Annotated in this window: 48 protein-coding genes (2 of these 48 only partly in view); 35 read left to right on the top strand and 13 right to left on the bottom strand. The window is 61.3% G+C overall.

Going from position 1 to position 57,671, the window contains the following annotated elements; translation table 11 throughout:
- From A6D6_RS05830 to A6D6_RS05765, 14 genes are all read left to right on the top strand, one after another.
- Window positions 1-337, top strand: partial view of an energy transducer TonB family protein gene (locus A6D6_RS05830; protein WP_159660191.1) — the end only. It extends 422 nt beyond the left edge of the window; 337 of the gene's 759 nt are visible here — the last part of the coding sequence; the start codon falls outside the window, past its left edge; it ends in the stop codon at window positions 335-337.
- Window positions 338-462: 125 nt separating this feature from the next.
- Window positions 463-1,311: a heme/hemin ABC transporter substrate-binding protein gene (locus tag A6D6_RS05825; RefSeq protein WP_159660190.1), complete on the top strand. Its 849-nt coding sequence runs from the start codon at window positions 463-465 to the stop codon at window positions 1,309-1,311.
- Window positions 1,311-2,339, top strand: a complete 1,029-nt coding sequence (locus A6D6_RS05820) for a FecCD family ABC transporter permease (protein ID WP_133490481.1) — start codon at window positions 1,311-1,313, stop codon at window positions 2,337-2,339. Before A6D6_RS05825 ends, A6D6_RS05820 begins: the two co-directional genes overlap by 1 nt.
- A gap of 10 nt (window positions 2,340-2,349) precedes the next feature.
- A complete protein-coding gene (locus A6D6_RS05815) occupies window positions 2,350-3,174 on the top strand; it encodes a heme ABC transporter ATP-binding protein (RefSeq protein ID WP_133490482.1) in 825 nt (274 codons plus the stop codon).
- A 111-nt stretch (window positions 3,175-3,285) separates the two neighbouring features.
- Window positions 3,286-4,194: a metal ABC transporter substrate-binding protein gene (locus tag A6D6_RS05810; protein ID WP_159660189.1), complete on the top strand. Its 909-nt coding sequence runs from the start codon at window positions 3,286-3,288 to the stop codon at window positions 4,192-4,194.
- Complete coding sequence (locus A6D6_RS05805) at window positions 4,191-5,090, top strand: manganese/iron ABC transporter ATP-binding protein (protein WP_133490484.1); 900 nt, start codon at window positions 4,191-4,193, stop codon at window positions 5,088-5,090. The genes A6D6_RS05810 and A6D6_RS05805 overlap by 4 nt, the downstream gene beginning before the upstream one ends.
- Complete coding sequence (locus A6D6_RS05800) at window positions 5,087-5,947, top strand: metal ABC transporter permease (RefSeq protein WP_159660188.1); 861 nt, start codon at window positions 5,087-5,089, stop codon at window positions 5,945-5,947. Before A6D6_RS05805 ends, A6D6_RS05800 begins: the two co-directional genes overlap by 4 nt.
- Window positions 5,944-6,864 carry a metal ABC transporter permease gene (locus A6D6_RS05795; protein WP_133490486.1) on the top strand — a complete coding sequence of 307 codons (921 nt, stop codon included), beginning with the start codon at window positions 5,944-5,946 and terminating at the stop codon, window positions 6,862-6,864. Before A6D6_RS05800 ends, A6D6_RS05795 begins: the two co-directional genes overlap by 4 nt.
- Before the next feature lie 127 nt (window positions 6,865-6,991).
- On the top strand, window positions 6,992-7,510 hold the full coding sequence (locus tag A6D6_RS05790; protein WP_159660187.1) for a sigma-70 family RNA polymerase sigma factor: 519 nt from the start codon (window positions 6,992-6,994) through the stop codon (window positions 7,508-7,510).
- A 43-nt stretch (window positions 7,511-7,553) separates the two neighbouring features.
- Entirely contained in the window at window positions 7,554-8,558 is a 1,005-nt protein-coding gene (locus A6D6_RS05785; RefSeq protein WP_159660186.1) for a FecR family protein, read from the top strand.
- A gap of 122 nt (window positions 8,559-8,680) precedes the next feature.
- Complete coding sequence (locus A6D6_RS05780; protein ID WP_159660185.1) at window positions 8,681-11,428, top strand: TonB-dependent receptor; 2,748 nt, start codon at window positions 8,681-8,683, stop codon at window positions 11,426-11,428.
- Between the two features lie 282 nt (window positions 11,429-11,710).
- On the top strand, window positions 11,711-14,284 hold the full coding sequence (locus tag A6D6_RS05775; protein WP_159660184.1) for a PKD domain-containing protein: 2,574 nt from the start codon (window positions 11,711-11,713) through the stop codon (window positions 14,282-14,284).
- 275 nt (window positions 14,285-14,559) lie between these two features.
- Window positions 14,560-15,354, top strand: coding sequence for a Slam-dependent surface lipoprotein (locus tag A6D6_RS05770; protein ID WP_159660183.1), 795 nt, complete (start codon window positions 14,560-14,562; stop codon window positions 15,352-15,354).
- Between the two features lie 101 nt (window positions 15,355-15,455).
- A complete protein-coding gene (locus A6D6_RS05765; RefSeq protein WP_159660182.1) occupies window positions 15,456-16,964 on the top strand; it encodes a surface lipoprotein assembly modifier in 1,509 nt (502 codons plus the stop codon).
- Between the two features lie 221 nt (window positions 16,965-17,185).
- On the opposite strand, the gene A6D6_RS05760 is transcribed toward A6D6_RS05765, so the two are convergent.
- Window positions 17,186-18,166, bottom strand: a complete 981-nt coding sequence (locus A6D6_RS05760) for a FecR family protein (RefSeq protein WP_133490493.1) — start codon at window positions 18,164-18,166, stop codon at window positions 17,186-17,188.
- On the bottom strand, window positions 18,163-18,657 hold the full coding sequence (locus tag A6D6_RS05755; RefSeq protein ID WP_159660181.1) for an RNA polymerase sigma factor: 495 nt from the start codon (window positions 18,655-18,657) through the stop codon (window positions 18,163-18,165). The genes A6D6_RS05760 and A6D6_RS05755 overlap by 4 nt, the downstream gene beginning before the upstream one ends.
- A 187-nt stretch (window positions 18,658-18,844) precedes the next feature.
- On the opposite strand from A6D6_RS05755, the gene A6D6_RS05750 reads away from it, so the two are divergent.
- The 10 genes from A6D6_RS05750 (at window position 18,845) to A6D6_RS05705 (ending at window position 34,254) form a co-directional block, all read left to right on the top strand.
- Entirely contained in the window at window positions 18,845-21,604 is a 2,760-nt protein-coding gene (locus tag A6D6_RS05750) for a TonB-dependent receptor domain-containing protein (RefSeq protein WP_133490495.1), read from the top strand.
- 44 nt (window positions 21,605-21,648) lie between these two features.
- Window positions 21,649-24,192 (top strand): PKD domain-containing protein, encoded by a 2,544-nt coding sequence (locus A6D6_RS05745; protein ID WP_159660180.1) that lies wholly within the window; start codon window positions 21,649-21,651, stop codon window positions 24,190-24,192.
- A gap of 121 nt (window positions 24,193-24,313) precedes the next feature.
- Window positions 24,314-25,114: a HupA family protein gene (locus tag A6D6_RS05740; RefSeq protein WP_133490497.1), complete on the top strand. Its 801-nt coding sequence runs from the start codon at window positions 24,314-24,316 to the stop codon at window positions 25,112-25,114.
- 124 nt (window positions 25,115-25,238) lie between these two features.
- The gene (locus A6D6_RS05735; protein ID WP_159660179.1) at window positions 25,239-26,702 is read left to right on the top strand and encodes a porin family protein; all 1,464 of its coding nucleotides are present in this window, start codon (window positions 25,239-25,241) and stop codon (window positions 26,700-26,702) included.
- A gap of 76 nt (window positions 26,703-26,778) precedes the next feature.
- The gene (locus A6D6_RS05730) at window positions 26,779-27,702 is read left to right on the top strand and encodes a DUF6607 family protein (RefSeq protein ID WP_133490499.1); all 924 of its coding nucleotides are present in this window, start codon (window positions 26,779-26,781) and stop codon (window positions 27,700-27,702) included.
- A 110-nt stretch (window positions 27,703-27,812) separates the two neighbouring features.
- A complete protein-coding gene (locus A6D6_RS05725; RefSeq protein WP_236564000.1) occupies window positions 27,813-29,489 on the top strand; it encodes a VRR-NUC domain-containing protein in 1,677 nt (558 codons plus the stop codon).
- Entirely contained in the window at window positions 29,486-31,759 is a 2,274-nt protein-coding gene (locus A6D6_RS05720; protein ID WP_159660178.1) for a helicase C-terminal domain-containing protein, read from the top strand. The genes A6D6_RS05725 and A6D6_RS05720 overlap by 4 nt, the downstream gene beginning before the upstream one ends.
- A 124-nt stretch (window positions 31,760-31,883) precedes the next feature.
- Window positions 31,884-32,501 (top strand): QsdR family transcriptional regulator, encoded by a 618-nt coding sequence (locus A6D6_RS05715; protein WP_159660177.1) that lies wholly within the window; start codon window positions 31,884-31,886, stop codon window positions 32,499-32,501.
- A 36-nt stretch (window positions 32,502-32,537) separates the two neighbouring features.
- Window positions 32,538-33,530: a 5'/3'-nucleotidase SurE gene (gene surE, locus A6D6_RS05710; RefSeq protein WP_159660176.1), complete on the top strand. Its 993-nt coding sequence runs from the start codon at window positions 32,538-32,540 to the stop codon at window positions 33,528-33,530.
- 16 nt (window positions 33,531-33,546) lie between these two features.
- Window positions 33,547-34,254 (top strand): hypothetical protein, encoded by a 708-nt coding sequence (locus A6D6_RS05705; protein ID WP_159660175.1) that lies wholly within the window; start codon window positions 33,547-33,549, stop codon window positions 34,252-34,254.
- 75 nt (window positions 34,255-34,329) lie between these two features.
- Here the strand turns inward: A6D6_RS05705 and A6D6_RS05700 are convergent, their stop codons facing one another.
- Window positions 34,330-35,151, bottom strand: a complete 822-nt coding sequence (locus A6D6_RS05700; RefSeq protein ID WP_201303706.1) for a hypothetical protein — start codon at window positions 35,149-35,151, stop codon at window positions 34,330-34,332.
- A gap of 88 nt (window positions 35,152-35,239) precedes the next feature.
- Between A6D6_RS05700 and A6D6_RS05695 the strand changes: the two genes are divergently transcribed.
- Window positions 35,240-36,028: a crotonase/enoyl-CoA hydratase family protein gene (locus A6D6_RS05695; protein ID WP_055099097.1), complete on the top strand. Its 789-nt coding sequence runs from the start codon at window positions 35,240-35,242 to the stop codon at window positions 36,026-36,028.
- A 23-nt stretch (window positions 36,029-36,051) separates the two neighbouring features.
- Window positions 36,052-37,572: an AMP-binding protein gene (locus A6D6_RS05690; RefSeq protein WP_159660174.1), complete on the top strand. Its 1,521-nt coding sequence runs from the start codon at window positions 36,052-36,054 to the stop codon at window positions 37,570-37,572.
- 106 nt (window positions 37,573-37,678) lie between these two features.
- Here the strand turns inward: A6D6_RS05690 and A6D6_RS05685 are convergent, their stop codons facing one another.
- The 5 genes from A6D6_RS05685 to A6D6_RS05665 all read right to left on the bottom strand — a co-directional run bounded on the left by A6D6_RS05685 (window position 37,679) and on the right by A6D6_RS05665 (window position 43,513).
- Window positions 37,679-39,247 (bottom strand): c-type cytochrome, encoded by a 1,569-nt coding sequence (locus A6D6_RS05685; RefSeq protein WP_159660173.1) that lies wholly within the window; start codon window positions 39,245-39,247, stop codon window positions 37,679-37,681.
- Between the two features lie 676 nt (window positions 39,248-39,923).
- The gene (locus A6D6_RS05680; protein WP_159660172.1) at window positions 39,924-41,060 is read right to left on the bottom strand and encodes a thiolase family protein; all 1,137 of its coding nucleotides are present in this window, start codon (window positions 41,058-41,060) and stop codon (window positions 39,924-39,926) included.
- A 2-nt stretch (window positions 41,061-41,062) separates the two neighbouring features.
- Window positions 41,063-42,445 carry an MATE family efflux transporter gene (locus A6D6_RS05675; protein WP_159660171.1) on the bottom strand — a complete coding sequence of 461 codons (1,383 nt, stop codon included), beginning with the start codon at window positions 42,443-42,445 and terminating at the stop codon, window positions 41,063-41,065.
- 6 nt (window positions 42,446-42,451) lie between these two features.
- Entirely contained in the window at window positions 42,452-42,901 is a 450-nt protein-coding gene (locus A6D6_RS05670) for a PaaI family thioesterase (protein ID WP_201303705.1), read from the bottom strand.
- Between the two features lie 3 nt (window positions 42,902-42,904).
- On the bottom strand, window positions 42,905-43,513 hold the full coding sequence (locus tag A6D6_RS05665) for a TetR/AcrR family transcriptional regulator (RefSeq protein ID WP_159660170.1): 609 nt from the start codon (window positions 43,511-43,513) through the stop codon (window positions 42,905-42,907).
- A gap of 457 nt (window positions 43,514-43,970) precedes the next feature.
- Here A6D6_RS05665 and A6D6_RS05660 point away from each other — a divergent pair, with 457 nt between their 5' ends.
- Complete coding sequence (locus A6D6_RS05660) at window positions 43,971-44,354, top strand: DoxX family protein (protein ID WP_133490517.1); 384 nt, start codon at window positions 43,971-43,973, stop codon at window positions 44,352-44,354.
- A 219-nt stretch (window positions 44,355-44,573) separates the two neighbouring features.
- On the opposite strand, the gene A6D6_RS05655 is transcribed toward A6D6_RS05660, so the two are convergent.
- Window positions 44,574-44,984, bottom strand: a complete 411-nt coding sequence (locus A6D6_RS05655) for an NINE protein (protein ID WP_133490518.1) — start codon at window positions 44,982-44,984, stop codon at window positions 44,574-44,576.
- Window positions 44,981-46,162, bottom strand: a complete 1,182-nt coding sequence (gene purT / locus A6D6_RS05650) for a formate-dependent phosphoribosylglycinamide formyltransferase (RefSeq protein WP_133490519.1) — start codon at window positions 46,160-46,162, stop codon at window positions 44,981-44,983. The genes A6D6_RS05655 and purT overlap by 4 nt, the downstream gene beginning before the upstream one ends.
- Window positions 46,163-46,336: 174 nt before the next feature.
- On the opposite strand from purT, the gene tadA reads away from it, so the two are divergent.
- Entirely contained in the window at window positions 46,337-46,783 is a 447-nt protein-coding gene (tadA, locus tag A6D6_RS05645) for a tRNA adenosine(34) deaminase TadA (RefSeq protein ID WP_133490520.1), read from the top strand.
- Between the two features lie 160 nt (window positions 46,784-46,943).
- Here tadA and mltF read toward each other — a convergent pair whose 3' ends face one another.
- Entirely contained in the window at window positions 46,944-48,350 is a 1,407-nt protein-coding gene (mltF, locus tag A6D6_RS05640) for a membrane-bound lytic murein transglycosylase MltF (protein ID WP_133490521.1), read from the bottom strand.
- A 558-nt stretch (window positions 48,351-48,908) separates the two neighbouring features.
- Here mltF and purL point away from each other — a divergent pair.
- From purL to A6D6_RS05625, 3 genes are all read left to right on the top strand, one after another.
- Entirely contained in the window at window positions 48,909-52,802 is a 3,894-nt protein-coding gene (purL, locus tag A6D6_RS05635) for a phosphoribosylformylglycinamidine synthase (protein ID WP_133490522.1), read from the top strand.
- A 139-nt stretch (window positions 52,803-52,941) separates the two neighbouring features.
- Window positions 52,942-53,649, top strand: coding sequence for a PaaI family thioesterase (locus tag A6D6_RS05630; RefSeq protein ID WP_159660169.1), 708 nt, complete (start codon window positions 52,942-52,944; stop codon window positions 53,647-53,649).
- A 20-nt stretch (window positions 53,650-53,669) separates the two neighbouring features.
- The gene (locus tag A6D6_RS05625) at window positions 53,670-53,996 is read left to right on the top strand and encodes a YqfO family protein (protein ID WP_133490524.1); all 327 of its coding nucleotides are present in this window, start codon (window positions 53,670-53,672) and stop codon (window positions 53,994-53,996) included.
- Between the two features lie 49 nt (window positions 53,997-54,045).
- Here the strand turns inward: A6D6_RS05625 and A6D6_RS05620 are convergent, their stop codons facing one another.
- A complete protein-coding gene (locus tag A6D6_RS05620; protein WP_133490525.1) occupies window positions 54,046-54,609 on the bottom strand; it encodes an NUDIX hydrolase in 564 nt (187 codons plus the stop codon).
- Between the two features lie 187 nt (window positions 54,610-54,796).
- Here A6D6_RS05620 and A6D6_RS05615 point away from each other — a divergent pair, with 187 nt between their 5' ends.
- The 4 genes from A6D6_RS05615 to rssA are packed head-to-tail and all read left to right on the top strand — an operon-like array spanning window position 54,797 to window position 57,058.
- Window positions 54,797-55,381, top strand: a complete 585-nt coding sequence (locus tag A6D6_RS05615) for a CoA pyrophosphatase (protein WP_133490526.1) — start codon at window positions 54,797-54,799, stop codon at window positions 55,379-55,381.
- A 24-nt stretch (window positions 55,382-55,405) separates the two neighbouring features.
- Entirely contained in the window at window positions 55,406-55,939 is a 534-nt protein-coding gene (locus tag A6D6_RS05610) for a gamma carbonic anhydrase family protein (RefSeq protein ID WP_133490527.1), read from the top strand.
- The gene (locus A6D6_RS05605) at window positions 55,923-56,141 is read left to right on the top strand and encodes a DUF1289 domain-containing protein (protein ID WP_166642998.1); all 219 of its coding nucleotides are present in this window, start codon (window positions 55,923-55,925) and stop codon (window positions 56,139-56,141) included. The genes A6D6_RS05610 and A6D6_RS05605 overlap by 17 nt, the downstream gene beginning before the upstream one ends.
- Window positions 56,138-57,058 (top strand): patatin-like phospholipase RssA, encoded by a 921-nt coding sequence (rssA, locus tag A6D6_RS05600; protein ID WP_133490528.1) that lies wholly within the window; start codon window positions 56,138-56,140, stop codon window positions 57,056-57,058. The genes A6D6_RS05605 and rssA overlap by 4 nt, the downstream gene beginning before the upstream one ends.
- A gap of 154 nt (window positions 57,059-57,212) precedes the next feature.
- Here the strand turns inward: rssA and A6D6_RS05595 are convergent, their stop codons facing one another.
- Window positions 57,213-57,671, bottom strand: partial view of an HlyC/CorC family transporter gene (locus tag A6D6_RS05595; RefSeq protein ID WP_370450512.1) — the 3' end only. 783 nt of this gene lie beyond the right edge of the window; only the last 459 of its 1,242 coding nucleotides appear in the window; its start codon lies off the right edge, out of view; it ends in the stop codon at window positions 57,213-57,215.

The raw sequence follows: 57,671 nt of genomic DNA, 5'->3' as shown, positions 1-57,671 counted from the left end.
GGCGGGGGCGCCGTCCATTGGCGCGCCGAGCCAGAGCGAAATCAACGCTCGCCAGCGCTGGCAGAGCCTGCTGCAGGCTCATCTGGATCGGCGCAAACGGTATCCAAGGCAAGCGCGAATGCGCCAGCAGCAGGGCGTGCCCTGGGTGTCGTTCATCATGAACCGGGAGGGCAAGGTGCTGAGCGTGTCGCTGGCCCGCTCCAGTGGCGTGGATTCTCTGGATAAGGAGACTCTTGCTCTGGTGCATCGTGCCGAGCCTTTGCCGACACCACCAGCGGAGGTGCAAGGGGACAAGCTCACACTGACGGTGCCGGTGGAGTTCTTCATGGATCGCTGATGCCGGGTATTGGTCTCTCGGTTTTTAATATTGAGAATTGTTATCATTCATTGGGGCGGGCTGTTGGGGCCGCGCCCCCTGGTTCGTCTTACTTCAGGGATGCCGATCAACGGATAGGTGAAGACATGATGAGAAACGTTTTCTTGGGGCTGGCGCTGTGTGCGACGTGCTGGGCCCATGCCGGAGAACCGCGGCAGGATACGGCGGCGGCGCAGAGAGTGGTGGCGGCGGGTGGGGAAATCACCGAAATCGTCTATGCGCTGGAGGCCGGGGACCGGCTGGTGGGGGTGGACACCACCAGCAACTACCCCGCCGAGGCCGCCGCCCTGCCAAAAGTCGGTTACGTTCGCGCCTTGCCGGTGGAAGGCATCATGAGCTTGCGGCCGGATGTGATTCTGCTGGCCGGCGAGGCAGGTCCGCCGCAGGCGGTCTCTCAGTTGCAAGGGCTGGCCCGGGTGGAACCGATCGATTCGCGATGGAGCCGGGCGGGGCTGTTCGCCCGCATTGAACGGATCGGTGACGTGTTGGGGCACACCGACCGGGCCAGGTCTCTGAAGCAGTCGCTGCAACAGCGTTTTGATCAGGTGGATCAGAGGCTGCCGCTGGCGGCGCCGCCGCGTACCCTGTTTCTCCTGTCCGCCGGCCGGCGTGGCACCCAGATCGCCGGGGCGGAAACCCAGGCGCAAGCGCTGCTGGATGACCTCGGCCTGCCCAATGCCGCCGACGGCACGGGTTTTAAACCGGTCAGCGCGGAGGCACTGGTCGCTCTGGATCCGGAGCTGATCATCGTCGCCGAAACCGTGCCGGGCAGTTTCCACCGGCAGGACTGGCCGCTGCTGGAGCAAACCCGGGCGGCGCGATCCGGCCGTATTCTGGTGGCCGACGCCATGTTGCTGCTGGGTTTCGGTCCGCGCATGCCGGAAGCGTTGAACCAGGTGTTGGATGTGGCGCAGGGCCAGGGCGACGGGCAGTGATGAGCCCGGACCCCCGGCGCTGGCCAGTGGCGCCGACGTTGACCGGCCTGGCACTGCTGCTGTTGATCGGCATGGTGCTGGCGATGTTGAGCGGGCCGATGACGGTGTCCGTGGCGCAACTGTGGCAAGGGCTGTGGTCCTCCTCCTCGGAGCCGGGCTATCTGGTGATCCGCGATTTGCGTCTACCGCGTATTGTCATGGGCGCGTTGGTCGGGGGCGCGTTGGCGTCCACCGGCGCGGTGCTTCAGGGCCTGTTTCGTAATCCGCTGGCGGATCCCGGTTTGATCGGCATCTCCGCCGGAGCCGCCCTTGGCGCGGTAGCGGTGATCGTGCTCGGCGCCAACTTGGCGGCCGCCTGGGAGATCCGCCTGCCGACTCAGTCGATTCCGGTCGCCGCCTTTCTGGGGGCGCTGGTCACTACCATGCTGATCTGGAGAGTGGCCAGCCGTGGCGGCGTCACCCAGGTGTCGATGCTGTTGCTGGCGGGCATCGCCATAGGTGCCATTGCCATGGCGCTGACCGGTCTGCTCACGTTCATGGCGGACGATCACCAACTGCGTACCCTGACGTTCTGGAGCATGGGTTCCCTGGCGCACAGCCGCTGGCAGGACGTGGCACTGGCGGCGCCCTGGCTACTGTCGGGTATCGTGCTGCTGCCGCTGCTGGCACGGCCGTTGAACGCACTGATTCTGGGGGAGGAGGCCGCCGTTCATCTGGGTTTTTCGGTGCCCTGGGTGAAGCGGGGGGCGATCCTGTTGAGCGCGGTGTCGGTGGGCGCGGCGGTGGCCGCCGCCGGACAGATCAGTTTTGTCGGCCTGATGGCGCCGCATCTGGTGCGCTTGCTGTTGGGCGTGGACCACCGCTGGCTGATTCCCGGCTCCGCCGCCATGGGCGCATTGCTGATGGTGTTCGCCGATGTGCTGGCGCGCCTCCTGGTGGTGCCGGCGGAACTTCCCATCGGCCTGGTGATGGCGTTGCTCGGCGGCCCGTTCTTCCTGTTTTTGTTGTTGCGGCAGAGGCCGTTGTGAGGGGAGGGCAATGAACGAACCCTTGTTGCGGATCCATAATTTATCCGTGCATGCGGCGGGGCGGGCGCTGTTGCGTGAAGTCAATTTCAGCGCGCGGGCCGGTGAGTGCGTGGCCTTGCTCGGGCCCAATGGCGCTGGCAAATCAACATTGCTGCGCGCGTTGTCCGGTGTCGCGCCAGTGGCCCGCGATACGGTGTGGTTGCGAGGCCGGTCGTTGGAAAACTGGTCCGCCGGGGAACTGGCGCGATTCCGCGCGGTGATGTCGCAGCAATCTTCGGTGGCGTTTCCAATTCGCGCTGATGAAGTGGTGGCTTTGGGATTGCCCGGTCGCCGGGCCGGTAACCTCCACGATCCGCTGGTGGGCGAGTTGTTGGAGTGGCTGGAAGTGGCCCCCTTGCGAGCGCGTGCCTACCCGTCACTGTCCGGTGGCGAACAGCAGCGGGTGCAACTGGCGCGAGTTCTGGCCCAGATCTGGGATGCCGAGGGGCCGCGATTGTTGTTGTTGGATGAGAGCACCTCGGCGCTGGACCCGGCCCAACAATATCTGACCGTGGAGAAGCTCTCCGCGCTGGCCGCCGGCGGCGACTGCCTGGTGGTTCTGGTTTGTCATGACCTGGCCCTGGCGGGCGCTTTCGCGTCCCGGGTACTGATGCTGCAGGATGGCGTCCTGGTGGCGGACGGCACGCCGGACAAGGTGCTTTCGCCGCGGCGGTTGGCCGAGGTGTATGGACTGGACAGTTGCCGCGTTGACCTGGATACCGGTACCTCCCTGCACATTCATGGTGCGCTCCGGCGCGCTCCACGGCCGCCGGGACGGTCGCCGGGAACGCGGTGAGCGGCTTTTCCTTAATTGCTATGCATTCCTGTTTGCAAATGAATCTCGATTGCGTTCATTATAGGGGGACGATCCGGGCGGCCCCGGTTTGGGGCATTGGAGGAGTGAGTGATGCTTGGGAAGGCGATTCCACCGGTCTTGGTTCACGTGGCCGGCGCGGCGCTGATCATGCTGTCGTTGGTGACGCCAGCGCTGGCCGGGGACAGGTTCAAGGTGGTCACCACCTTCACCGTGATCGCCGACATCGCCCGCAATGTGGCAGGAGAGGCCGCCACGGTGGAGTCCATCGTCAAACCGGGAGCGGAGATTCACAACTATCAGCCCACGCCTGGTGATATCAAACGTGCCCAGGGGGCACATCTGATTCTCTGGAACGGTTTGAATCTGGAGTCGTGGTTCGAACGTTTCTTCCGCCATTTGCGGGATGTGCCCGGCGTGGTGGTGTCGGACGGGATCACGCCGCTGGGTATCGGTGAGGGCCCCTACAGCGGTAAACCCAATCCCCATGCCTGGATGTCCCCTGACTCGGCACTGATTTACGTGGATAACATCCGTGATGCGCTGGTGCGTTACGACCCGGATCATGCGGACGTCTACCGGCGCAACGCCGAGCAATACAAAGCCCGTATCCGGGCGCTGGTCGAACCGATTCGGGAGCAACTGGCGGCGGTGCCGGAGGCCCGGCGCTGGCTGGTTACCAGCGAGGGCGCGTTCTCTTATCTGGCCCGTGACTTTGGCCTGAAGGAGCTGTATCTGTGGCCGATCAACGCGGACCAGCAGGGCACGCCCCAGCAGGTCCGCAAGGTGATTGATACGGTCAGGACGGAAAATATCCCGGTGGTGTTTTCCGAAAGCACCGTATCCGCCTCGCCGGCTCGTCAGGTGGCGCGGGAAACCGGCGCGGCCTATGGCGGCGTGCTCTATGTGGACTCCCTCAGCGGCCCGGACGGTCCGGTGCCCTCTTATCTGGATCTGCTGCGGGTCACCGCTGCCACCATCGCCAAAGGGCTGACTCAATGAACGCCGTTGCCGCCAGCCTTGCCGAATGCATCGCCCACCAGCATGGCGAGGGGATTGCCGTACAGCATGCCACCGTCACTTACCGCAATGGCCATACCGCGCTGCGTGATGCCAGTTTCCGTATCCCGCGTGGCACCATCGCGGCGCTGGTCGGCGTCAATGGTTCGGGAAAGTCCACGCTGTTCAAATCGATCATGGGTTTCGTGCGTTTGGCCCGGGGCGACATCCGTGTGCTCGGCATGCCGATCCGGCAGGCTCTGCGGCGCAATCTGGTGGCCTATGTGCCGCAGGCGGAAGAGGTGGACTGGAATTTTCCGGTGCTGGTGGAAGATGTGGTGATGATGGGGCGGTACGGACATATGGGGCTGCTGCGCCGGGCCCGCGCCGCCGACCACCAGGCGGTGGAGACAGCGCTGGCGCGGGTGAATATGGCCGACTTCCGCCAACGGCAGATCGGCGAGCTGTCCGGGGGGCAGAAAAAACGGGTGTTCCTCGCCCGCGCGCTGGCCCAGGACGGCCAGGTGATTCTGCTCGACGAGCCCTTCACCGGTGTCGACGTGAAAACCGAGGAGCAAATCATGGCGTTGCTGCGGGAACTGCGCGAGGAAGGCCGGGTGATGTTGGTCTCCACGCATAATCTCGGCAGCGTGCCGGAGTTCTGTGATCGCACCGTTTTGATCAAGCGTACTGTTCTCGCCCACGGCCCTACCAGCGAAGTGTTTACCCAGCACAATCTGGAGCAGGCGTTTGGAGGTGTGCTGCGGCACTTCGTTGTCAATGAGGCGGGCAGCGGCGTGCCGGTTCCCATTGGTGTCTTCAGCGACGATGAACGGCCGCTGATTCTCAGGGACGGCCGGGCCTCGGCCCGTGCGACAGGGAATGGCGATAACGTATGAGTGCCTTGCTGCTGGAACCGTTCGGCTATCACTACATGGTCAACGCCATGTGGGTATCCGCTCTGGTCGGCGGCGTCTGCGCATTTCTGTCCTGTTTCCTGATGCTCAAAGGCTGGTCACTGATCGGTGACGCGCTGTCGCATTCCATCGTACCTGGCGTGGCCGGGGCCCATCTGTTTGGGTTGCCGATCTTTATAGGCGCTTTCTTTTCCGGTGGTTTGGCGGCGGCGGCCATGCTGTTTCTCAACCAACGCACCAAACTGCGGGAGGATGCGGTGATCGGCCTGATCTTTTCCGCGTTCTTCGGGTTGGGCCTGTTCATGGTTTCCCTGTCGCCCACTTCGGTGAATATTCAGACCATCGTGCTGGGCAACATTCTCGCCATCACGCCAGTGGATACCCTGCAACTGGCGCTGATCGGGCTGGTCTCCCTGGCCGTGCTGTTGATCAAATGGAAGGACCTGATGGTGACTTTCTTCGACGAGAGTCACGCGCGCTCCATCGGCCTGAACCCGGCCCGGCTCAAGATCCTGTTCTTCACCCTGCTGTCGGCATCGACGGTGGCGGCGCTGCAGACCGTGGGCGCGTTCCTGGTGATCTGCATGGTGGTAACGCCCGGCGCCACGGCTTATTTGCTCACCGATCGCTTTCCCCGATTGTTGATGATCGCGGTGGCAATTGGGTCGCTCACCAGCCTGACCGGCGCCTACATCAGCTATTTTCTCGACGGCGCCACCGGCGGTGTGATCGTGGTGCTGCAAACGCTGATCTTTCTGCTGGTGTTTATGTTGGCTCCGAAACACGGTTTGCTGGCCGCGCGCAAAAGGGCGGCACGGGCCTGCGCGGAGCCGATATGACGTTGATCGATACGCTGTTGGCGCCGTTTCAGTTCGATTTCATGATCAACGCCTTGATCATCGCCATGCTGGTGGCGATACCCATGGCGCTGCTGTCCTGTTTTCTGGTGCTCAAGGGTTGGTCACTGATGGGCGACGCCATGTCCCATGCGGTGTTTCCCGGGGTGGTGGTGTCCTATCTGATCGGTATTCCTTACGCGGTGGGCGCCTTCATCGCCGGCATGTTGTGTGCCGTGGCCACCGGCTTTCTCGACCATCACAGCCGGGTCAAACAGGACACGGTGATGGGCGTGGTGTTCGCCGGCATGTTCGGGCTGGGTCTGGTGCTGTATGTGAAGATCCAGTCGGAAGTCCATCTCGATCATATTCTGTTCGGCGACCTGCTGGGGGCCGCCGGCCCGGACCTGCTTGCCGCGGCACTGATCGCGCTGATCACCACCGGTGTGATCGGGTTGAAATGGAAGGATCTTTTACTGCACGCCTTTGATCCGGCCCAGGCCCGGGCGGTGGGATTGAAAACCGGCTGGCTGCATTACGGGCTGCTGGCGCTGATCTCCATGACCATCGTCGGGGCGCTGCAGGCGGTGGGGGTGATTCTCGCCATCGCGCTGCTGATCGCGCCCGGCGCCATCGTTTTCCTGCTGACACGCACTTTCAGCGCGATGTTGCTGCTGTCGGTGCTGGTGGCGGTATTCGGTGCTTTCAGTGGTGTTTACCTGTCTTTTTTTATCGACAGCGCGCCGGCGCCGACCATTGTGCTGATCCTGTCGGCACTGTTCGTGATCGCTTTCGTGCACGCCGGCCGCAGGACCCGGCGTCGGCAATCGTCGGAGTGGACCGGGGCACGGACCAGGGAGGCGCGCCGCCGGGAAGCGGCGGAGTGTTGTCCGTTGATTCAGAATCGACAGGGTTCCTGAGCGCTTCTATTGAAGATTCTGGCGACGGGGCAGGATTGATCGGCTGCTTGTTTGTTAATGAGAATTGATATCATCTATACTGTTTGGTACCGGTTTGATTCACGCCAAGAGTGGTATGGGGGAGAGCTTGAAGTCGGCTGACAGAGCGGTGGGTTACACCGACGGGAAGTTGAAGACCTATCTGAGCCATCGCACCGCTCTGGTGGACTATGTCGCCCGCATCACCGGTTGCCGCGCGCGGGCTGAAGATCTGGTCCAGGATGTTTTTTTCCGTTTCGTGCCAGGAAACGAAGGGTCTCCCGCTTCGTCGGGGGTCGGCTACCTGTACCGTATTGCCCGTAATCTGGCGATTGATTTCGCGAGGCGGTCGGCGATGGAAACCCGCCATCAGAATGAACGGATGGTTGAGTGGCTCAGACCCCAGGAGATACCGGGGCCGGAGCAAATTGTACAGCAGCGGGCAAACCTGGAGAGAGTCGCGGATATTCTGGATGACCTTCCGGAAAAGGAACGTATTGCCGTCGAAATGCACAGGGTGGGTGGGTATACTTTCGCTGAAATCGCAGACAGGCTGGGTATTTCCGTTCCCACCGCGCACCGGATGGTGCGTAACGCCGTGATCAGGATCGCGGCGGAAATGGAGTAGACGGGAGGCTGTTCTGCTTAAGTTCATCGAGTCCGGACCCAACATGCCGACTTTCCACCATCAGGACCCGGATCGGGACCGCGAGCCGTCGTCCGTGCCGGATTCCCTTCTGTTGCAACAGGCGACGGACTGGATGCTGGCGCTTGAGGCGGCGCCGGATGATCGGCGTTTGCGCCGCGAAGTAAGCCGCTGGGTAGCGCGGAACCGTGAACACAAGGCAGCGTGGGATCGGGTCAGCCGGGCCTGGCAACTGATGGGCACGATGCCGGTCGACCGGGCCTCCTGGCCCGATGCTTCCGAACCCAAGCAAACCGGATGGCGGCGGCCTCCGGTCCGCTGGCTGGTGGGCACGGCGCTGGCGGCCTGTTTGATGATCGCCGTTCTCCCGGGCCTGGGCCTGCGTTGGCCGTTGTGGGTGGATCATGTTTCCGCGGTGGCGCAGTCCCATATCCTCACCCTGCCGGATGGCACCCGTGTTCAGCTCGGTGCCGACAGCGCTTTGAATGAGCACTTCGATGGCCGGGAACGCCGCGTGGAGTTGATGCGTGGTCAGGCTTTTTTTGACATCGCGCCGGATGCCTCGCGCCCTTTTATCGTTACCGTCCGGGGTATGGAGATCCGCGATATCGGTACGGCTTTCGATGTGTTGGCGGGAGAACGTCAAGCCGTTGTCACCGTGCAGGAAGGCGAAGTGGTGATCTCGTCGCGGGCGGTTGAGCGTCATGTGCTTCCCGGCGAGCAACTGGTTTTAAACCCGGACGGTGGTGAAGCCCGCCTGCATCATCTTCCCATCGACCGTGTCGCCGGCTGGCGTGAGGGGAGGCTATTTGTGCAGGACCGCTCGGTGGCCGATTTGCTGGACACTCTGAGGCGGTATTACAAGGGGTACATCCTTATCGCCGATGATGACCTCGGCGCTCGCCGGGTCACCGGAAGTTACGATCTGACCGATGTGGACGCCGCGCTGGCGGCGCTGGTTCGTCCCCATGATGGCCGGGTTATTCATGTCACCCCTTTTTTGCGGGTAGTCCTCGGCCCGTCCTCCTGAATTTTCTACGTTCCCAACGTCAACTCACGCGTCTCCGAAAAAAAATTGCCGCCTGATCGTTATATCCCCTGATACCCACGGAATGCACGGCATTTCGATTTAAATGGTGGAGAAGCGACATAATGACAGGATGGTGTTGGCGTGCCCGGCGTGGGGCGGTACCGCCCTTGCTCCGGTTTCTGATGATGATGTTGGCGGTGGCCTGGCCCTTGGCCGTGACGGCACAGCAGGAGAGTCGTGCTTTGATTGACTTCGACATTCCCGCCCAGCCTTTGCCCACGGCACTGGATTCTTTTTCTCGCCAGTCCGGACTACAGGTTTCCGCCGACGCCGGCCAGTTTGGCGGGCATTACTCCCGGGAGGTTCATGGCAGTCTGGCGATTCAGGAAGCGTTGAATCAGCTGCTTGGTGGCACCGGCTTGCTCTGGTACATCGCCGACGGCAAAACCGTGGTGGTGGAGGCGGGGCCAGCCGCCGGGGACGCCATGGTGCTGGACCCGATCAAGGTGCAGGGTCGCGCTTCGGCGGAAGACAAACCCTACACCACGGCGGGTTCGGCCGCGTATATCAGCCGCAAGGAGATCGAGCGTTTCAGGGGGACGTCGGTGGGCGATATGTTCAAGGGCACCACTGGTGTGCTGGTGGCGGAGAACCGCAACAGTGGCGGTCTGAATATCAACATTCGGGGTATGCAGGGGCAGGGCCGGGTGCCGGTGCTGGTGGATGGCGCCCGTCAGGAAACCACGGTTTACCGGGGCTACGCGGGGGTCACCAGCCGAAGCTACGTGGACCCGGACCTGATCGGCGGGGTGGAAATCGACAAAGGGCCGACCATGACTGCCGGTGGTACCGGTGCCATCGGTGGATTGGTGAACATGCGCACCATAGACGCTGATGACATCGCCAAGCCCGGCAATAGCTATGGTCTGCGGTTGCGCGGCAGTTTGATCGGCAACAACAGCGGTTCGCCGGCGGATCTCGGCACCCAGGCGGGTTATAACGTGGGCGGGTTGGGCACGCCTGGCCATTATCGTACCGACTGCCAGCCCGGCAGCACCCTGTGTGATGGCAACAACAGTCTGGACAATGCCTATCCCACAGCGAAGACCATGGGCAGGCCGGGCTCCGGTGACTTCGAAGGCCACGCCGGCAGTCTGGCGATGACCTGGCGTCTGGCTGGTGCCGATCTGGTGGCCGCCTACGCCCAGCGCAGACAGGGAAACTACTATGCTGGTGAGCACGGTCCCACGCCCACGCTGGATCTCTCGGAACGCTATGACCGTGGTTTCTACACCGAGATCCGTCCCCGGGTGGACGGCGCCTCCCGCATTCGTGGCGGCGAGGAAGTGGTCAATACCCATTTTGAAAGTGAATCCACGCTGCTGAAGACCCGTCTTTATCCCAGTGACGACCATATCCTGGAATTCAGCTGGTTACGCTACGACAGCGAGTATGGTGAGTTAATGCCCTCGGAATTACTCTGGCTGGGCCGCATCAAACAGACCGAAGCCTCCGAGGTCACCGCCAACACCTATACCGGGCGCTACCAATGGCAGCCGTTGAGCAGTGACTGGCTGGACCTGGATCTTCACCTCTGGCACACCGATACCGAGAGCCGCAACAACAGTTATTCCGAGGAAATGCTGGAACTGCTCGGCGGCGGCCGGCCCGGCACCGAGATTTATCGCCGCTGGGGCGGAGATCTGACCAACACCACTTCGCTGCCGCGCTTCGGTGATCTGCAAGTGCGTTATGGTGTCGCATGGCAGCGGGAAGAGGTTAAACCGAAAGATGAGAATGCCGGTGAAGCCTTCGCCATGCGTGACGGCGAGCGACAGGAAACCAGCGCTTTCCTGGCCATGAAATGGACCTTCGTGCCGACCCTGACCCTGGATGCCGGTATCCGCCATACCCGTTACAGCAGTGACGATAACAGGCCGGTGGAAGTGAACGATCCGGACAGTCCTCATTGCGTGGATGGTAATGGTGACGGTGCTTGTGACTCGCTCTTCAATGACTTCAGCGGTTCCGGCTCCGCGCCCATGGTCAGTTTGCTGTGGGAGCCGCTGTCCGGTTTGCAGTTTTACGGCAAGTACGCCGAGGCCTTGCGCATGCCGAGTCTGTTCGAAACCACCGCCGGCTTTTCCGTGGCGGCGGTGCCTGGTCAGCGCATCAAACCGGAGCGCGCCAAGAACCGGGAAGTCGGCATGAACATTCTGAAGGATGATCTGTTCACCGCTGGAGATGCCCTGCGCTTCAAACTGGCGTACTTCGAAAACCGCACCGAGGATTATCTCACTCGCACCATTCCCAACACGTGGGACGACACCAGCATCGGCTCCAACGGTCTGCTGTTCCGCATTCAGAATCTGGAAAGCGTGGAATTTCACGGCCTGGAGTTATCACTGGAATACGATCTGGGCTGGGCCTACGCGGAACTGGGTGGCACCCGCTACAACAATATCGAGTTGTGCCATGAAGGTAGTTACCGTCGCCAACGCTGTACCGACTACGGCGTGGCCAATAGCTACATCAACAACATGATTCCGCCCAACTGGCAGGCCAACGCCACGCTGGGGTTCCGTTTGCTTAACCGCACTCTGGAAGTCGGCGCGCGCAATACCTGGATGGGAGCCCGTAACCGGGTGCCGGAATACAACGACCAGACCCAGGGACGTTTCGCCACACCTATCCCCTGGCACCAGTACTCCATTCTTGATGCTTTCCTGACCTGGAGCCCCAACGACACTTTCTCGCTGGACTTCAATGTGGATAACGTCACCGACCAGTACTACCTGGATGCCCTCAGCCTGGGCATGGTGCCGGCACCGGGGCGCACCGCCCGCCTTGGGTTCACCTTGCAGTACTGAACAAGACGGCGCGCAGATGCAGGTTCCCACATCGCCTGGAGACGGTGCTGTGCCACAGTTCGCTGACACGCAACACGCTAACACGCCAATCGCGGCTAAAGCGAAGGGCCGCCCGGCCCGCTTCCCATGGAAGGGGTTAGCGTGCCGGCGTGTTGCGTGTCAGCGTGCAAGCGAATGCTGGGACACGGCCGTGAAATTTTTCCGGCGCTGAATCGTTGTACCAATGAAAATGAGAATCGCCCTGTTCACGGGCGGGCTGCCTTATTGCTGGAGACTTTGCCAATGGCTGTGCTGATCAGACCGATATCCCTGTTTTGTTTGTTATTACTGCTTGCCGCTTGTGGGGGCGGGGGAGGAGGCGGTGGTGGTGGCGGCGTCGCGCGCCCGGAGGCGAATGTCAGCGCCGATGTCACCGAAGTGAACGCGGGTGAAGACACGGTTCAGTTGGACGGCAGCGCCAGCAGCTCGCCCAGCGGCGATATCACCACCTGGCAATGGCGTTTTCTGAGTGTCCCGGAGGGCAGCGAAGCGGCTCTGGACGGCGCCGACACCGATCGGGCCAGCTTCACTCCGGATCTACCCGGCACCTACGTGGTGCAACTGGTGGTCAACGATGGCGCCGCTGACAGTGCCGACACCGCGCCCAGCCGGGTCACCATCACTGCCCTCAACCCCAATCCGCTGGCGGTGGTGACGGAAGAAATCAATTGGATCCTGGGCACGGTGCAGCTGGACGGCTCCCGCAGCCTGCCGCCGGACGGTGGCGATGCCAACCTGCTGGTCTATGACTGGACGCTGACGCAAAAACCCGAGGGCAGCAGCGCCGAACTGGATAGCGGCAATCTGGCTTACCCGCGCTTCACCGCCGATGAGGTGGGCCGCTACCAGGCGCAACTGGTGGTGCGCTACGGCGACAAGGCCAGCCAGCCGGCCACCGTCAACATCAATATCGTCGAGGAAAAAGCCCCGCCAGTGGCGGCCATCGCGCCGCTGGACGAGACCGTTCCGCGCGGCGAGATCGCCACCGTGGATGGCTCCCCCAGCGAGGATCCCAATGGCGGCGAGCTTCAGTACCGCTGGCGGTTTACCAGTCTTCCCGCTGGTGCCAGCGGAGAGTTTCTCAATGGCAGTGACAAGCAGGCCCAGGCCCGCTTCGTGGTGGATTCGGCCGCCAGGGCCTTCTATCGCCTGGAACTGTGCGTCTATAACGGTGTTTCCAGAACCTGTACCCGCCCGTTTCAGGTGAATGTGGCGGCCCCGGAGGGGGAGAACACTCCTCCAATTGCTGTCATCGCTCCAGCCTACAACGCGACCTGGGAGGCGGAACGGGGAGCCGCGATCAATACCAGTGGCGGCAGTTCCTATGACCTCGATGGCGATGCCTTGACCTACCAATGGGAGCTGGTGTCGGCGCCTGACGGCTTTGATGCGGAAGCGAACAGCAGTCTGGACAGCTGTACCAACAGTACCTGCTGGCCCGGCTTTACGCCCACCGTGGATGGTGACTACGTCGTTCGTCTCACTGTCTCCGATGGTGAAGCCAGCCATTCCGTGACCGAAACCTTCACCGCCATACTGGGGGCCAATCGTCCCCCCTCGGCTTCCGCCGCTATTGCGGGCGCTGCCACGGTGCTGGTGGGTGTGACGGCCACGTTCGATGGCGAAGGCAGCACTGACCCTGACGATAACCGGCTCGATTACCAGTGGACGCTGTTGGATCGCCCCAATAACAGCGAGGTTGTTCTGCAAGGTGAGAACACGGCCTTCCCCACGCTGACACCGGATCAGGCTGGTCCCTATATCGTGAAACTGGTGGTCACCGACGAGCACGGCTGGGCGTCCTCAGAGCGGGAGGTGGTGCTGATGGCGAAAAGCGCCAACAACACCCCGGTAACGCGTATCTCCAAGCTGAGCCATCTGTATACGAGCCCACCGTGGATGACCAGCCAGATTCACTGGGATGCGGAGCAGCCTTTTGTTATCGCTAGTGAATGGGAAAATTATTTGTATAACGACACACCGATTGAGTATCGGCGTGATTACTTCCAGCTGCTGGCGGATAGTTATGATCCCGACCAGGACCCGCTGAGCCATCTATGGTCCTTGGTCGAGGCGCCGCAAGGTAATCGCATGGAAACGAACAGTGCCAATCTTTGCGACGGTGATAACTGGCACCCCTTCAATAGCCAGGAAAGCTGGGCTGAGTACCAGGATCGGGTCGAGCGAATGAGGGAGTGGGCCTGCGCCGATCCTCAGTTGTCTCCTACTGAACCGGGCCGCTACGTGTTCGAGTATTCGGTTTACGATGGCAGTGAGTTCGCCGGCCCTTTTACCGCCACCGTTCAGGTGGTGGACCGGGAGAATTATCCGGGTCTGCTTCTGGAGGTGCCGGTAATGGGGCAATCGGGTCAGTTGGATCCACCTCCAGCATTGATTGATGGTGACCAGAATCTTCGCCAAGCTGTATTTCCTCTGGAAGTAAGAACAGGAAATTCAAGGAGTGGTGGCGCCTTTTATTGGGGTGGCCCCATTCAATTTTATACGTTCCGTTTGAGCGCCGTGGGTGAGGATTTTACCCTGGTGGACCTGGCCACACCCTCCAATAACCCTCTCTATGAGCCCCGGTTCATGGATCTGACCCATGACCGGGTCATCACGGAAGGCTATGTGATTCCGCAGGGTACCTCCATTGATGTCGCCTGGCAGGTGGTGGTGCCCAATTCAGAAATACCCGCTAATTACACAGAAAAAGACACCTTGCAGGATCGTATCGCCGAGGCGGAGATCACGGGCTTTTTCCGGGTTCAGGAACGGGAGGGTTGGACCTTCTCCCTTGGCGGTATCCCTCGTAGCTAGCCTTTTGTTCTGAAAATCCTGCGCCATCAAACGCCGGGCCCCTGGGTCCGGCGTTCTTTGTGACGGGCGAGAAATGTGAAAGCGTCCACTTTTTACGTTTAACGGAAGAAAACCATGAAAAATCTTGTCGCCGCTCTCGTTACTTATATGAGAACGCAAATCATTTGTGTTCTTGCCGGGCCAGTCCCGGCGGCCGGAGCAGGGCTAGGGATGGAACAAGGATGTTTCCCGGTTTCCGGCCACTTCTAAATTTCATTGATCAAGGAGTCAGAGTAATGAAAGCAATGATGATTAAGGCGGTACTTGGTGTCGCTGTCCTGTCTATGTCTCAGCTTGGCGTTGCACAGACGAAGACCTTCGCTGGTGATGTTAGCGACGGCACCTATATCGCGGTCGGCAAGTCAGGCGGCCCCTGGGGCCCGCACCAGCCGAATCTCGCTGGTATTGGCGTGGAAGCTGGTGGCATGAGCAAGAGCCAGATTGTGGATATTGGTTTTCTTGCTAGTGTAGGGTCAACGGTTGGCATCGCAAAAGTTCTTAACATGGCGGGCACTAGTCCTGTGCCGGATCATACAGGGCTGGGTGTATTCAGCTTTGTTCAGGTGGGTGGCTCGGACGTATGGTTTGGAGAATTTTCCTCTCAAGGTGCTCCTAATTTTGATGCCCGTTCCGTGTTTTACATCGGCGAGAACACCGATGTTTCCATGCCCACGTCTGGTGAAGCGATCTATGCCGTCAACGGCTTGAACCATTTCGCGGTAGCAAGCGATGCACTTTCGGTCCCTGCAGGAGGACAATTCAAAGCTGATTTTGGTGCAGGAACTGTTATAGGTAGCATTGAAAACAGTTCGCTGGGTATTAGTGTCGACGCCAGTATTGCCGGTTCCTCATTCACCGGCACGGCCGAAGCCTATAACCCAGCCACTTCCGCCACCCTCGATGCCAACGGCGTAAGCAAAGGCGAGTTCTACGGCGCCGACGCGGCCTTCCTGGCCGGCATGGCCACCTTCGTCAATAACAGCCAGTACGACACCTCCTTCGGTGGGGAACGCGGCGCGATCACACCCTGATCCGTTGGTGTTCCGACGCCTGAAGTCGAGTCGGGGGCGGTAGCAACCGCCACCCGGCTCTTTTTATCTTTCCGCTATTGTCTGCCCGCGAGCTTTCCGACATGCGCTTTTTCGCGTTATTCCGTGTTGTTCCTCGCCACGCCCCGTTGCTTTATTTGACCCTGCTGGTTTTCGGGTTGTCGCCGCATTTCGCCATCGCTGATCAGGACACCGAGCTGCGTTTGCAGCAGGGCATTGAGCGCACCGCCCGGCAGCGTGAGCAGGAGCTGTTGCGGGAGGAACGTGCCAGGGATGAGGCGCTGCCGAACCTGATCATCAATGGACAGGAACATGAAGTGCGCCGCAACCGCGACGACCTCGGCCGAGCCTTGTATGTGGCGCTGCGTAGCCGTAACTGGACGGCGGCGGCGCGCTTTCTCGATGTCTATCGGGAGCTGGAGAATCCGGACCCGATACTGCTGCACTATGCGGAAGGCAAACTGGCCCGGCTGCGTGGTGATCTGAGCCGGGCGGAGCAAGAATTCCGCTCTCTGCTGGCGTTGAACGATGCGTTTCTGCCGGGGCAGTTGGAACTGGCCAGGGTACTGTTCGAGAATCAGAAAAATCGCGAAGCCGAAACCCGTTTTCGCGATATTCTGGCCCGGGTGGAGACGGTTCCCGATCAGGACAAGACCGCCGGAGTCAGAAGCACGCTGGAAAATTTTCTTGAGGCACTGAAAGAACGCCGTGGTTGGCAGGGTCGTATCGCCGCCGGGCCCGGTTACAGTGACAATATCAATCAGAGTTCCGAGAATGAAACCTGTTTGATCTGGTTTGCCGAGGGGCTGTGCTACGTCCGCCGCACGGCGCCGGAGGCGATAGGCACCGAAACCCTCAGCTATGAAATGAGTCTGGACAAGGATGTTTTCTTGCCGGGCCATCACGGCCTGTTCTTCCGCGCACTGGCTTATGGTGATCGCTATCGTGATCACAGTATCTATAACCAGGACACGCTCAATGCCAGTGCCGGTTATCGCTTCCGTGACGTCAACGATGTGTACGGTCTGGCGCCGCTGTTCGAACACGCCCGTTACGGTAACGAGGGGCTCTACGATGCCTGGGGCGGGCGTGCCGAATGGATGCACTATCTGTCGCCGCGCACCGCCTTCAAGTTCGAGGGCAGTCATAAACGCATGCGTTATCGCGAAGTTTATTCCCGTTTCGATGGCGACATGAGCAGTCTGTACGCCACTGCCTGGCACCGGCTGGGCGCGGACTGGACCCTGTTCGGCGGCCTTGACGGCGTGGACCGTAATACCGAGGAATCAGTCAGTTCCTACCGCCAGTATGGTGTGCGACTTGGGCTTGCGAAGCCGCTGATGAGGGGGGTGGAGATGACCCTGCTTGCTTCCCTGCGTGACAAACGCTATGACGCTTACAGCGCTTTGCTGGGTGAACGCCGCGAGGATAGAGAGCAGCGTTATATCGGTATTTTCAGCTTTCCACGCTGGTCCTTCGCCGGAATCGTTCCTGGTATCAATCTGGAATACACCAGAGTCAAAAGCAACGTGGACTGGCTTTACAGCTTTGATGAGAAAGTCATCGGGTTCAAATTAGAGCGCCGTTTTTGAGCTAAGCACACCATCGTTTCACATCGTAGCGATCGCGGATTCCCAAGATCAGCCGGAGGCGCGCTGCCAAGAATCCAGAGGCCGGCTCGTTTCCGACGGAGAGAGCCAGGAAACTGTGTGGGAACTGCCTTGGCAGCGAATCAATGTGCAGGCGTACCAGCGTATCGTTTGTCTGTGAAATCCGAATTCCGGCCTTGGGGTGCTTCTCCAAGACGGTGCGGTTAATAAATCAGCGTAACGCCCGCCAGGTGCAGAGTACGCAAATCCAGTTCCTGTTCCAGGGTGGCCCAGGCGCGGTCCAGGTTGTCCAGACGGAATACGGCGCTGATTGGTCTGCTTGCCTTTTCTGTGTCGAGGAAGACCGCCCGTCCCGCTCCGAAGCGGCGCAGGCGTTCAGCCACGGATGCCAGACTTTGTTGGCGGAAGATCAGCAGACCACGGCTCCAGCCGGCTTCCTGGGAGGGGAGCAAGTCGCTGGCGAAAAATTGGCCGGCATTGAACGTCAGGCTGTGGCCCTCGGCCAGATCACGATTTTGCCCTCTGTCATTGGAAGAAACCCGGATGCTGTGTTCCAGCACGCCGATCCAGCCGCCCTCGGGGTCGTCCAGACGTACCGCGTAGCGGGTTCCTAGGGCGCGGCTTTCGGTTCCGCCGGCCTCCACGACAAAAGAGCGTTTTTCCTGACCGGCACGGGGTGCGGGGCTGAAAATCGCCTCGCCGCGCCGCAGCCGGACCCGCCGTTCCTGATCCGAATAGTCAACGTCCAGGGCGCTGTCGCCCGCCAACTGCACCTGGCTGCCATCCTCCAACGTCAGAGTGCGGATTTCTCCGGCCTGGGTAACGAAATCCCCTGGCTCCTGGATCCAGGGCCCGGTACGCCACACCATCACCAGAGCCAGGAGTGCGGCGGCGGTGGCCAGCGCGGGAGTGAGCCGGAACCGGCGCGCCCGTCTTGAAGGCGGTGTCTGAAAGACGGGATCATCCGCCAATTGCCCGCTCAGTTGCCAGGCTCGTTGGGCGCGGCGGTAAGCGCGCTGATGAGCCTCATCCTGTCCCAGCCATTGCCGCAGACGTTGGTGATCAACCTCCGACCAGTCGCCATGGTGCTGCTGGACCACCCACTCCGCCGCGCGTTGGTCCAAGTCGTCACTGCCTTGTTCGTGGTCCACGATCCACCATTGCGTTTCCGTGTCCGTTGTCATGGTTCGGCCTGCTCCAGTCCGCGGGAAATGGCGGTGATCGCCAGGACCAGATGTTTCTGCACCGAGCTGGTGGAGATTCCCAGGTGGCTGGCGGTTTCGTCCCGCGTAAGCCCCTGGATCCGTGATAGCTGAAACACCGCCCGGGTAACGGGCGGTAGAGACAACAGTATATCCCTGAGCCGGTCCATTTCCTCCTCCTTTCCCGCCAGTTGCTCCGGCCCGGGGTTGGGATCGACCACCGTGTCCAGAACGAGAGGCGCGAGGCTGTCGGTGGCCCGCGTTCGAGTCTGACGTAAATGATCAATGAGCAGGTTGTTGGCGGTGCGGAACAAATAGGAGGGTTGGTTGGCGATGGCGCTCAGATCATGGTGACGAGCGATGCGCGTGAAGGCCTCTTGAACGATGTCCGCGGAGAGATCGGGATCGTTGGTCTTCTTCTGCAGATATTGCCGCAACCTGTTGGCGTATTGACGGAATAGTTCTTCAAGCACTGGATATCGACCCCGCCGCCCCTGAAAGGTGGGCAACAGAATATTGATAATGATTATTGTTTGCAAATCTATGTAGGGCATAAAAAAAGTATATTTATTCCCAAAAGGTATATTCGGTTTTCTCTCCGCTTCGTTCTTAAGGGACAGGTAATGAAAATTATTATCGTTTGATGGGTGGAGTCCCGCTATGCCCTTTGTGTGGTCCGCTGCTTCGCGGATTAGCCAATGCCGTTTTTTTGTCCTTGTCGTGTTGCTGTGCTGGGGCCCCGGGGGGCAGGCGCAAGATACCTCGTCGGCGACGCTGCTGTTCGAGATTCCGGAATTGCCCCTGGACAGCGCGATATTGATATTTAGTGAACAGGCCAGTGCCGAAGTGATCCTTGATGGCGCCGTGGCGGCCTTGCGCGGTAACGCTCTTTATGGGCGTTACACGCTGGAGCGGGGCCTGCAACGGCTGCTGGCGGGCACGGGGACCCGTTTCGAGATTCGCGACAACGCGGGTCATCCTCTGATCAGGTTGATTCCGCCTCCGTCGTCGCCGTCTGATGTGCTGTCACTGGAACCGATTCGCGTACAGGGCGGAGCATCACCCGTGGATAAGGCTTTCCGCACGCCTGGGTCCGCCTCCCATATTGATCAGCAACACATAGAACGTTTTCGCGGCACCTCGGTGGGGGACATTTTTCAAGGAGTACCGGGCGTGCTGGTGGGGGAAAACCGCAACAGTGGCGGACTGGACATCAATATCCGCGGCATGCAGGGGCAGGGCCGGGTGCCGGTGCTGGTGGACGGCGCCCGCCAGGAAACCACCGTGTACCGCGGCTATTCCGGGGTGGCCTCGCGCAGCTACATCGATCCGGATCTGATCGGCGGCATTGACATTATCAAGGGGCCGAGTCTGAGCGCTCAAGGCACCGGGGCGGTGGGTGGTCTGGTGTCGATGCGCACGCTCAATGCCGAGGATATCGTTCGCGATGGCCGTGATTTCGGCATGCGCGTGCGTGGCAGCGCGATTGGCAATAACAGTGGTTCGGCGGTCAGTCCGGGCACGCCGGCGGGCTTGTTCACCGGGGATTTTGGTGGCGCCGACCCGGTCTACCGGACCGACTGCGTCAACGAGAGCCTGTGTTCTGGTGATCAGGCCATGCCATCGGATTGGGGGTATCCCGATGGCATGGATCGCCCGGACTGGTATGAGGCGAAGAGCTGGGCCGGCAGCCTCGCCTTGGCCAAGCGCTTGGAAAGCGTTGATCTTGTGGCCGCTTACGCGGAGCGGCGTCAGGGAAACTATTACGCCGGAGAGCATGGCCCCTCGGCCTGGGTCGACCTGTCGGACCGGCGCAAAACGCCCTTCTATACCGAAGTTAGTCCGGTGATTCGCGGTGCATCGCGGTTTCAGGCCGGCGAACGGATTCCCGGTACCAACTTCGAAAGCAAATCCGGCCTGCTCAAAGCGAAAATGTTCCTTCCCGAGGACCAGGAGCTGGAACTGAGCTATCTGCGCTACGAAAGCGTTTATAGCGAAATCATGCCGTCGCAGATTATTCGTTTTGCCAACTTCTCACCGGTTTCGCAGCCACGCGACAGCGACGTTACCGTTGATACGTACACCAGCCGTTATCGTTGGAACCCGGCGGCCTGGCCTTTGCTGGATTTCAAGGCCGGCCTCTGGCATACCCGGGCCCGCTCCACCAATAACAGCCCCAGCGCCACCGAGGCCAATCTCTACAACAATGAACGCGAGACCTATAAGCGCTGGGGGATGGAGCTGGAAAATACTTCCGATTTTCTTCATGGCGCCTGGGGGGAGAGCCAACTGCGCTATGGCTTGTCCGGGCAATGGGAAGACGTGGGCACCACCGCGCTTACCGAGGATACCCGTGGCCTTGCCGGGCGCAACGGCAAGCGTGATGAGTACAGTGCCTTCGCTGCCTGGCAGTACAAGCCGGTGTCCAGCGTGGTACTCGACGCCGGCCTGCGCTATACCCGCTTCAAGTCGCGTGATGACAAACCCATCACTGTCTATGATCCCCGCAGTCCCAATTGCGTGGACGGTGACGGTGATGGGGAATGCGATCCGCTGCCCAATCGCAACCGCCGAAGTGGCACCGCACCGATTGTGACACTGAGTTGGGAACCGGGAAACGCCGGGTTGCAATTTTATGCCCGCTACGCGGAAGCGTTGCGCATGCCCAGCCTGTTCGAAAGCTCCAGTGGCTTTTCCTTCGAAACCGCACCGGATGTGGTACTGAAACCAGAGCACACCCGTAACCGGGAAGTGGGGATTAACTACCTCAAGGACGGCCTCTTCCTCGAACGGGACAAACTGCGCCTCAAGCTGTCGTATTTCCGTAACCATACCCGGGACTACCTGACGCGCACCTTACCGAATCTGTGGGAAGAGGGGGGCGACACCACCATCGTCTCCCAGTTCACCATGCGTAATATCGATAGCGCCCGCTTCCATGGCGTGGAGCTGTCCGGTGGTTATGACATGGGGGTGTTCTTCACTGAGTTCGGCGTGACCCGTTACAACCATATCGAGATCTGCCACACCGGCAGCTATCGTCTTCATCGCTGTAACGATTACGGCATCGCCGCCAGCTACATCAACAACATGGTGCCACCACGCTGGCATGGCAGTCTGACTCTGGGGATGCGTTTACCACGCCCGGCACTGGTGCTTGGTGTACGCGGTACCTTCATGGGAGAGCGTAACGAAGCGCCGGAATATAACGACGACACCGCTCGCAGCTTTCTGGAGGTGGTGCCCTGGCATTCCTATCGGGTGTACGACTTCTTCGCCAGCTATCAGGCCACTGACCGGATCAGGCTGGACTTCAATCTGGATAACTTCACCGACCGCTATTACCTGGACGCCCTCGGGTTGGGGCTGATTCCAGCGCCCGGGCGCACCGCCCGGTTAAGTCTGACCTGGCAATACTGACCGTGATAAAGCCGACGATTCAAACACTGGAGGACTCTTTACCCATGAAACCCTCATTGCGTCATTCCATGGCGGGCCTGATGGGCATCGCTATCGTGCTACTCGCCGCCTGCGGTGGTGGTGGTGGTGGCAGTGGTGGCGGAAGCGCCCCCAAGCCCACCGCGGTGGCCAGCGCCGACGCCGACAGCGTGGCCATCGGTACACGCATCACTCTTGATGCCAGCGGCAGCAGCACCCCCAACGAGGGTGACTTGAATTATCAATGGTCGCTGTCCAGTACGCCACTGGACAGCACCGCCGCGCTCTCCGACGCCACCTCCGAGAATCCCTGGTTCACACCGGACCTGCCCGGTGACTACGTGGCCGACCTGGTGGTCAGTGACGGTACCGCCAGCGGCAGTGCCAGGGTGACCATCACCGCTACCAACCCGGACCCGCTGGCGATTATTCGTCCGCTGGAGCAAACCGTGTATCTGGGCAGTGAGGTCACACTGGACGGCAGCCACAGCCTGCCGCCCACCGGCCTGGACGCGGCGGAACTGACCTATCAATGGATATTGACCGAGCAGCCGGAGGGGGATGAGGAAGGCAGTATCGCCACTGAACTGGAGGATCCGGCCCAGGCGCAAGCCCGTTTCTTCGCCGACAAGATCGGTATCTATCGGGCCACCCTGAGCGTGCGCCATGGTGACCGGATCAGCGCCCCGGTGGAAACAGTGATCACGGTGAACGCCGGCAACAGTCACCCGGTGATTAAAATCGAGGAGCCGGAAGGGTCCAGCTATGACAGCCAGGGGCGGCTGTTGATGCCGGGAACCTTGCATCAACAGGTGGTGCTTGACGGTAGTGGCAGCAGCGACCCGGATGGTGACGCCCTCGGCTATCGCTGGCGTTTTCCCACCGATGCCTCGTTGCCCCAGGGTGCGATGGCTTCCATTGAGGATGCGGGCAGTGCCCGTGCCAGCTTTGTTCCGGACGTTGTCGGTAGCTATCCGGTGGATTTCAGTGTCTATGATAACCACGTTGCAGTTACCCAACGTGTCATCGTTCAGGTGACAAAGGCGGAGGGCGACACGTCAAATGCAGCGCCTGTAGCGGCAAGCAGCAGAGAAGGCAATCCTGAATGCGAGCTCGGCGGCAGTTCGACGTATTGGCCCTATTGCTCAATCTCCGGCAGTTACTCTTATGACCCTGACGGTGATCCGCTGACCTATGCCTGGGTTTATTGGAATGAGGCGCAGCCGGACAACCGGCTGACGTCATCCGACAGTACGGTGTATATCGATGCCTCCGCCGTCGGAATCTGGCATTACCAACTGACGGTTAACGACGGTCAGGAAGACAGCGCGACCACATCAGGAACGATGACCATTAAGATCGCCGCCAACCGCAAGCCGGTGGCTAAGACTACGATGGAGGTTAGTAAAGTTCTGGCTGGAGAAACACTGACTTTTGACGGTAGCGAAAGTTCGGACGCGGACGGAGACCGGCTTGAGTACATCTGGACTCTTGTTGAACGGCCTGATGGCAGTGACGCAAAGGTGCAACAGGACGGTGGCATACATGATTCTAGCGCCTATGTAGTAACCGATAAGCCAGGCCGTTACAGCGTCTTTTTGGAAGTGCGTGACTCTCGTGGTGCCGTAAGTAACCGGCTGGGAACGACGACCACTACCGATGGCTTTGCCAAGCTGACGAATAACCCCCCGATACTGACGAATTTTACGCTACAACAGGAAAAAACGGGCTATTACAACAGCACTGATGTTGGGGGCGATCTGAACAGTGAGTCCGCACCGGGGCAGGCGGTTATTCCTAACGACATATTCCGGCCGGGTATCCTCGGTTATCTTACTGATCCGGATCAGGACGCACCACTGTACTACGCCATCACCGTAACTCGGCAACCGGAAGGGAGCAATTTGCCATCTTATTCGTGTGCCGTCGGAGAGGTAGGCTGGTATGCGTGTCACCCTCAGGATATAGACAGTCGGGAGCTCATCCCCGGGGAATACGAATACGAAGCCATTGCCAGCGATGGTGTAGCTTATTCCGACACAAAAAAATTGGTTTTTAACGTGGTTGCTGATCGCGCGGATTACCCGTCCTTGCTGCTTGAACGGCTTCCTTCCGACGTCTATACCTCTGAACGCCAGGTGTTTTTTCCTTTCCGAGCGACGAATCAGACACGTAATGACGGGGTCATGCCCGTTGCCCCAGGTGAGGAATCCACTCCTTTGGTGGTGGACTCTTTCCGTCTTACGGCCTATGACCGTGATTACACCATAACGGATCTGAATGTGGCCTCGGCGATGGAAGAATTCCGGCCCGCTTTCGTTGGGCTACGTAACGGGCAGGTGATCAAACAGGGAGAATCGGTGGAATTCTCTTTGACCCGACCTCCAATTACCGATGAAGCGAGTCTTTATGCGGCTCTTCAAGAGGTCATTGACGAGTATGGCTATGACGAAGAGTACAGGGCGGAGCTGGCGCGGTTATCGAAATTGGTCAGCGCCTACCAGTTTACTTGGGTGTTCCGGGTCGAGGAGAGAGAGGGGTACAGCTTCCGTAGAGGGCCATTGAATTAAACCCTGTAAGCAAAAGCAGCTTTGAATTAAGGAAGTGATGGTCCTCTTTCGGGCTCATGAGCCTGAAAGAGGGCGTTCAGCAACCGTGTGCAAAGCACACATTCTCGTAGGAGTAAGACTCATGAAGAAAGCAGTTCTCATGACCGCCCTGATGGTGGCCGTTACTGGTGCTCAGGCTGTTACTTTGCAAAGTGGTACTGCCGGTCCGGATATTGTGGATGTCGGTGGGGCCACCATCGGTGGCTTCCATGGCCCCTTGGGAGCACCCGCGATTGGTGTACACGATAGTGGCGAACTAATCAGCTTGCAAAGTATTGAATCCTTTACCTTTCATGACTACGTGACCTCGGAAGGTGTCGATTTTGCGCACCATCAGTTGGCGCCAGGATTTATTCATACCAACCCGCAGCCTGGAGAAGAAGCCCTGGGTATCGGCATGGACGGGATCAAGATTCCTGACGTGGGCAAGGATGTATACTTCGGCCTTGCCAGCGTGGAAGGTACCAGTGCGAACCAGCATCAGGCATGGTACGTAGGAGATCAGGATGGTTTTGTTTTGCCCACATCCTCCACGGATTATGCCGCCGTGGCGCTGCTGGCGTTGCCTACAACCTCCGTCAACTCACCTGAAATTCTCACCGGTGAGTTGACGCTGAACGTTAGCGGCACGTCGTCACTGTCTGGCACCTTGACCAATGGCAGCGGTGCCACCCAAAACAACCTGCTTATTCAAGCAACCGGAAATGATGCCTTCAGCGGTACCTCTACTTATTACGTAGGTACCGGATCGGCTCCGTCCTCCAACGGTTCGGTGACCGGCCACTTCTTTGGAAATGGTAGCACAGGCAATAGTGCGCTGGCGGGTGTGGCCGAAGGAAACTCTGTCGACTACGTCGCCTCCTTCGGTGGCGTCCAGAAATAACAGCAGCACCATTTTTTCCGAAAAGCCATGACATTCAGCCATTCGGAGTTTGCTTTGATTAATGAAGCCTTTCGAACCTGCCTTCGGGCAGGTTCCTTTCGTCTTCTGAATGGATATTTCCCCCATGACCGTTCCTGGCTCCCTTTTCGTACGCGGCCTGATTGTGCTGCTGCTGGTTTTTGTCCGCTTGAATGCCGAAGCGCAGCAGGACACGGCGGACCGCCTGTGGCAAGGCTCCGAGCGTCAATGGCGGCAGCAAAAAGAAGAGGCCGAGCCGGCGCCTCTGGAGCAGCAGGAACAAGGCCCGGAAGGGCAGGCTCCGGTTATCGATTTGCCGCCGGGACTGAAGTTACAGCAATTGCTGTTCGCCATTCTCAATGCCGTCAATCGCAGGGACTGGGACGCCGCCGAACGCTGGCTGCGCCTGTATGCCAGTATTCCTCAACACGATCCGGCGCTGTTCGATTTCGTCGAAGCCGGCCGGGCGGCCGACCAGGGTCGCTATCGCGAGGCCGTGGCGGGGTACAAAAAGGTGCTTGAGAGCAACCCTGGGTTTACCCGGGGACGGCTGGATCTGGCCCGCGCCTTGTATGCCGACAATCGGTTGCGGGACGCTGAAACGTCGTTCCGTGCGTTGCGGGATATGCCCTTGCCGGAGCAGGTTCTGGATCATATCGATGACTATCTTGGCGCGCTGGCTCAGCGCCGCCGTCCCCGTCTGTCCTTATCCCTTTCGGCGGTCCGTGAAGACAATGTGAACCGCGCTTCCACGGTGGTGGACGCGTGCGCTCTGGTGTTCCACGGCGCGTGCCTTGCCAACAGGCCAGGGAAGGAGATCAGCGCCTCCGGTGCCTATTTCGAAGGCACCTTGAACAAACTCTGGTCGCTGCCCGGCAATCACTCGGTGCTGTTGCGCAGTATCAACTACGGCAATGAATACCGGCATGGCGACGATTACGACAACCTGGTTTCCACCACTTACCTGGGATATCAGTACGCCAACGCCAGGGCACGCTTTCAGCTTCTGCCTTTATTCGAATATGACCGCGAAGGCGGCCGCGACATTTATCAGGCGTTTGGCGTGCGTGCGGTGCTGGCCCGGCAATGGCGACAACGGACCGAACTTGAGCTGAGTTACGAGCATAAGGAACGCGACTTTTCCTCGGCTCTGGACAGCCTGGAAGGTGACTCGCGCCGTCTTTCCGTGTTCGCCAATCATGCCCTGCGCCGTGATCTGGTGATCTATGGTGGCCTGATCATGCATGACAGCGACGCGCGCCTGGATATGTTCGCCTACCGCGAGCGTATCGCCCGTTTCGGGGTGTACAAGGCCGTCGCTGATCTGGCCACGGTGAATCTGTCATACAGCTATCGCAAGAAAGTGGCCAAAGGTCGCCACGCCGTTTTCGCGCGGCGGCAACGTGACCATGAAGGCAGTGTCTATCTCAACATCACTCTGCCGCGTCTGGCCTGGCACGGAGTTACCCCGGCCCTGAGCTACGAATATCGCGATAACCGCAGCAGTATCGCCCATGTCTATCGCTACAAGAAAAGCCGCGTGACGTTCGGTTTGAACAAGATTTTCTGAATTTTTTTACCTGATGGAGAAACCGCTTATGCAACGTTTGTGCTTAATTCTGCTTCCACTACTTCTCAGTGCCTGTATGTCCACGGCACAAGTCGAAACCGCACCGGAGCCATGGCGGCTCAAACTGATCGACAGCGCGCCCACGGACTTCGAAAAGGCCCGCCAGGCGATCCTCAGCATGGTGGGGGAGTACCGGGTCACGTTCGCGTTCGAGGAAACCGAGGCGCTCACTTCGGGCTACCAGCTCAAGCCCGCCAAACAAAGCGATGCCTATGAGATGGTGCTGCTGGCGGAAGACAGTGATACCCGGATCATTCTGCAGCACATCCTGGTGCACCGCGGCAGCGGCTTCGTGATCAAACATTGGCGCCAGGACTGGCGCTATGAAGCGCCCCGGCGTTTGCGGTTCACCGCCGATCAGACCTGGCGCCTGCGCCCGGTTTCCGCCGAGAAGACCAAGGGAGCCTGGACGCAGTGCGTTTACGAAGTCAGCGATGCACCGCGCTATTGCGGTACCGGCAGGTGGGATTTCGCCGGCGAGTATCCTACCTGGACGTCGGATCAAGGCTACCGGCCCTTGCCGCGACGCGAGTACACCAAACGTGATGATTACAACGCCTTGGCGATCATCAACAGCCACACCATCCTGCCCGATGGCTGGAATCACGGGCAGGACAACGTCAAGGTGGTCCGTGAAGGGGAAACGGTGGTGTCGCGTATCGCCCGCGAAAAGGGGCTGAACACCTACCAGCGCATCAGTGGCTACAACTTCCGTCCGGGCTATCAGTATTGGGATGATACCCAGGATTATTGGCGCCGCATCCGGGCTGAATGGGACCGTCGCATCGCCGCTGGTGACGGCGTGCGTCTGGATTACCCGGTGGACGGCATGAAGATGATCATGAAAATGTACTGGCAGTCCGAAAAAGCCCGCAAGGGCAAGCCCGTCACCGACCAGGAGATTCAGGATCTGTTTGATCCGTGGGTCAAGGCGCCCTGAATAGTGGCGTCAGGCGCCGTCCAGAAACAATGACGCTGGTTTGAGGGGGAATGTTTCAGGCCGCCCGTAAATGGATGGTGCTCGCTACTGTCCATTGGTATGCTAGCCAAATGATCAGTGCAACTCGTCCACATACCGCCGATCTTGCCGATCCGCTCTACTACCTGCACAACTTCCAGACCGTGCTGGATTGGGTGGGGGAGCGCCACGGCGATCTGCTGGCGCCGGAGGAAATTGAATTCCTGGAGGCCTTTCGCGCTTTGCCGGAGCCCAGCCGTGCCTTGCTGGCGCGGATGGTGATGCGCAAGGGCGAGTATTTCCGCGGGGACCGGCTGGGCTACCGTGAAGTTGGCGACACGGCTGTCGCCATGGTGCCGCTGATCAGCGCGGGCTGGGTTGATGGCGACCCGCTCCTGACATTGGAGGCGCTGTTTGCCCTCTGTACCCGTGATGAGTTGAAGTCGGCTTTGCGCCAGCGTCTGGCGGAGCGGGGCCTGGCGCTGTCGGCGCGCAAGACGAGTTGGCTGGCGGCGCTGCGGGAAGACGGCGATCAGGCCCGCACCGCGAAGGCGTGGGGCTGGGACGGTGTGTCGGTCTATCGGTTGCGCATCCGGCCCCTGTGCGACCGCCTGCGATTGATGTTTTTCGGCAATCTGCACCAGGACTGGTCCGAGTTCGTGCTCGCCGAACAAGGCACCTTCCTGTATGAAACCGTGACCTTGTCCCGCGCCTCACGCCCCTTTCAGTGTCGCGAGGAGGTGGATGCCTATCTCGACCTGGCCGCTTGCCGGCAGCAGTTTGACGGTGATGGCGATCTGACGGCGTTGGAACAGGCGCTGCTGCCGCGCCTGGAAGCGTTGCCGGACAACCCGTGGTTGCGCGAGCGCGGACACAAGTTGTTGTTCAAGGTGGCGCGGGAGAGGGAGCGGCGTGGCGAGGAACAGGCCGCCCTGACTTTGTATCAGCGATGCCATTACGCCGAGGCTCGTGCCCGTGAGCTGCGGGTCCTGGAAAAAACCGGCCGCTATGACGAGGCTTACCAATTGGCCCGGAGCGCCGAGGCACAGCCTCGTAACGAAGCGGAGAGGCAGCAGGTGCAGCGGGTGCTGCCCCGTCTGCAACGTAAACTCGGACAGCCCGTGCGGCGCGCCGGGGCAATACCGACGCATGATGAGTTCGAATTGACGCTGCCCTATTATCCATGGGTGGAGCTGGCGGTGAGGAACCATATGCGGACCGCCTCGGAACCGGTCTACTACGTGGAAAATACCCTGATCAACAGTCTGTTCGGGCTGTTGTGCTGGGAGGCGCTGTTCGCGCCTCTGCCCGGTGCCTTTTTTCATCCGTTTCAAAGCGGACCGGCGGACCTGTACCGGGGTGACTTTTTCAGTCGCCGCCGGGAGCTGTTTGAACGGGCGCTGGCCTGTCTGAATGATGGCAGCCATCGTGCCGTGATCCTGCAACGTTTCGAGGAAAAGCAGGGACGTTTGTCACCGTTCCTGTTTTGGGACGCGCTCGATTCGGAACTACTGACTCAGGTATTGGACTGCATTCCCGCTGAGCATCTGCGCCTCTGCTTTGAGCGCCTGCTGGCCGATCCACGCGCCAACCGCTCGGGATTGCCGGATCTGATTCAGCTATGGCCGCGCCAGCGCCGTTATCGGATGGTGGAAGTAAAGGGGCCCGGTGATCGCCTGCAGGATAATCAGCGGCGCTGGCTCGATTATTTTCAGCAGCACGATATTCCGGTGGCGGTGTGTCATGTGCGTTGGCGGGAGACGGGGTGAGCCGCTACACCGTGGCGGTACGCGCCCTGGCGGAATTCACCGCCAAAAGCGGCGACCTGGATTTGCGTTTCACTCCCTCGCCCACCGCTCAGGAGGGCATTGCCGGACATACCACGGTCACCGGCCGTCGCGGTGAGCATTATCAACGGGAAGTACCCTTGGCCGGTGACTACCGTCATTTGCGTGTGCGTGGCCGGGCCGATGGTTACGATCCCCGGCGTAACCGCCTGGAAGAAATCAAAACCTTTCGCGGTGATCTGGAACGGCAGCCCGCCAACCACAGGGCGTTGCATTGGGCACAGTTGAAGATATACGGCGCTTTGCTGTGTCGTGAGCGCGGCCTGGACCAGGTGGAACTGGCGCTGGTTTATTTCGATGTGGTCAAGCAGAAGGAAACGCCGCTGCGGGAAGCTCATGAGGCAGGGGCTCTCAACGGTTTTTTTGAACAACACTGTGAACGCTTCCTGAAATGGGCGGACCGTGAACTGGCCCATCGTCAGGCGCGGGATCAAGCCTTGACCGCATTGGCTTTTCCGCATGCCCGGTTCCGTTCCGGCCAGCGTGAACTGGCGGAATCGGTATATCAGAGCGCTTGCACCGGCCGGCCATTGTTGGCCCAGGCTCCCACCGGTATTGGCAAGACCCTGGGGACCCTGTTCCCGTTGTTAAAGGCGGCGCCGGGGCAGGCGTTGGACAAGGTGTTTTTCCTCAGCGCCAAAACGCCGGGGCGGAAGCTGGCGCTGGACGCGGTGCGCACGCTTACCAGTGACGGCACGATTCCGTTGCGTACGGTGGAAATGATCGCCCGGGAGAAAAGCTGTGAACACCCGGATAAGGCGTGTCATGGAGAATCCTGTCCGCTGGCGTCGGGTTTTTATGATCGTCTGCCCGCTGCCCGGCAGGCGGCTGCCGAGTCGCCGATACTGGATCGGCGGACATTGCGCGAGGTGGCCCTGGCACATGACGTCTGCCCGTATTACCTCAGCCAGGAAATGGCCCGCTGGAGTGATGTGGTGGTGGGAGACTACAACTACTACTTCGATCTTTCCGCGCTGTTGCATGGGCTCACCACGGAAAACCAGTGGCGCGTGGCGGTGCTGGCGGATGAGGCCCATAACCTGGTGGACCGCGCCCGTGGCATGTATTCCGCCGAACTGGATCAGATCGCCTTTCGCCGCGTGAAAAAGCAGGTGCCGAAATCCCTGAAAGGCGCGTTCGAACGCATCCACCGGCACTGGAACGCGCTTAATAAGGAGACCGAGGAGGCCCAGCCCGACACCGACTATCGCGTTCATGATGATCCGCCCCAGGGGTTTCTTTTCGCCTTGCAGCAGGGCGTGGCGGCGATCACCGATTTCCTGGCCGAACAACCGGAAGCCCTGGACAGCGATCTGATCCGTTTCTATTTCGATGCGTTGCATTTCAATCGGGTGGCGGAACGGTTCGACAGTGATGCCTTTCTGTTTGACAGCCATTGGCGCGTCCCGTCCCGTGGCCGCCCCGGTTCGTGTTTGTGCTTGCGTAACGTGGTGCCGGCGGCCTTGCTGGCGCCGCGGTTTGAAAGCGCGTCGGCGGCGGTGCTGTTTTCCGCCACGCTCAGCCCGCCCCGTTACTATGCCGATCTGCTCGGGCTGCCGGACACCACCGCCTGGATGGATGTGCCGTCGCCGTTCCGGGCGGAGCAATTACAGGTGCGCATCGGCCATCGCATCTCCACCCGTTATCGTGACCGCCAGGCTTCTCTGGCGCCAATCGCCGCCTTGATCGGTGATCAGTTCCAGCAGCGCCGTGGTAATTACCTGGCGTTCTTCAGCAGCTATGAGTACCTGGAAGGCGTGCTCTCGGTATTTCGCCGGGCCCATCCGGACGTGCCGGTCTGGTCCCAGGAAAGGCGCATGGACGAAGACGCCCGTCAGGCGTTTCTGGATCGTTTTGAAGAAGGCGGGAAAGGGATCGGGTTCGCGGTGCTCGGCGGCGCCTTCGCCGAAGGCATCGACCTGCCCGGCCGACGCCTGATTGGCGCTTTCGTGGCGACGCTGGGGCTGCCGCAGATGAATCCGGTGAACGAACAGTTCAAAGCGCGCCTGGCGGTGCTGTTCGGCGACGGCTACGACTACACCTATCTGTATCCGGGGCTGCGCAAAGTGGTCCAGGCCGCCGGCCGGGTGATCCGCACCGGTGATGACGAAGGCGTGGTGCATCTGATCGACGACCGCTTTGCCCTCCCCAGGGTGCGAGCGCTCCTGCCGCGGTGGTGGCGGTGCGGCTGACACGCTTGCTCACGACACGCTACTGACAACACGGGGAGATGGGCAATTGACAGAGGAGGGAAATGACTTCTAGGATGAATGCGACATTTAATAAAAATGACGCATTAAAGAATAAATTTGAAAAATGATGCATAACGATACCCCGCTGACCCGCGCCCTTACTCAGCAGGAAGCAAAAGTACAGGCGACGCCACTGGATGCGCTCAAGCTGGCCCGTAAGCACTGGCTCGGACATTCGCGTCTCAATATGGGATCACTGGCGGAGGAGCTGGGCGTCAATCGGGCAACGCTGTTTCGCTGGGTCGGCAACAAGGACCTGTTGCTCGGAGAAGTTCTGTGGTCATTCTATCGGGTACTGTTCGATCAGGTCATCGAGGACGCGGAAGGTGAAGGTGGCGAGTACCTGGCGTGGGCCTGTGAGCAGGTGGTGGTGCGTATCATGGAAAACGAGCCACTACAGCGTTTTATCCGTCAGGACACCGAATATGCGATCCGCATTCTGACCTCGAAATCCAGCATCATTCAGGGGCGCTCCATCGAAGTCATTCGCGGCCTGCTGCAAAGCGAGGTCGACGCCGGCCGCTGGCAGTCCCCGATTCCGCTCGCCGAACTGGCTTATCTGATCGTGCGTGTTGGCGAGTCCTTTCTTTATGGCGACATCATCAGCGGCCACGACGCCGCCATGCCGCATGCCCGTACCGCCTTCCGTTTACTGCTTGGTGCTCAAAAACCGGTTCCATAACACAGACGAATTACAACAATATCGGGAGAGATCACGATGAAGAAGACAGGTGTTTTTATCACTGGCTGGACAGCGGCGAAATACGCAGCGGGAATTGGCGTGCTGGCCTTGTCCACGCAGGCGTCGGCATTGAACATCATGCTGGTCAATGACGATGGCTGCGCCGCGCCGGGGATCAACGCCCTGGCCGAGACGCTGCAAAGCCGCGGGCACACCATCACCATGTACGCTCCGGCGGGGCCGCAAAGCGGTCAGGGCTCGCGACTGACCTTGCCCAGTGGCGATTGCGGTGTGCGTTTCGAAACGCTGACCTCCGATCTCAATGGCGATGAGCCGACCGCCGGCGGCTATTGCGTCAGCGCGGTGTCGGTCTCCAACGGTGATGACTGCGGTACCGTGGACCATTTGCCGATGCCATTCCTGGAACTGGGACAGCGCGTCAGCGCAAGCCCCTCGGACAGCGCCTATGTCGGGCTGCGCCTGATGGATCAGGCGCCGGATCTGGTGGTGTCGGGCATCAACTCCGGTGAGAACGTGGGCAGCTCCACATTGCATTCCGGTACCGTGGCGGCCGCGGTTTCTTCGGTGCAAAGAGATGTGCCGGCCATCGCCGTAAGCCTTTCCGTGCGCTCCGATAATTACGCCGCCACCGCCGCTCTGGTGGCGGATGTGGTCGAGAAACTGGAGGACAACGCCAAAGGGGACGCGTTGTTGCCGCCGGGAGTGGCGCTCAATATCAACTATCCGGCGGGCACGCCAAAAGGCCTGTTATTCACCGACGCAGGGCCGCACTCCACATTGTCCATTGACCTTCAGCCGCGGGAAGACGGTACCGTTTCCCTGGACGGTTACGTGTTCGATTTTGCCAGTCAGGATCTTCCCGCCGAACAGGTCAGCGAGGAAGGTATCGCTCAGCGTGAAGGGTACATCAGCATCAGTACGCTCTATGCCAGCTTCAATGGTCCCCGGGCCGCCAAGGCGCTGACCCGGGTCACGCTGCACGGTATCGGCGACGCCGAAACCGATTGATCCGGAGGGTGGAACGATGAGCGAATTGAAATGTCTTGGCGCTGCGTTGCTGGCGCTGTCGCTGACCGCCTGCGGTGGTAGCGGTGGTCACCATTCGTCCGATGCGCCGGAGTCGCTGGCCGGCCTGTATCAAGGGGCCTTCTTCGCCGACGACGGCGGCGCCAGCTGGATTACCGCTCTGGTGCGGGAAGACGGCAGTGCTCTGCTGGCGTTCGACGACGAGGCCGATGGCGCTCGGATTCTGCTGGAAGGCCAACTGGATGACACCGGTTTTGACGGCATCGCGGAGCAGGACGGGCAGGCGGGCGAACCGGTGCATTTTACCGATGAGGATACCGACGCCGACGTGGTACGGGGTGAATTGTCGCTGGGAGACCTCAACGGCACCTTTGTATTACAGCGCGATGAGATAAGTATCGCCGACGATCCGCTGGCGGGGGACTACGTGTTCGTTGACGAGAAGAGCACGTTATGGTCGGTGCGCATCAGCGATCAGGGCCTGGTGTCGGCGCAATCGGGTGACTGCGCCTTTGAAGGCAGCGTCACTGAAGCGGACAGCGGGCGCCCGGCTTCGCTGGCGCTGGCCGCCGGTGCCTGTGCACCTTTTACCGCCAGCGCCAATGGCGCGCTTTATCTGGAGCGCGCCATTGTTGGTGACCGGGACGCGCTGCGGGTGGTGGTGTCGGCTCAGCAGCCCCACGACTATTTATGGTTCCGTGACTAGCCGGGGCGGGTAAGCAGGAATCCGGTGGGACCGCGTCGGAAGTGGCGGTCCCGCTGGTGTTTTCCCCGCTGTTGATCAGCCGTCCTCCAGAAACCGCGCCCACAACGCTTTGGCTCTGACCTGATAGGCGCGGACCTGATCGATCAGGTGATGACGTTCATCACCGCCCATCAGGGCCTCGGGCAGCAAGGGATCATGGATGATCAGGCGGATGGCGGTGCGTCCCAGCAACAGACTGTCGCGAGCGGCTTGATCCAGCGGCAGGGTGTCCAGATTCGCCTCGCTGGCTTGCAAACGTCGGCCAACGTCCTGATAGGCCTGGATCATCGCCCGGGTATCCCATTGTGCCCGGATCCGGGTTTCATCCTGCCCGGATAGCGCGTTGACGCCGAACACCCGTGCCGCGGGGGCCAGTCCCAGACGCTTCAGGTCCTCCCGCACCGCTGACACACCGCCGACCAGATTATCCGGACGGAGCCACAACCCGCTGTTTTCCAGAGCACGAAATCCTCGCAACGTCAGGGCCCGTTCATGACGGCGCCAGGCCACTTTTTCCCGTCGTGGCACGGCGGCGTCGATGACACCGACCCAGCCGCCATCCCAGGCCACCGCCTGCTGCTCCTTGCGCAGCCAGTTGCGGACGTCTCCGATCAATGTATTACCCGTGGCGTCGAGGGCATAGATTCCACGGGCCGGGCTGATGACCTTGCCTTGACGCTGCAAACGGTTCACCGCCACCCGCACGTTCTGTGGCTGCAAGCCGCAGGCTTCGCCGGCCCGGCACAACGCGGCGATCGACAGCTCCCGGGCATCGTGGGTGGAAAGCAGATCAAGCACCAGATCCGAAGCCGTCAGTTCCGTGCTCTCAAAATAACAATAATTGTCTTTATTGGACATTTTCAGAAATATATCCTATTTTTTCAAATATGGATCATATTTGTAACAAGATGGCGTACCGCACAGCCCACGAATCAGGAGGCAGCCCATGTCGAACTCACCGGTCATCACCCATACCGAGGGTGCCGTTCGCACGATCATCATTAACCGTCCCGATAAACGCAATGCCGTGGACCGGCCCACCGCCGATGCCCTGCGCGCGGCTTTCGAGGCGTTTGAGCAGGACGACAGCGTCCATGCCGCGGTACTGGCCGGTGCCGGCGGCAATTTCTGCGCTGGCGCGGACCTGTCCGCCATGGGCGACGATCAGCGCCGCAACGAGGTGGAGCCTGAAGGCACCGGCCCGGGCCCCATGGGCCCCTCGCGCATGCTGCTGAGCAAGCCGGTGATCGCCGCCGTGTCCGGCTATGCGGTGGCGGGAGGACTGGAGCTGTCCCTGTTGTGCGACATGCGCGTGGCGGAGACCTCGGCGGTGTTCGGCGTGTTCTGCCGTCGCTGGGGGGTGCCGCTGATCGACGGCGGCACCGTGCGGCTCGCTCGCATCATCGGTCAGGGGCAAGCCCTGGACATGATTCTGACCGGGCGCCCGGTAGCCGCCGACGAAGCACTGCGCATGGGGCTGGCCAACCGGGTGGTGGCGGATGGCGAGGCTCTGGCCACCGCCCAGGCGCTGGCCCGGGATATCGCCGCGTTCCCGCAACGCTGTCTGCGCGCCGACCGGATCTCCACCTACCAACAGTGGGACCACGACCTGGCGGAAGCGTTACGACGGGAAGGGGCGGGAGGGTACCCGATTGTGTTCGCCGAGGCCATTGATGGCGCCGCCCGTTTCGCCGGTGGAGCGGGCCGTCATGGCCGCTTCGATGACCACCAATAACGATAAACCACAGGAGAGAATGCATGACCACGACGTATCTGGATCTGATTCACCGGGGCGCTGGTTATTATCCGGACCGGACCGCCCTTGTTTTCGGTGACCAGAGCCTGACGTTCGGCGAAACCCAGAGCCTGAGCAATCGCCTTGCCCATGCGCTGATCGAACGGAATGTGCGCCGCGGAGACCGCGTGGCGTTGCTGTTGAATAACGGGTTGTACAGTGTTCCGGTGGACTTCGCCTGTGTGAAAGCCGGAGTAAACCGGGTGCCGCTCAACGCTCGTCTGTCGTTGGACGAGCACCGTAAAATGCTGGAAGAAACCGGTTGCGCGCTGCTGCTGTATGGCGAGGATCTGGCGGAGCGGGCGGCACAACTGTGTGATGCCGTATCGGGACTGCGGGCACATGGCATCGGCAGTGCCGCTGGCGGCGGTGAGGATTTGCTGCGGGCCTGTGCTGCTCTCAGCGATAGCAAACCGGCGGTGCCGGTAGCCGGCGACGACGTCATTCTTACCCTGTTTACCTCCGGCACCACCGGGACTCTCAAGGCGTCACAGCACACCCAGGCTTCCTACGCCGCCGTTTGCAAGAACGTGTTGATGAACCTTCTCGCGGTGGAGCAGGACGATGCCATGCTGCATGCCGCGTCGCTGATCCACGCCAGCGGCGTGTTCGTGCTGCCGTTCTGGCTGCGTGGCGCTCGCACCGTGATCATGCCGGCGTTCGACCCGGATGCTTTTCTGACGCTGATCGAGAAACAGCGGATCACCACGGTGAATCTGGTGCCGACCATGTTGCAAATGTTGCTCGGGCACCCCCGCTTCGCGACAACCGACGTGAGCCGTTTGCGGCAGGTGATTTATGGCGCGTCGCCGATGCCGCGTCCGGTCATTGAGCAGGCCATGGCGCTATGGGGGCGAGAAAAATTCTGGCAATACTACGGGCAGACCGAATGCCCGCTGACCCTGGCCGTGTTGCGGCCGGAGGATCATACCGAGGCCCTGCTCGGCGCTTGTGGCAAGCCGTCCGTGGAAGTGGAAATCCGCCTGGTGGATGATGCCGGTAACGATGTCGCGGAGGGCGAGGCCGGTGAGATCGCGGTACGTGCCCCCTCAATGATGGCCGGTTATCACAATGCGCCGGAACTGAATCGGGAGATGTTCATGGACGGTGGCTGGCTGCGTACCCGTGATGTGGGCCGTTTTGATGATAACGGCTTTCTGCACCTCAAGGACCGCACCTCGGACATGATCATCACCGGCGGCTACAACGTTTATCCCAGGGAAGTGGAAGATGTGCTGAGCGCCCATCCGGCGGTGGCGGAGTGCGCGGTGATCGGCCGCAAGGATCCGCAATGGGTGGAAGCGGTGACCGCGGTGGTGGTGCTGAAGGCCGGGGCGTGGGCCGAGGAGGACGAACTGATCCGGTTTGTGGCGGATAAAGTGGCGTCCTACAAGAAACCGCGCAGTGTTATTTTCACCGACGGCATTGCCAAGACCGCGGTGGGTAAGCTCAATCGCAAGGCATTGCGGGATCAGTTCGCCTGAGCCCCGTTGTTACCACCCCGGGTGGTTCCGCTACCCGGGTTCCAGGTTCGGCCAGCATCGCCGAGGCCGGCATGTCTCCGGCTTCGGCGATGCTGGCAGCGAAACCTCAGGGTTTGTCGGCCAGATCCCGCTGCCATTGCTCCAGGGTGCCCGGGGCCCCGAGGCGATAGCCGTTCACGGTTTTTCCGTAGTAATCCATCGCCCGGTTGCCATGAAAGTCTTTAATGGTGGTCTCGAGATCCCCTTTGAAGCGCGGGTCCTGCGGCCTTGGCTGACTGGTGATGAACGCGGCCAGGTCCCAGGCCTGCTGCACCGACAGACTGCCCGGTTTGCCCAACGGCATATTGGCGTGGATAAAGGCGGCGGCGGTGTTGACCCGGTGCATGCCCGCTCCCCAGTTGAAGGCCTGGTCGCCCCACAGCGGTGGGAATTGATAGCGGCGCTTCGTCAACGCCGTCCCCTGGCCGTCGTTGCCGTGACACAGCGCGCAATGGTCCGCGTACAAGGCCGCTCCCCGCTCCGGTGAGAACGGCTGCGCTGGTTCGTCCAGCTCCGGATAGCCCCGGCCCGGCAACACTTCGCCGGTGGGGGTGCCTTTGGACTGCCAGAACAGGAAGCTCATCAAATCAACGATGACCTGACTGTCCGCCGCCGGTGCCTGTCCCGCTTCGGAGGCCTGGGCGTTTTGCGAATAAGTGAAGCAGCCCCGCAGGCGTTCCGCCATGGTATTCACCTTATGGTTCTTACCGCGCCAGGCCGGGTATTGTCCCCAGGCGGCCCACATTGGCGCGGCGTTGGCCTGGCGGCCGTTGTTCATGTGGCAGTTGACGCAGCTCTGGCTATTGCCCACATAGCGGCCGGCTTCGGCATCGGAGCTGGTGTGGCGGAAAATGTCCGCCCCGCGCCGCACCGAGGCGCCGAATTCGTTATCGGGCAGATATTCCAGCAGTGGCGGCTGGAAGTAATCGTTCAGGGCGTCGGCGATACGCGGTGCCGGGTCCGGCCGGGCGTGCTCCGGGACCTCCCCGGCGGCGGGCAGAGCGGCGAGATAGGCCGCTACTTCCTTGATTTGTTGCTCGGTCATGGCGTTTGCCACCGCCGCCATCACAGCGTTGGCGTCGTTCTTGCGCTGTCCGCTTTGCCAGGCTTTGAGCTGGGCTTCCAGATAACCGGCATGCTGGCCGGCCAGCGCCGGAAACTGATCGCCCACCCCGCGGGCACCATCACCGTGACAGGCGATGCAGGCGGGTTGATTGGCCTGCCAGTGGCCGTTCACTACCCAGTCGCGGCCGGGGGACTCGCCGGGTTTGGCGTCATCATCCTGGCCGGATCCTGCGTCGAGGCCAGCATAATACGTCGCCACCGCCTGGATCTGCTCGTCACTGAGCGCCTTGGCGATTGGCGCCATGATCGGATTGGCGCGCTGGCCGCTGGCGAAGTCATGCAGTTGCTTGGCTTGATAGTCGGCGTCAAGGCCAGCCAGGGAGGGGAAACCACCGGCCGCGTTGCCGCGTCCATCGGCGCCGTGACAGGTGACGCAGGGAGGGGCGCCGCCGGCGCCCTGGCGGGCCAGGCTCTCCCCGGACTCGGCGCCGTGGCCGGCGAGGCTCAGGCCAAGTAGAAAGAGTATCAAGCCGCGGCGTAGCGCCCGCTTGCTGACGGATGAAGCTGGCATGGCGGAACTCCCAGGCAGGCGGTTCGGGCAAGGGCCTGACCGAAAAAGCCCACAATAAATGTATTGATATAAGCTTATATTAAAACGTCATTAGTGTTGAGGCAAAAAGTTGGGACATAAGAGCTGAGGCAAAACTCGGGTCGGGAGGCTCTGGTTCCCTCCGCGCGGCGCTACGGAGCCGCTGTTGAGCCCGCCTGCTGACGAATACGGCCCTTCAGCGTCGAACCCGTCGCTGGCAAGTAATTTTCCACGGCGGCCTTGTAGTGGGATGCCCAAGACCACGGGGTAACAGTCAAAAAAGGTTCATCGCGGCTTATCGGGAAACGATCTTATCTTCCATCAGGGACAGCGGAGCCGTGTTACGCCTTTGCGGGAACGTCGTGAAGCAGGTTCCGTAAAGGCGTAACACGGCTCCGCTTCGAGGTAACCGAGGAAGACGGATGTCCTTTCCACCCCACACCGGGATGGAGGGCATCCTCCGTGCGGACCCGTGCCTCCGATGGAGACTCACATTCCCGGTAATCCGCGATGAACCCATAAAAAGCCCCCGGCGAACCCGATGTCACGGCCGTGGAGAGGACGATGGCGGCGCCATCACCGTGACGTTGTCCCTGGCGCGTAGTGGACACGCGGGGGACGCGGGTCGTCGGAGTAAAGGAAATGTTAAGGGCCGGCCCTACAGCGCCTCCAGGATGGTGGCGATGCCCTGGCCGCCGCCGATGCATTGGGTGGCAAGGGCGTAGCGGGCCTTTTCCCGCCGCAGCAGGGCGGCGGCTTTACCGGTGATGCGCGCGCCGGTGGCGCCCAGCGGATGACCAAGAGCCAGCGCGCCGCCGTCCAGGTTCACGGTGTCCGGGTTCAGTCCCAGATCGCGGATGCAGGCCAGCGCCTGGGATGAGAACGCTTCGTTGATCTCCACCACATCCAATTGTTCGACGTTGAGACCGGCCCGTTGCAGCGCCTTGCGGGTGGCGGGAATCGGACCCAGCCCCATCACCGCCGGATCGCAACCGGCGGTGGCCACGGCACGGATGCGGGCGCTGGCCGGCAGATTGTGGCGTTGGGCGAAGTCGTCGCTGGTGACCAGCACGACACTGGCGCCATCGGTGAGCGGCGAGGCGGAGCCGGCGGTGACCACGCCGTTTTCGTCAAACGCCGGCGGCAGCTTCGCCAGCGCTTCCAGCGAGGTGCCGGGGCGGATGCAGCCGTCGTCCTCGATCCGGTTCGCGCCCGCTCCCGCATCGATGGCGATGATTTCATCGCGCAACAAACCACCTTCCCGGGCGGCGGCGGCCTTGCGGTGGGAGATCAGAGCCAGTTCTTCCTGCTCCGGACGGCCGATTTCATAGCGTTGCGCGACGTTCTCGGCGGTGCGTCCCATGGACACGTAAGCGTCGGTGTGTTCCCGCAGCCAGGGGTTGGGGGAAAAGTTGAAACCGCCCTGGGGCACCATGGTCATGCTTTCCACGCCCACGCACAGATAGGCATCACCGATACCCGCCTCGATCTGGGCGGCGGCGATATGGATGGCGGACATGGACGAGCCGCAAAAGCGGTTGATGGTCATGCCGCCGATTTCCAGGGGCAGGCCCGACAACAGCCCGACGATGCGCGCCAGGTTGTTGCCCTGGGCGGCCTCCGGGTAGGCGCAGCCAAGAATCACGTCCTCCAGCAGCGACGGATCCAGATCGGTACGCGCCAGTAACCCCTTCACCACCTGGGCGGCGAGATCATCCGGGCGTACTTCGGCGAGCGCCCCTTTGCGGGCGAAGTGGAACGGGGAACGGGCGTAGCCCGCGATAACGGCTTTCATGATTATCTCCTGATCAGCCAGGGAATACTGTTAACCATCGCCAGTGCCACCAGGGAGGCGGCCATGACCGCGCACAGGGCCACCAGATCGCCGGGGAACAGCGTTGTTGTCAGGGTGCCGCCGATGCCAAGAACAGCGAGGCGGGTGAGGCTGGCGGCAATCGGCCACCGCATGCGGCCGACGCCTTGGGAAGCGAAGTACAGCGCCATACCGACACCGAAGAAGCTGTACACCGGCGCCACCGTGCGCAGGTAAACGGCGCCGGTGGCGATCGCTTCGGCATCGTCGGTGAACAGGCCGAGCCAGGCGTTGGGGAAGGTGGCGGCGAGCAGTCCCACGGTGCCGGTGGTGGCGGCGGTGAGGGCGGCGCCGACCCAGGCGATGCGGCGGGCACGCTGGATCTGGCCGGCTCCCATGTTCATGCCGACCATGGCCACCAGAGCGGTGCCGAAACCGAAGCTGAGTGGGATCTGCAGATATTCGATGCGGATGCCGAGGCCGAAGCCGGCCAACGCCGTCATCCCGGTGCGGGCGACGAAGAAGGTGGCCACCACCACGCTTAAGTTGGAGAACACGGTGTTCAGGGCGGACCACAAGCCGACGCCGAGGATCTCCGCGAACAGGGATTTGCGCAACGGCGCGCGCGGATCCAGCCGGACGCCGCCATGGCCGCGTAACAGGGCCACGGTAAGAATCACCGTGGCGATCAGATAGTAGGCCGCCAGAGCCAGCCCGGCGCCGGTGATGCCCAGGCCCGACAGCGGGCCGATACCGAAGATCAGCAGCGGTGACAGTACCAGCAGTAGCGGCACGCCGCCGGTGAGCACCAGCGCCGGCATCAGCATATTGCCGGCGCCACGCATGACCGCCGACAGGCCATTCATCAACCACAGAAAGGTGACCCCGGCGAACAGCGCGTTGGAATAGGCGAGGGCGGCGTCCAGGGCCTGGCCGCGGCCGCCGAGCAGGGTGTAGAGCGCGGGACCGGACCCAATCACCACCAGTGAGCAGAGCAGGCCAAGCACACCAGTGATGACCACCGCGTGCAGAGCCAGGGCATTGGCCTTGTCGGTATCGCCGGCCCCGAGGGCGCGCGCCACCGCCGACGAGATCCCACCGCCGATGCCGCCGCCGGACATCATCATCATGAGCATCACCAGCGGGAACACCAGGGCGGCCCCGGCCAGGGCGTCCACGCCGATCAGGCCGACGTAGTAGCTTTCCAGAAAGTTGGCCAGGGCCTGAGCCAGCATCACCACCAGATTGGGCAGCGCCAGCTTCAACAAGGTGGGAAGCACCGGTGCATGCAGGATCCGGCGCGCCCGCTCCCCGGCATCCGGCCGGGAAAGGGGCCGTGGTACGGTGGCGATGGCGGCGCGATTCATCGGCGCTTACCGCTGCATCACCAGCAACGTCGAGGTGGCGCTGGCATAAAGGCGGCCCTCGGCGTCGGTGAGGCGGGCCTCGGCGAACGCCAGGCGGCGGCCCATGGTGATGATCTTGCCTTCCGCGCGTACCGGGCCGGTGTCCTTGGTCATGGCCTTGTGATAGGCCACTTTCAGCTCCGCGGTGGTATAGGCCTGATCCACCTCCAGATTGGAATGCACGGCACAGCCGCAAGCGGAATCCAGCAAGGTAGCGGCGTAACCACCATGGACGGTGCCGATCGGGTTGTAGACTTTTTCGCTGGGCGAGCCTTCGAACACGACCCGTCCCCGCTCCACCTCCACCAGTGTGAAGTCCATGGTCTGGCCGATGCCGGCGCGCAGATCCTTCTCCATCATCAGTTGCAGTGTTTCCAGGCCGGTCATGGCTTTCATGGCGGTATTGGACTGACTCACGGTTTACTCCTTGGCGGGCTTCCCGGAGGAAGCCGGGGTTGCGGAAGCGGTGGCGCCGAGCAACTGCTGGCGCACCGCGTCGAGAATTTCGCTGGACAGTTCCGGGTCGTCCACGGCGCGGGACAGCACCAGGGCGCCGACCAGACTGGACGCCGTGGCCAGGGCCCGGCGCCGGCGGTTGGCGCGGCGGCCGGGGACCCAGTCGGCGATCATGTCGACGAACTTGCGGAAGGTGCCGGTGTAGGCGCGGCGTACCTCCTGCGTTTGTCGGGCGGTATCCACCGAGAGCGCGGCGAACAGGCAGCCGTGGCCGGGCTGGTCACGATGGCGCGGGCTCAGGTATTGCTCCACCAGCACCTGAAAGGGCGGTTGCTGGCGTTTGGCGGTGAGACGCTCCCACCGGGTACGGATATCGCCGGAGGAGGCACAGGTTTCCGCCATCAGCGCTTCCTTGGACTCGAAGTGCCCGTAGAAGCCGCCGTGGGTGAGGCCGGCGCTTTTCATCAGGTCCGCCACGGCCACGCCGTCGTAACCTTTTTCCCGAAACAGACGGGAAGCCTCGGTAACGATTCGGCGCCGGTTGGCGGCGGCCTGTTCTCGGCTGACACGCATGGCGGTCCTCCTTTTTTAATGATGGGTATAATTTATAAATGAATGATGGGTGTCATGTAAATGATTTTTTTGACCGCTGTCCGTGGCGGTTACCCTCCGGGCCGTCGCTGAAGCAACGTTAAAAGTCGTTCCCGACCATTGCTGTCCCACCGTTGTGGAACGGGCCGCTAACACGCCACACGCCGGCACGCCAACACGCTTTGAAAACACTCGGGCATGACGGGGTTGTGTTGAATTGGTGTCCGCAAGGCTGGCAAGCGGGCCTTGGGTTTGGCGTGCCGGCGTGTGACGTGTCAGCGTGCCAGCGGATTGTGGGACACTAATCGTTCCCGACGATTTTTCATCGGCACCGTGGCGAGCGGTGGTCACGGTTTTTGTCACGAGCATCTTTCCTTCGTTGCGGGAAACCCGTTCAATATCGGTACATCACCGATTAACAGAGGACGAGGAGAACGCCATGAACCATCCGGATCTGGGGAAGCTGATCCTGCGCTTGAGCCTGGGCGGCATGCTGCTATTGCACGGGATCTCGAAAATGCTGCATGGCGTGGGCTGGATTGCCGGCTCGCTGCAAAGCATGGGAATGCCCGGTTTTTTTGCCTATGGGGTGTTTATCGGCGAGGTGATCGCGCCGCTTATGATTATTGTTGGTTATTACACCCGGGTCGGGGCTGCTCTGATCGTTGGCAATATGCTGGTGGCGTTGGTGCTGGTGCACATGAACGAGCTGTTCGCGATCAACGATAATGGCGGCTGGGCGATTGAGTTGCAGGGATTCTATTTGTTCACTGCCGCGGCGTTGTTCTTCCTCGGTGCCGGCAAGTACGCGATGAAAAATTAATACCCGTCGCGGCTCATGAGCACGGAATCCATAGTGGTGGCCAGTCTATTGGTCTTGGAGATATGAATTGGTGTCGTATTCGCCGCCAAGGCGGCTTCCCACAGCGGCTTCGTGGCGCTCTCTGTGGGAAGCTGCCTCGGCAGCGAATCGACGTTCAGGTGTGCCAGCGGGCTGTCCCATACCTGTGGGACAACAGTAGCGCATGAACTGCGAGTTCGGTTAAGCCCAGCGCTTGCGGCTGTTGGCGGTGGCGATCTGTTCGTTGAGGGTGAGGAAGTCGTAGAGAATCCCCAGCCCGAACAAGCCCAGAGTCAGCAGGTAGATCAGCCCGGTCACCCATTTGCCCATATAGAAACGGTGCAGGCCGAAGACGCCAAGAAAGGTCAGCAGCAGCCAGGTGATGTTGTAATCCACCGGGCCGGAGACATAGCGATGATCGGCATCGCGGTCCATGGACGGGATCAGGAACAGGTCGACGATCCAACCGATGAAAAACAATCCCAGAGTGAAGAACCAGATCACGCCGGTGATTTGCCGGCCATAGTAGAACCGGTGTGACCCCATGAAGCCGAAGATCCAGAGGGCGTAGCCAATGATCTTGCTGTGGGTATCGTCAATCCGCGGGTTCATAGACTTACCTCGATATTGGTAATCACGGTATTGGCTTTGACTCTTGCGCTTTCGATGCTATCCGCTTTCGCCAGGGCCACGCCAAGGCGACGGCTGCCATGCACTTCCGGTTTGCCGAACAGACGCAGGTCGGTGTCCGGCTCCGCCAGTGCCTGATCCAGATTGGCATAGCGCATGGTTTCCGAATCGCCTTTTACCAGCAGTACCGAGGACGCGGACGGACCCCGCTGTTCGATGTTCGGTATCGGCAGCCCGAGAATGGCGCGGGCGTGCAGCGCGAATTCGGAGTGGTTTTGCGAGATCAAGGTTACCAGACCGGTATCGTGAGGGCGTGGTGACACTTCACTGAACCAGACCTGGTCCCCGCGCACGAAGAACTCCACGCCGAACAGTCCCCAGCCGCCCAGCGCCGCGGTGATGGCGCCGGCCTGGCGGCGGGCTTCCTCCAGGGCTGTGTCGTTCATCGGTTGCGGCTGCCAGGATTCACGGTAGTCGCCGTCCTCCTGGCGGTGGCCGATGGGCGCGCAGAAATCGGTGCCGTCGCGGTGCCGTACGGTGAGCAGGGTGATTTCGTAGTCGAACTCGACGAACCCTTCGACGATGACCCGGCCCTGGCCGGCGCGGCCGCCGGATTGGGCGTACCGCCAGGCGGCGTCGATCTGGTCCTCGGTTTTCACCAGGCTCTGACCCTTGCCGGAGGAGGACATCACCGGCTTGATCACGCACGGCAAGCCCACCGCCTTCACCGCCGCCAGGTATTCGTCCTGGTCACCGGCGAACCGGTAGGGCGAGGTAGGCAGGCCCAGCTCCTCGGCGGCGAGGCGGCGAATGCCCTCGCGGTTCATGGTCAGCCGCGCTGCCCGGGCAGTGGGGATCACGGTGAACCCTTCCTGCTCCAGAGCTTCCAGTTCGGCGGTGGCGATGGCCTCGATTTCCGGCACGATCAACGCCGGGCGCTCTTCTTCCACCACGGCCCGCACCGCGTCAGCGTCGAGCATGTCGATTACGTGCCAGCGCTGCGCGACCTGCATGGCCGGCGCCCGCGGATAGCGGTCCACGGCGATCACCTCGCAGCCCAGGCGGATCAGCTCGATGGCCACTTCCTTGCCCAGTTCACCGCTGCCCAGCAGCATCACGCGGGTAGCGTTGTCGGAATAGGGGGTACCGATGGTGGTCATGCCGTCTCCTCATCGAACAAATCGTCGAAACAATGGCTTCCGCGGGGGCCAACCCCGCCTGGATGAACAGGATTGTAGCGAAAAGCGCCGCCATCGCGAGGGAAGAGTTTCACCCCGGCGCCGTCGCGCCTACCATTGGCGACGAAAGCATCCCAATTAACCCCGGGCGGACAAGTGGACGATCAATATTGGATGGCGCGGGCTCTGGCCCTGGCGGAACGCGCGGCTGAGCAGGGCGAGGTGCCGGTGGGCGCGGTGCTGGTGCGTGACGACGAGATCATTGGTGAGGGCTACAACAGGCCAATTCTCAGCCATGACCCCTCCGCCCATGCGGAAATTGGCGCATTGCGTGATGCCGCCGCCCGCGCCGGTAACTACCGGCTGCCGGACAGCACCCTCTACGTCACCATCGAGCCGTGCACCATGTGTTTTGGCGCCATGATCCACGCCCGGGTGGCGCGGCTGGTGTACGGTGCCCGCGAGCCCCGTGCCGGGGTTTGTGAAAGCCAGTTGGGGCTGCCGGAAAGGGACTTCTACAACCACCGCCTGGAAGTCACCGGCGGGGTGCTGGCGGACCAGGCGTCGCAACTGATGCGGGATTTTTTCCGGCGCAAACGATGAGAGAGCAGTTGACAGTTGATAGCGGAAAAGTGAAAAGACAAAACAGCCTGATCTTTAGCCGCTGTGGGAGCTTGCTTGCAAGCGAATGGCCCTGTGCGACAAGAATTCGCTTGCAGGCAAGCTCCCACAGAGAACGAATAGATTGTTTTTCGCTGAGGGGTTATTCGGCCGCTGCCACCAGGGTAGGGCGGTGGCGTTCGGAGTTTTCCGCCCATACCAGCAGATCGTAGTAGCCGCGGACGTGGCGCACATAGGCCACCGCCTGGCCGCCACGGGCCGGGCCGTAGCGTAGCTGACTGGCGTAGGCCGGCTTCGCCAGCAGCGGCAGCCGTTGTTTCACATCCTGCCAGCGATCCGGGTCGCCGCCCTGTTTCTGGGTCAGGACACGGGCGTCTTCCAGATGGCCGAATCCTACATTGTAGGCGGCCAGGGCCAGCCAGGTGCGGTCCGGTTCGGCGATGCGCTCGGGCATCCGGTCGTGCAGCTTGCGCAGATAGGCGGCGCCGGCGTGGATGCTCTGGGCTGGATCGGTACGATCAGTGACGCCCATTTCCCGTGCTGTCTGGTTGGTCAGCATCATCAGTCCCTGCACGCCAGTGGGAGAGATGGCGCCGGCGTCCCAGAGGGATTCCTGGTAGGCCACCGCCGCCAGCAGGCGCCAGTCGAAGCCGGCGCTTTCGGCGGCATCGCGGAAGGCATTGGTGTAGTCCGGCAGGCGGTCGTCCAGATGACGGATGAAACTGCGCGCGGAATACAGGTCGAATCGTTCCACATGGCCATAGAAGCGCTTGGCCAACTGCTCGGTGGCGCCAATGGCGTTTTGCTGAGTGAGGTAGCGCTGGGCGGCCTGATACAGGCTGCCATCATTGCCCGGGGCGAAGGCCCAGGCCAGCCCCTGATCCGCGCCGATGGTGAAGCCGGCCGCCAGATCCGGGAACAGACCACGATGGATGGCGTAATCGTTGGAATTGATCAGGGCGTAGTCGACTTCGCCCTCCTCAACGCGGGCCAGGGTCTGCTCCACGTTGGTATCGGTATGGACGTCCAGTTTCAACTCGGGCTGGGTGGCGCGGGCCTGCTCCAGCAGGTCGGCGTTGCTGGAACCGGACACCACGGCAACGCTCTTGCCGTCCAGATCCTCGAGAGCATTGGGGCGCGGCTCGCCAAGCCGGTACATCACCAGTGTGTCGACTTTCTGGTAGGGGGTGGTCAGCCGCAACTGCTGGCGGCGCTGCTCGGTGATCACCAGTCCGGCGGCGGCGAAATCGGCCTTGCCGGCCAGCAGCAGCTTCTGCACGGTTTCGAGGTCATCGGCTTCCAACAGGCGCAACTCAACGCCCAGCCGCTCGGCAAAGCCTTGGGCCAGTTCGTATTCCATGCCAGTGGAACCATTTTCATCGCCGTAAACAGTGGTCAGGGACGGGCGTGTGACCACCACCAGCTCGCCGCGGGCCTGGATCCGTTCCAGGGCGGTACCGGATGGGCGCACAAACAGTCCCAGGATCAGTGTGGCAAGCAGCACCAGCGGTGCCCATGCCAGCTGTTTACGGTGAAACCGTATCGTCATGTCCTTGCTGCCTCCTGGGGTCGCCAGATAGGTTGGAAGCGCCCATGACTTGATTCCAGGAGGCTTCCCCGGTTCCGTAACAGTCCTTGTTGCCGGAAGCAGGACATTCGAAACCGTCGCCGGAATGCGCTTTGGCGATCCGGGATTGAGACGGCTTGGAATGACCTTGAAAATTACCGGGAGCGTTTTTCTGACGTCGCTCCCGGGACGGTCCGAAAGGTGCCCGCCGTGGACGGCGGAGCACACAAAATAAGCGATCCTTTTACAATTGGGGGCGAATTTACCATTCGCAACCCCCTGGCCGCCAGTTTTTTGTGCCCGCCGTCCATGGCAGGCACCCTCCGGGCCGCCGCTGGAAGCGACGTTGAAAATCGCTCCCGGCGATTTTTTGTCCAACAATTGCCGCTATTGGACCGGTTGATGACGGTTTCCACCGTGTCGTGACCCTTTCGTGATAAAGGCGGGAAACCGGGTTCGCGCCCTCGCGCCGCCCCCCAGGAATCCGGTATCATTGCGGCTTCTTCCAATCCCCCGTCGATCCAAAGGAAAAGCCAGCCCATGCTGATCCTACCCGGTAGCCCGGCTCTCTCCGCATTTCGTAAGGAAAAATTGCTGCGCGCTTTGCCTCGGGTGGAGGCACTGTCCGCCCGTTTCGTTCATTTCGTGGAAACTTCCGCGCCGTTGTCCGCCGAGGAACAGGCGGTACTCGACGGCTTGCTGAGCTATGGCCCGACGATCAGCGAGGAACCGGTGGAAGGCCGCCGGTTCCTGGTGGTGCCGCGCCCCGGCACGATCTCCCCCTGGTCTTCCAAAGCCACCGATATCTGCCACAACGCCGGCCTTGACAAGGTGCTGCGAGTGGAGCGTGGCATCGAATATCAGTTGCGGGCGGATCAGGACGTGGCCCGGGCGGAGCTGGTGGCGCCGCTACACGACCGCATGGTGGAAACAGTGCTGGATCAGCCTGAACAGGCCGAGGCCCTGTTCAGCCATCACCGGCCCAAGCCGCTGACCACGGTGGATGTGATCGGCGGCGGCCGCGAGGCGCTGGCCACCGCCAATGGTGAGCTGGGTCTGGCGTTGGCGGACGATGAGATCGATTACCTGGTGGAGCGCTTCACCGCCCTGGGACGCAACCCCAGTGACGCGGAACTGATGATGTTCGCCCAGGCCAACTCCGAGCATTGCCGGCACAAAATCTTCAATGCCGACTGGACCATCGACGGTGAAGCCCAGGAACTGAGCCTGTTCGGCATGATCCGCAACACCTACAAACACGCCAGTGACGGCGTGCTCAGTGCCTACAAGGACAACGCCGCGGTGGTGGCGGGGCCGGTGGCGGATCGGTTCTTCACCCGCCCGGACGACACCGAGTATCGCTACATCAATGAGCCGGTGCATATGCTGATGAAGGTGGAGACCCATAACCACCCCACCGCCATCGCACCCCATCCCGGGGCATCCACCGGCGCTGGCGGCGAGATTCGCGATGAAGGCGCCACCGGCCGCGGCGCCAAGCCCAAGGCCGGGCTCACCGGGTTTTCGGTATCCAACCTGAGCATTCCGGATTTCGTGCAGCCGTGGGAAGAGCACTACGGCCGCCCCGGTCGCATCGCCTCGGCCCTGGATATCATGATCGAGGGGCCGCTGGGTGGCGCCGCCTTCAACAACGAGTTCGGCCGACCGAATCTGTGCGGCTATTTCCGCACCCTGGAAATCGAAGCGCCGGGCATCAATGGCGATGAGCGGCGCGGTTACCACAAGCCGATCATGATCGCGGGCGGCCTCGGCAACATCCGTGACGGCCATGTACAGAAAGAGGGCATCCCGGCCGGTGCCAAAATCATCGTGCTGGGCGGACCGGCCCTGCTGATCGGCCTCGGCGGCGGCGCCGCCAGTTCCATGGCCAGCGGTGAGTCCGACGAGGCTTTGGATTTTGCTTCGGTGCAGCGCGGTAACCCGGAAATCGAGCGCCGGGTGCAGGAAGTGATCGACCGCTGCTGGGCTCTGGGCAACGACAACCCGATTGTCTCCGTCCACGACGTCGGTGCCGGCGGCCTCTCCAATGCCTTGCCGGAACTGGTCCACGATGCCGATCGCGGAGCCAATCTGGAATTGCGCCGGGTGCCCAGCGACGAACCGGGCATGAGTCCGGTGGAAATCTGGTGCAACGAAGCCCAGGAACGTTATGTGCTGGCGGTGATGCCGGACAATCTGGCGCGTTTCGAGGCGTTGTGTCTACGCGAAAGAGCCCCATTCGCGGTGCTCGGCGAGGCCACCGAAGAAGAGCACCTTAAAGTGTCCGACGAGCACTTTGGCGATGCGCCGGTGGATCTGCCCATGGATTTGCTGTTCGGCAAGCCGCCGAAGATGCAGCGCGCCTTCGACCGGGAAGACTTCCAGCGCCAGACCTTCACCACCGACGACATCGAACTGCGCGATGCGGTGGATCGGGTGCTGCGACTGCCCACGGTAGCCTCCAAGAGCTTCCTGATCACCATCGGCGACCGCTCGGTGACCGGTCTGGTTCACCGGGACCAGATGGTGGGACCCTGGCAGGTGCCGGTGGCCGACTGCGCGGTGACCGCCACCGGTTTCAATCCCAACCAGGCCGGCATTACCACCGGTGAAGCCATGGCCATGGGAGAGCGCACCCCGGTGGCTCTGGTGGACGCCGCCGCTTCCGGCCGAATGGCGGTGGCGGAGACCATTACCAATCTGGCCGGCGCCCACATTGGCGGCTTCGGGCGGATCCGCTTGTCCGCCAACTGGATGGCCGCCGCCGGCCATCCCGGTGAGGATCAGGCACTGTTCGATACGGTCAAGGCGGTGGGCATGGAACTGTGCCCGGACCTGGGCATCGCCATCCCGGTGGGTAAGGACTCTCTCTCCATGCGCACCGTGTGGAATGAGCGCGGCATCGACAAGAGCGTCACCTCGCCGCTGTCGCTGATCGTCACCGCCTTCGCCCAGGTCAGTGACATCAATCTGACCGTGACGCCGCAATTACGCACCACCGAGGCCAGCGAACTGCTGCTGGTGGATCTGGGCCGGGGTCGTAACCGGCTGGCCGGCTCGGCGCTGGCGCAGGTGTTCGGCAAGGTCGGTGACGTGCCGCCGGATCTGGATGACGCCGCCGATCTGAAGGCGTTCTTCGACGTCACCCAGGCGTTGCTGGCGGAAGGCAAGCTGATGGCCTACCACGATCGCTCCGACGGTGGTCTGTTCACCTCCCTGGTGGAAATGGCGTTCGCTGGCCGGGTCGGTATCGACATCGTACTGGATGACATCGCCGGTGATGGCCCGGAAGCGGTGGCGGCCCTGTTCGCCGAGGAACTGGGCGCGGTACTGCAGGTGCCGGAAAGCGAAGCGGAGGCGGTGCGGCAACGCTACGCCGAGGCCGGGCTGGCCGGCTGCGTGCACGCCGTGGCGCGGCTCAATGTGGATGATGTGGTGCGGGTCCGTCTGGGTGGTGCCATCCTGATGGAACGGCCTCGTCGCGGTCTGCAACGGCTCTGGTCGGAAACCAGCTATCGGATCCAGGCGCTGCGCGACAACCCGGACTGCGCCCGCCAGGAGTTCGACGCGATCCCGGACAGCAACGATCCGGGCTTGAATGTGCGGCTCACTTTCGACATGAGCGAAAATGTGGCGGCGCCGTTCATCGGTGGCAACCGGCCCAAGGTGGCGATCCTGCGCGAGCAGGGCGTCAATGGGCAGACCGAGATGGCGGCCGCTTTCGATCGTGCCGGCTTCGCGGCGGTGGACGTGCACATGAGCGACCTGCTGGCCGGTGACGCCAGTCTGGACGACATGAAAGGCCTGGTGGCCTGCGGCGGGTTCTCCTATGGCGACGTGCTTGGCGCCGGTGGCGGCTGGGCCAAGACAGTGCTGTATCACAACGGCCTGCGTGACGCCTTCAACCGTTTCTTCTTCCGCGAGGACACTTTCGCCCTGGGCGTGTGCAATGGCTGTCAGATGCTGGCCCACCTCAAGGACCTGGTGCCCGGCGCGGAACATTGGCCGCGCTTTGTACGTAATCTGAGCGAGCAGTTCGAGGCCCGCACCTCGCTGGTGGAAATCGGCGATTCGCCGTCCATCTTGCTGCGCGACATGGCCGGCACCCGCCTGCCCATCGCCGTGGCTCACGGCGAAGGGCGGGTGGAGATCAGCGATGCCGATTTGGCCCGCAATGTGGAACAACGCCTGGTGGCCCTGCGCTACGTGGACGGCATGGGCAATGCCACCGAGCAGTACCCCGCCAACCCCAACGGCTCCAGCCAGGGCGCCACCGGCTTCACTACCCGTGACGGTCGCGTGACCATCATGATGCCGCACCCGGAACGGGTATTCCGGGTGCTGCAGAACAGCTGGATCCCGGACGACTGGCGCCGCTTCGACAACGCTCCCTGGTTCCGCATGTTTGCCAATGCGCGCAAGTGGGTCGGGTAAGAGGCAGTTGACAGTTGATAGTGGACAGTTGACAGCGAAAGGCAAAAGCGAAAAGCCAAAGAAAGCGCTGTGGGAAGCTGGCTTGCCAGCGAATTTGCGTGTGGGCAAAACATTAGTAGCAGGCTGATCAGAAACGAATATGACGGAAGAAAAGTACCATTATTTTGATATGCCGCTCGGCGAGCTGCCGGAGCCGACGCCGGTGTCGGCGCGGCGCCGGGAGTTGGCCCGGGAACTGGCGGCGATCAATGAGCAGTTGGTGCGTCTGGATTCGGATGAAGCGGCGCTGGCCGCCGCCACCGAACAGGCGAGGGCGTTGCGACAGAGCCTGGAAGGCTTCTCCCATCGCAGTATGCGCGACATCCTCGGCCGTCTGATCGTCGGCCAGGGCAGCCGTCAGGACGCCCTGGATATGGCGGATTTCGAGATTCTGTCCGGCCCGGCCAATGCCATGTCGCCACCAGTGACCTTCTGGCTCGACGGCGATATCGTGCGCGCCCGCGCCACTTTCGGCCGCGCCTTCATGGGCCCGCCAGGCAAAGTGCATGGCGGCGTGCTGTCACTGGCTCTGGATATGTTGCTGGCCAAGACCCAGGATTTTGTCAGTAATGTCGGGATGACCGGCACTCTCAAGGTGCGTTACATGGCGCCGACCCCGCTGCATACCGAGGTCAGTTTCGAGGCACGTCTGGTACGTCTGGAAGGGCGCAAGCTGTTCAGTGAGGCGCGAGTCTTCGCCGACGGCGTGCAAACCGTGGCCGCCGACGGCATCTGGATTTCCTCCCAGGGGGATTACCGCCTCAAACCGGAGTATGCGCACCTGACCGACGACAGCGACGTGGCCTGAATCGATCATCAGGAGGACCGATGACGACGCTCTACAAGCTTTGTTTCTATGTGCCGGTGAGTCACGTGGAAACCGTCAAGGCGGCGGTGTTCGACGCCGGGGCCGGCCGCATTGGTGACTACGACCGTTGCAGCTTCCAGGTGCTGGGCCAGGGCCAGTTCAGGCCCCTGGACGGCAGCAATCCTTATCTGGGCAGCCAGGGGCAGGTGGAGACGGTGGAGGAGTACCGGGTGGAGATGATCTGCGAAGCGGATTGTCTGAGGCCGGCGGTTCGTGCCTTGCGCGACGCCCATCCCTACGAGGAGCCGGCCATCGATTTGTGGCAACTGGCGCCGCTGCCGGTTTGACCGACTGCCAGGATGCTATTCGCTGCTTTAACAGCGAATAGGCGCCAATCTAGATATTCTCATCCAGCGCCGGTTTGCGCTTGAGCGGCGGAATGTCCTGGGTGCGTACCGGGAAGTCGCCGGTTCTCAGATCCTGAAAATAAAACTTGAGGGTACGGCCGATGGTGGGGAAGGCCAGTTGATCCCAGGGGATCTCGTCCTCCGTGAACATCCTGGCGTCGGAACTTTCCTCGCCCACGCCATAATCACTGTTGGCCATGTTGCCCAGGAAAAAGACATAGACCTGGTTGATATGGGGCAGGTTGAAAATCGTATAAATATCCCCAACCTCTACCGTGGCGCAGCCTTCTTCCCAGGTTTCCCGGGCGGCGCCTTCCTGCAGGGTTTCCCCGTTTTCCATGAAGCCGGCGGGCAGGGTCCAGTAGCCCTTGCGGGGCTCGATGGAGCGTTTGCAGAGCAAAATGCGGCCTTCCCAGACCGGGATGGCGCCAACCACGATTTTCGGGTTCTGGTAGTGGATGGTGCCACAATGGTTGCACCAATAGCGGGGCCGGTTGTCTCCTTCGGGAACCGAATACAACACTTCCTGCCCGCAATGGCTGCAATACTTCATGATCGTTCTCGCCGTGGTGAAGTACGCCAGCCTACTGGCTCGCCGGAACCCTGGCAATCCGAAAGCGGCGCCGCGCCCTTGCCCGTTGCGCGGGTGATGGTCAAACTGAGTCGTAAAGAAAGGGGAGTAAGAGAGTGAAGCAGTGCAGTGAAGGTCCAATCAATACAGGGCCGCGGGAGAAACGCGGATGACAGACCTGGAACGCTTGCGCAGGCGGCTGCCGGACTACCGCTTGATCGAGTTGCCTCTGGATCTGCCCGAGGCGGCGGTGCTGATGCCCTTTGTCGACAAGCCCGAGCCGGAATTGATACTCACCGTGCGCTCCCGTTCGATGCCCACGCACGCCGGTGAGGTGGCCTTCCCCGGCGGCAAGCGGGATCCCTCCGACCGTAATCTGATGATGACAGCGCTGCGCGAGAGTCAGGAAGAAGTAGGCCTGGTGCGGGAAGCGGTGGAAGTGCTGGGCAACCTGTCGCCGATCCCGTCCCGTTTTGGCATGAAGGTAACGCCTTTTGTCGGTGTGGTGCGCCCGGAGGCGGAGTTGATACCCGAGCCCGGTGAGATTGATTCGATTTTCAACGTACCGCTGCGTTTCTTCCTGGAGCAGGAGCCGGATCTGACCGCGCCGGTGGAAGTGTATGGGCGCCGGTTGCGCATGCCTAACTACTATTTCGAGGACAAACGCATCTGGGGATTGACCGCGTTCATGATCCTGGATCTCATCAACCACGTTTACGATACCGATATCCGTTTCGACGTCAGTGACGACTGAGACGGGCCAGCCAAGGATAAGAAAATGATTTACACGATTAACGACCGCCAGTTGGAATTCCGTGGCGGGGGGCAGTGGATTGCGCCCAACGCCACTCTGATCGGCTCCGTGGTGCTGGGTGAAAACGCCAGTGTCTGGTTCGGTGTGGTGATCCGCGCCGATAACGATGTCATCGAAATCGGAGACAACAGCAACGTACAGGAAAATTCGGTGCTGCATGTGGATCCGGGCGTGCCGATGAAGATCGGCAAGAACGTCACGGTCGGCCACAAAGTGATGCTGCACGGCTGCACCATCGGTGATAACACGCTGATCGGCATGAACGCGGTGGTGCTGAACGGTGCCAAGGTAGGGAGCAACTGCATTATTGGCGCCCATGCTTTGGTGCCGGAAGGCATGCAAATCCCGGACAACTCTTTGGTGATGGGCGCGCCGGCCAAGGTGGTGAAGGAAATCACCGATGGCCACAAGGCGATGATCACCATGGGCAGCCAGCACTACGTGGCCCATGCCCGTCATTTCTCGGAGCATCTGCAAGAAGATGAGCGTTTCAAATAATCCCAAGCCGGTATCGCCATGCGTGTCGATCTGCGCGCTGGACGGTGACGACGTCTGTGTCGGCTGCTTCCGCACCGGCCAGGAAATCAGCCATTGGGGGCGTCTCGATGCCGACCGCCAGGTGGAAGTGTTGCGCCGGTGTCAGCGGCGTATGGCCGGTGAGGCGGCGTCCTGTCTGATGGATGAAGTGGTACCCGGATGAGTGCGGAACAGGAGCCGGGCACGTCGTCGACGCCGCGTCTGGGGCTGGCGCTGGGCAGTGGTTCGGCGCGCGGCTGGGCGCATATTGGCGTGATCCAGGCCCTGGAAGACATGGGGATTCGTCCGGACGTGGTGGCCGGTACCTCCATCGGGGCGCTGGTGGGTAGCGCATACGTCAACGGTACCCTCAATGACCTGGCGGACTGGGTGAAGACGCTGACCACCAAGGATGTGTTCGGCCTGATGGATTTCACCCTGTCCGGCGGCGTGGTCAAGGGCGAAAAGCTGTTCGGTTTCTTCGAACAACGGCACAGCAACCCCAATATCGAGGATCTGGAGCAGCGTTTCGTCACCGTCGCCACGGACATGAAGAGTGGTCGTGAGATCTGGATCAGCAAGGGGCCGATTCTGCAGGCGGCAAGGGCTTCCTGCGCGTTGCCGGGGCTGTTCACGCCGCTGGAGCATCAGGGGCGCTGGATGCTGGACGGCGGTCTGGTGAATCCGGTGCCGGTATCCGCCGCCCGGGCCTTTGGCGCCGATGTGGTCATTGCCGTCAATCTCAATGCTCAGTTGGTGGGCGCCCACCTGTCCCGGCAGAAACCGCCGGGAGAAAACGGCGTCACCGAGGAAGAGCACAGCCTGTGGCAGAAAATGGCGAATTACTTCACCAGTGGTGACGGCCAGGCTCCCGGCTTCTTCGACGTCATCGCCTCCAGCGTCAACATCATGCAGGACCGTATCACCCGCTCCCGCATGGCCGGTGACCCGCCGGAAATCACCTTGATCCCGCTACTGGAGGACTTTGCCCTGATGGACTTCCATCGCGCCAAGGAAGCCATCGACGAAGGCCGTCGCCTGGTCGAGCGCCATGCCGGCGATATTCGGGCGTGGTTGGGGGGGAAGACAGTTGACAGTTGATAGTGGACAGTTGACAGCGAAAGGAAAAACAAAAGAGGTCATCTTTAGCCGCTGTGGGAAGCTTGCTTGCAAGCGAATGGGGTTCGCTCAGGCGTTTAGCAATATTCGCTTGCAAGCAAGCTTCCCACAGCAGTTCAAACCCCTTGTTTCCACTTCAACTGTCCACTGCCTTTTTCCTGACTCTCGCCGCCTTAACCATATTGTCCTTTACCTGCAGGATTTCAATCAGGTAGTCCTCCACCCGCAATGAAATGTTGGCGTCGGGAATCGACTGCAGGTGTTCCAGGATCAGGCCGTTGAGAGTGCGTGGTCCGAGGATAGGCATGTCCCAGTGCAGTGCCCGGTTGATGTCGCGCAGGTTGGCGGAGCCGTCGATGACGAAACTGCCGTCTTCCTGGGGCAGGATGTCCGGATTGGTGGTGGCGGCCTGGTCGGAAGTGAATTCGCCGACGATCTCTTCAAGGATATCTTCCAGGGTCACCAGTCCCATCACGTCACCATATTCATCCACGACAATGCCGATGCGACGCTTGGCATTCTGGAACTGGATCAACTGGCGGTTCAGCGAGGTGCCCTCGGGCACGAAGTAGGGCTCCACCGTGTACTGCATCAG

It is taken from the genome of Alcanivorax xiamenensis (genome assembly GCF_009846745.1).
GTDB lineage: Bacteria > Pseudomonadota > Gammaproteobacteria > Pseudomonadales > Alcanivoracaceae > Alloalcanivorax > Alloalcanivorax xiamenensis.
This window is presented reverse-complemented; position numbering and strand designations above follow the sequence as displayed.

Bases quoted from the DNA above. Each gene is read 5' to 3' on its own strand.
- A6D6_RS05825 (WP_159660190.1), top strand. From the start codon at position 463: ATGATGAGAAACGTTTTCTTGGGGCTGGCGCTGTGTGCGACGTGCTGG.
- A6D6_RS05820 (WP_133490481.1), top strand. From the start codon at position 1,311: ATGAGCCCGGACCCCCGGCGCTGGCCAGTGGCGCCGACGTTGACCGGC.
- A6D6_RS05815 (WP_133490482.1), top strand. From the start codon at position 2,350: ATGAACGAACCCTTGTTGCGGATCCATAATTTATCCGTGCATGCGGCG.
- A6D6_RS05810 (WP_159660189.1), top strand. From the start codon at position 3,286: ATGCTTGGGAAGGCGATTCCACCGGTCTTGGTTCACGTGGCCGGCGCG.
- A6D6_RS05805 (WP_133490484.1), top strand. From the start codon at position 4,191: ATGAACGCCGTTGCCGCCAGCCTTGCCGAATGCATCGCCCACCAGCAT.
- A6D6_RS05800 (WP_159660188.1), top strand. From the start codon at position 5,087: ATGAGTGCCTTGCTGCTGGAACCGTTCGGCTATCACTACATGGTCAAC.
- A6D6_RS05795 (WP_133490486.1), top strand. From the start codon at position 5,944: ATGACGTTGATCGATACGCTGTTGGCGCCGTTTCAGTTCGATTTCATG.
- A6D6_RS05785 (WP_159660186.1), top strand. From the start codon at position 7,554: ATGCCGACTTTCCACCATCAGGACCCGGATCGGGACCGCGAGCCGTCG.
- A6D6_RS05780 (WP_159660185.1), top strand. From the start codon at position 8,681: ATGACAGGATGGTGTTGGCGTGCCCGGCGTGGGGCGGTACCGCCCTTG.
- A6D6_RS05775 (WP_159660184.1), top strand. From the start codon at position 11,711: ATGGCTGTGCTGATCAGACCGATATCCCTGTTTTGTTTGTTATTACTG.
- A6D6_RS05770 (WP_159660183.1), top strand. From the start codon at position 14,560: ATGAAAGCAATGATGATTAAGGCGGTACTTGGTGTCGCTGTCCTGTCT.
- A6D6_RS05765 (WP_159660182.1), top strand. From the start codon at position 15,456: ATGCGCTTTTTCGCGTTATTCCGTGTTGTTCCTCGCCACGCCCCGTTG.
- A6D6_RS05760 (WP_133490493.1), bottom strand. From the start codon at position 18,166: ATGACAACGGACACGGAAACGCAATGGTGGATCGTGGACCACGAACAA.
- A6D6_RS05750 (WP_133490495.1), top strand. From the start codon at position 18,845: ATGCCCTTTGTGTGGTCCGCTGCTTCGCGGATTAGCCAATGCCGTTTT.
- A6D6_RS05745 (WP_159660180.1), top strand. From the start codon at position 21,649: ATGAAACCCTCATTGCGTCATTCCATGGCGGGCCTGATGGGCATCGCT.
- A6D6_RS05740 (WP_133490497.1), top strand. From the start codon at position 24,314: ATGAAGAAAGCAGTTCTCATGACCGCCCTGATGGTGGCCGTTACTGGT.
- A6D6_RS05735 (WP_159660179.1), top strand. From the start codon at position 25,239: ATGACCGTTCCTGGCTCCCTTTTCGTACGCGGCCTGATTGTGCTGCTG.
- A6D6_RS05730 (WP_133490499.1), top strand. From the start codon at position 26,779: ATGTCCACGGCACAAGTCGAAACCGCACCGGAGCCATGGCGGCTCAAA.
- A6D6_RS05725 (WP_236564000.1), top strand. From the start codon at position 27,813: ATGATCAGTGCAACTCGTCCACATACCGCCGATCTTGCCGATCCGCTC.
- A6D6_RS05715 (WP_159660177.1), top strand. From the start codon at position 31,884: ATGATGCATAACGATACCCCGCTGACCCGCGCCCTTACTCAGCAGGAA.
- surE (WP_159660176.1), top strand. From the start codon at position 32,538: ATGAAGAAGACAGGTGTTTTTATCACTGGCTGGACAGCGGCGAAATAC.
- A6D6_RS05705 (WP_159660175.1), top strand. From the start codon at position 33,547: ATGAGCGAATTGAAATGTCTTGGCGCTGCGTTGCTGGCGCTGTCGCTG.
- A6D6_RS05700 (WP_201303706.1), bottom strand. From the start codon at position 35,151: ATGTCCAATAAAGACAATTATTGTTATTTTGAGAGCACGGAACTGACG.
- A6D6_RS05695 (WP_055099097.1), top strand. From the start codon at position 35,240: ATGTCGAACTCACCGGTCATCACCCATACCGAGGGTGCCGTTCGCACG.
- A6D6_RS05690 (WP_159660174.1), top strand. From the start codon at position 36,052: ATGACCACGACGTATCTGGATCTGATTCACCGGGGCGCTGGTTATTAT.
- A6D6_RS05685 (WP_159660173.1), bottom strand. From the start codon at position 39,247: ATGCCAGCTTCATCCGTCAGCAAGCGGGCGCTACGCCGCGGCTTGATA.
- A6D6_RS05680 (WP_159660172.1), bottom strand. From the start codon at position 41,060: ATGAAAGCCGTTATCGCGGGCTACGCCCGTTCCCCGTTCCACTTCGCC.
- A6D6_RS05675 (WP_159660171.1), bottom strand. From the start codon at position 42,445: ATGAATCGCGCCGCCATCGCCACCGTACCACGGCCCCTTTCCCGGCCG.
- A6D6_RS05665 (WP_159660170.1), bottom strand. From the start codon at position 43,513: ATGCGTGTCAGCCGAGAACAGGCCGCCGCCAACCGGCGCCGAATCGTT.
- A6D6_RS05660 (WP_133490517.1), top strand. From the start codon at position 43,971: ATGAACCATCCGGATCTGGGGAAGCTGATCCTGCGCTTGAGCCTGGGC.
- A6D6_RS05655 (WP_133490518.1), bottom strand. From the start codon at position 44,984: ATGAACCCGCGGATTGACGATACCCACAGCAAGATCATTGGCTACGCC.
- purT (WP_133490519.1), bottom strand. From the start codon at position 46,162: ATGACCACCATCGGTACCCCCTATTCCGACAACGCTACCCGCGTGATG.
- mltF (WP_133490521.1), bottom strand. From the start codon at position 48,350: ATGACGATACGGTTTCACCGTAAACAGCTGGCATGGGCACCGCTGGTG.
- purL (WP_133490522.1), top strand. From the start codon at position 48,909: ATGCTGATCCTACCCGGTAGCCCGGCTCTCTCCGCATTTCGTAAGGAA.
- A6D6_RS05630 (WP_159660169.1), top strand. From the start codon at position 52,942: ATGACGGAAGAAAAGTACCATTATTTTGATATGCCGCTCGGCGAGCTG.
- A6D6_RS05625 (WP_133490524.1), top strand. From the start codon at position 53,670: ATGACGACGCTCTACAAGCTTTGTTTCTATGTGCCGGTGAGTCACGTG.
- A6D6_RS05620 (WP_133490525.1), bottom strand. From the start codon at position 54,609: ATGAAGTATTGCAGCCATTGCGGGCAGGAAGTGTTGTATTCGGTTCCC.
- A6D6_RS05615 (WP_133490526.1), top strand. From the start codon at position 54,797: ATGACAGACCTGGAACGCTTGCGCAGGCGGCTGCCGGACTACCGCTTG.
- A6D6_RS05610 (WP_133490527.1), top strand. From the start codon at position 55,406: ATGATTTACACGATTAACGACCGCCAGTTGGAATTCCGTGGCGGGGGG.
- A6D6_RS05605 (WP_166642998.1), top strand. From the start codon at position 55,923: ATGAGCGTTTCAAATAATCCCAAGCCGGTATCGCCATGCGTGTCGATC.
- rssA (WP_133490528.1), top strand. From the start codon at position 56,138: ATGAGTGCGGAACAGGAGCCGGGCACGTCGTCGACGCCGCGTCTGGGG.